60 protein-coding genes, 1 tRNA gene and 1 pseudogene (1 of these 62 only partly in view) are annotated in these 47,941 nt (G+C 62.7%); 52 read left to right on the top strand and 10 right to left on the bottom strand.

Annotated features, from left to right (window positions below; all coding sequences use genetic code 11):
- Together CN97_RS14865 and CN97_RS14860 are read right to left on the bottom strand one after the other, a co-directional pair.
- On the bottom strand, positions 1–273 hold a 273-nt coding region (locus tag CN97_RS14865), incomplete at its 3' end, for a hypothetical protein (RefSeq protein ID WP_035712941.1).
- A 110-nt stretch (positions 274–383) separates the two neighbouring features.
- Positions 384–740, bottom strand: coding sequence for a hypothetical protein (locus CN97_RS14860; protein WP_035712939.1), 357 nt, complete (start codon positions 738–740; stop codon positions 384–386).
- A 147-nt stretch (positions 741–887) separates the two neighbouring features.
- Here CN97_RS14860 and CN97_RS21335 point away from each other — a divergent pair, with 147 nt between their 5' ends.
- Entirely contained in the window at positions 888–1,019 is a 132-nt protein-coding gene (locus CN97_RS21335) for a hypothetical protein (protein WP_254915610.1), read from the top strand.
- The gene (locus tag CN97_RS14855; protein WP_035712938.1) at positions 1,016–1,255 is read left to right on the top strand and encodes a hypothetical protein; all 240 of its coding nucleotides are present in this window, start codon (positions 1,016–1,018) and stop codon (positions 1,253–1,255) included. The genes CN97_RS21335 and CN97_RS14855 overlap by 4 nt, the downstream gene beginning before the upstream one ends.
- A gap of 161 nt (positions 1,256–1,416) precedes the next feature.
- Here the strand turns inward: CN97_RS14855 and CN97_RS14850 are convergent, their stop codons facing one another.
- From CN97_RS14850 to CN97_RS19970, 5 genes are all read right to left on the bottom strand, one after another.
- Positions 1,417–1,734 (bottom strand): helix-turn-helix domain-containing protein, encoded by a 318-nt coding sequence (locus tag CN97_RS14850; RefSeq protein WP_035712936.1) that lies wholly within the window; start codon positions 1,732–1,734, stop codon positions 1,417–1,419.
- Entirely contained in the window at positions 1,735–2,130 is a 396-nt protein-coding gene (locus CN97_RS14845; protein ID WP_248700101.1) for a type II toxin-antitoxin system RelE/ParE family toxin, read from the bottom strand.
- 251 nt (positions 2,131–2,381) lie between these two features.
- Positions 2,382–2,561, bottom strand: a complete 180-nt coding sequence (locus CN97_RS14840; protein ID WP_035712934.1) for a hypothetical protein — start codon at positions 2,559–2,561, stop codon at positions 2,382–2,384.
- Positions 2,562–2,652: 91 nt separating this feature from the next.
- Positions 2,653–2,877, bottom strand: a complete 225-nt coding sequence (locus CN97_RS14835; protein WP_035712933.1) for a hypothetical protein — start codon at positions 2,875–2,877, stop codon at positions 2,653–2,655.
- A gap of 115 nt (positions 2,878–2,992) precedes the next feature.
- Positions 2,993–3,301, bottom strand: a complete 309-nt coding sequence (locus tag CN97_RS19970) for a helix-turn-helix domain-containing protein (RefSeq protein ID WP_051911281.1) — start codon at positions 3,299–3,301, stop codon at positions 2,993–2,995.
- Positions 3,302–3,375: 74 nt separating this feature from the next.
- On the opposite strand from CN97_RS19970, the gene CN97_RS14825 reads away from it, so the two are divergent.
- From CN97_RS14825 to CN97_RS14650, 37 genes are all read left to right on the top strand, one after another.
- Positions 3,376–3,612, top strand: coding sequence for a helix-turn-helix domain-containing protein (locus tag CN97_RS14825; RefSeq protein ID WP_035712931.1), 237 nt, complete (start codon positions 3,376–3,378; stop codon positions 3,610–3,612).
- 70 nt (positions 3,613–3,682) lie between these two features.
- The gene (locus tag CN97_RS14820; RefSeq protein WP_035712929.1) at positions 3,683–3,916 is read left to right on the top strand and encodes a hypothetical protein; all 234 of its coding nucleotides are present in this window, start codon (positions 3,683–3,685) and stop codon (positions 3,914–3,916) included.
- Positions 3,917–4,070: 154 nt separating this feature from the next.
- Positions 4,071–4,268: a winged helix-turn-helix domain-containing protein gene (locus CN97_RS14815; protein WP_035712928.1), complete on the top strand. Its 198-nt coding sequence runs from the start codon at positions 4,071–4,073 to the stop codon at positions 4,266–4,268.
- Between the two features lie 78 nt (positions 4,269–4,346).
- Positions 4,347–4,541, top strand: coding sequence for a hypothetical protein (locus CN97_RS14810; RefSeq protein WP_035712926.1), 195 nt, complete (start codon positions 4,347–4,349; stop codon positions 4,539–4,541).
- A complete protein-coding gene (locus CN97_RS14805; protein ID WP_051911280.1) occupies positions 4,541–4,894 on the top strand; it encodes a VRR-NUC domain-containing protein in 354 nt (117 codons plus the stop codon). Before CN97_RS14810 ends, CN97_RS14805 begins: the two co-directional genes overlap by 1 nt.
- Entirely contained in the window at positions 4,894–5,424 is a 531-nt protein-coding gene (locus CN97_RS19965) for a GIY-YIG nuclease family protein (protein WP_051911279.1), read from the top strand. Before CN97_RS14805 ends, CN97_RS19965 begins: the two co-directional genes overlap by 1 nt.
- Entirely contained in the window at positions 5,421–6,248 is an 828-nt protein-coding gene (locus CN97_RS20340; protein ID WP_084684188.1) for a YdaU family protein, read from the top strand. Before CN97_RS19965 ends, CN97_RS20340 begins: the two co-directional genes overlap by 4 nt.
- A complete protein-coding gene (locus tag CN97_RS14795) occupies positions 6,154–6,615 on the top strand; it encodes a hypothetical protein (RefSeq protein WP_035712925.1) in 462 nt (153 codons plus the stop codon). The genes CN97_RS20340 and CN97_RS14795 overlap by 95 nt, the downstream gene beginning before the upstream one ends.
- Position 6,616: 1 nt before the next feature.
- Positions 6,617–6,913: a hypothetical protein gene (locus CN97_RS14790; protein ID WP_035712924.1), complete on the top strand. Its 297-nt coding sequence runs from the start codon at positions 6,617–6,619 to the stop codon at positions 6,911–6,913.
- Entirely contained in the window at positions 6,910–8,460 is a 1,551-nt protein-coding gene (gene dcm, locus CN97_RS14785) for a DNA cytosine methyltransferase (protein ID WP_035712923.1), read from the top strand. Before CN97_RS14790 ends, dcm begins: the two co-directional genes overlap by 4 nt.
- Positions 8,457–8,753, top strand: a complete 297-nt coding sequence (locus CN97_RS14780; RefSeq protein ID WP_035712922.1) for a hypothetical protein — start codon at positions 8,457–8,459, stop codon at positions 8,751–8,753. Before dcm ends, CN97_RS14780 begins: the two co-directional genes overlap by 4 nt.
- Before the next feature lie 367 nt (positions 8,754–9,120).
- The gene (locus tag CN97_RS20740) at positions 9,121–9,279 is read left to right on the top strand and encodes a hypothetical protein (protein WP_156969590.1); all 159 of its coding nucleotides are present in this window, start codon (positions 9,121–9,123) and stop codon (positions 9,277–9,279) included.
- Positions 9,269–9,529 carry a hypothetical protein gene (locus CN97_RS14770; protein WP_035712918.1) on the top strand — a complete coding sequence of 87 codons (261 nt, stop codon included), beginning with the start codon at positions 9,269–9,271 and terminating at the stop codon, positions 9,527–9,529. Before CN97_RS20740 ends, CN97_RS14770 begins: the two co-directional genes overlap by 11 nt.
- Positions 9,526–10,212 carry a hypothetical protein gene (locus CN97_RS14765; RefSeq protein ID WP_035712917.1) on the top strand — a complete coding sequence of 229 codons (687 nt, stop codon included), beginning with the start codon at positions 9,526–9,528 and terminating at the stop codon, positions 10,210–10,212. Before CN97_RS14770 ends, CN97_RS14765 begins: the two co-directional genes overlap by 4 nt.
- A gap of 359 nt (positions 10,213–10,571) precedes the next feature.
- Positions 10,572–11,099, top strand: a complete 528-nt coding sequence (locus CN97_RS14760; protein WP_035712915.1) for a terminase small subunit — start codon at positions 10,572–10,574, stop codon at positions 11,097–11,099.
- Positions 11,083–12,384 carry a phage terminase large subunit gene (locus CN97_RS14755; RefSeq protein ID WP_035712914.1) on the top strand — a complete coding sequence of 434 codons (1,302 nt, stop codon included), beginning with the start codon at positions 11,083–11,085 and terminating at the stop codon, positions 12,382–12,384. The genes CN97_RS14760 and CN97_RS14755 overlap by 17 nt, the downstream gene beginning before the upstream one ends.
- Before the next feature lie 219 nt (positions 12,385–12,603).
- A complete protein-coding gene (locus CN97_RS14750; protein ID WP_035712913.1) occupies positions 12,604–13,953 on the top strand; it encodes an anti-CBASS protein Acb1 family protein in 1,350 nt (449 codons plus the stop codon).
- A complete protein-coding gene (locus CN97_RS14745; protein WP_035712911.1) occupies positions 13,950–15,086 on the top strand; it encodes a hypothetical protein in 1,137 nt (378 codons plus the stop codon). Before CN97_RS14750 ends, CN97_RS14745 begins: the two co-directional genes overlap by 4 nt.
- Positions 15,086–15,535, top strand: coding sequence for a hypothetical protein (locus tag CN97_RS14740; RefSeq protein WP_035712910.1), 450 nt, complete (start codon positions 15,086–15,088; stop codon positions 15,533–15,535). The genes CN97_RS14745 and CN97_RS14740 overlap by 1 nt, the downstream gene beginning before the upstream one ends.
- An 11-nt stretch (positions 15,536–15,546) precedes the next feature.
- Positions 15,547–16,611, top strand: a complete 1,065-nt coding sequence (locus CN97_RS14735) for a major capsid protein (RefSeq protein WP_035712909.1) — start codon at positions 15,547–15,549, stop codon at positions 16,609–16,611.
- 48 nt (positions 16,612–16,659) lie between these two features.
- Positions 16,660–16,848 carry a hypothetical protein gene (locus tag CN97_RS14730; protein WP_035712908.1) on the top strand — a complete coding sequence of 63 codons (189 nt, stop codon included), beginning with the start codon at positions 16,660–16,662 and terminating at the stop codon, positions 16,846–16,848.
- Complete coding sequence (locus CN97_RS14725; protein WP_035712907.1) at positions 16,848–17,339, top strand: DnaT-like ssDNA-binding protein; 492 nt, start codon at positions 16,848–16,850, stop codon at positions 17,337–17,339. The genes CN97_RS14730 and CN97_RS14725 overlap by 1 nt, the downstream gene beginning before the upstream one ends.
- Entirely contained in the window at positions 17,336–17,698 is a 363-nt protein-coding gene (locus CN97_RS14720) for a hypothetical protein (protein ID WP_035712906.1), read from the top strand. Before CN97_RS14725 ends, CN97_RS14720 begins: the two co-directional genes overlap by 4 nt.
- The gene (locus CN97_RS14715) at positions 17,698–18,741 is read left to right on the top strand and encodes a phage minor head protein (RefSeq protein ID WP_051911278.1); all 1,044 of its coding nucleotides are present in this window, start codon (positions 17,698–17,700) and stop codon (positions 18,739–18,741) included. Before CN97_RS14720 ends, CN97_RS14715 begins: the two co-directional genes overlap by 1 nt.
- Positions 18,741–19,154: a hypothetical protein gene (locus tag CN97_RS14710; protein ID WP_051911277.1), complete on the top strand. Its 414-nt coding sequence runs from the start codon at positions 18,741–18,743 to the stop codon at positions 19,152–19,154. Before CN97_RS14715 ends, CN97_RS14710 begins: the two co-directional genes overlap by 1 nt.
- Complete coding sequence (locus CN97_RS14705; RefSeq protein WP_035712904.1) at positions 19,154–19,567, top strand: phage tail terminator-like protein; 414 nt, start codon at positions 19,154–19,156, stop codon at positions 19,565–19,567. The genes CN97_RS14710 and CN97_RS14705 overlap by 1 nt, the downstream gene beginning before the upstream one ends.
- A 30-nt stretch (positions 19,568–19,597) precedes the next feature.
- On the top strand, positions 19,598–20,299 hold the full coding sequence (locus CN97_RS14700; RefSeq protein ID WP_035712903.1) for a hypothetical protein: 702 nt from the start codon (positions 19,598–19,600) through the stop codon (positions 20,297–20,299).
- A gap of 11 nt (positions 20,300–20,310) precedes the next feature.
- Positions 20,311–20,724 carry a hypothetical protein gene (locus tag CN97_RS14695; RefSeq protein ID WP_035712901.1) on the top strand — a complete coding sequence of 138 codons (414 nt, stop codon included), beginning with the start codon at positions 20,311–20,313 and terminating at the stop codon, positions 20,722–20,724.
- Between the two features lie 355 nt (positions 20,725–21,079).
- Positions 21,080–23,467 carry a tape measure protein gene (locus CN97_RS14690; protein ID WP_035712900.1) on the top strand — a complete coding sequence of 796 codons (2,388 nt, stop codon included), beginning with the start codon at positions 21,080–21,082 and terminating at the stop codon, positions 23,465–23,467.
- A gap of 125 nt (positions 23,468–23,592) precedes the next feature.
- A complete protein-coding gene (locus tag CN97_RS14685; protein WP_035712898.1) occupies positions 23,593–24,351 on the top strand; it encodes a hypothetical protein in 759 nt (252 codons plus the stop codon).
- A gap of 23 nt (positions 24,352–24,374) precedes the next feature.
- A complete protein-coding gene (locus CN97_RS14680) occupies positions 24,375–24,926 on the top strand; it encodes a hypothetical protein (protein WP_035712897.1) in 552 nt (183 codons plus the stop codon).
- A complete protein-coding gene (locus CN97_RS14675) occupies positions 24,911–25,318 on the top strand; it encodes a DUF6950 family protein (protein WP_140418243.1) in 408 nt (135 codons plus the stop codon). The genes CN97_RS14680 and CN97_RS14675 overlap by 16 nt, the downstream gene beginning before the upstream one ends.
- Positions 25,306–27,432, top strand: a complete 2,127-nt coding sequence (locus CN97_RS14670; protein WP_035712893.1) for a phage tail protein — start codon at positions 25,306–25,308, stop codon at positions 27,430–27,432. The genes CN97_RS14675 and CN97_RS14670 overlap by 13 nt, the downstream gene beginning before the upstream one ends.
- A gap of 10 nt (positions 27,433–27,442) precedes the next feature.
- Complete coding sequence (locus CN97_RS14665) at positions 27,443–29,668, top strand: hypothetical protein (RefSeq protein ID WP_088217553.1); 2,226 nt, start codon at positions 27,443–27,445, stop codon at positions 29,666–29,668.
- Positions 29,669–29,790: 122 nt separating this feature from the next.
- A complete protein-coding gene (locus CN97_RS14660) occupies positions 29,791–31,839 on the top strand; it encodes a hypothetical protein (protein ID WP_156969589.1) in 2,049 nt (682 codons plus the stop codon).
- Complete coding sequence (locus CN97_RS14655; protein ID WP_035712887.1) at positions 31,839–33,656, top strand: hypothetical protein; 1,818 nt, start codon at positions 31,839–31,841, stop codon at positions 33,654–33,656. Before CN97_RS14660 ends, CN97_RS14655 begins: the two co-directional genes overlap by 1 nt.
- A gap of 1 nt (position 33,657) precedes the next feature.
- Positions 33,658–35,370: a hypothetical protein gene (locus CN97_RS14650; RefSeq protein ID WP_035712885.1), complete on the top strand. Its 1,713-nt coding sequence runs from the start codon at positions 33,658–33,660 to the stop codon at positions 35,368–35,370.
- Here the strand turns inward: CN97_RS14650 and CN97_RS14645 are convergent.
- Positions 35,346–36,008 (bottom strand): VPLPA-CTERM sorting domain-containing protein, encoded by a 663-nt coding sequence (locus CN97_RS14645; RefSeq protein WP_035712884.1) that lies wholly within the window; start codon positions 36,006–36,008, stop codon positions 35,346–35,348. The genes CN97_RS14650 and CN97_RS14645 overlap by 25 nt on opposite strands.
- 104 nt (positions 36,009–36,112) lie before the next feature.
- Positions 36,113–36,388, bottom strand: a complete 276-nt coding sequence (locus tag CN97_RS14640) for an Arc family DNA-binding protein (RefSeq protein ID WP_035712882.1) — start codon at positions 36,386–36,388, stop codon at positions 36,113–36,115.
- 108 nt (positions 36,389–36,496) lie between these two features.
- On the opposite strand from CN97_RS14640, the gene CN97_RS20335 reads away from it, so the two are divergent.
- The 9 genes from CN97_RS20335 (at position 36,497) to ykgO (ending at position 40,214) form a co-directional block, all read left to right on the top strand.
- Complete coding sequence (locus CN97_RS20335; RefSeq protein ID WP_169743198.1) at positions 36,497–36,664, top strand: Arc family DNA-binding protein; 168 nt, start codon at positions 36,497–36,499, stop codon at positions 36,662–36,664.
- Between the two features lie 81 nt (positions 36,665–36,745).
- Complete coding sequence (locus tag CN97_RS14635; RefSeq protein WP_051911276.1) at positions 36,746–37,486, top strand: Rha family transcriptional regulator; 741 nt, start codon at positions 36,746–36,748, stop codon at positions 37,484–37,486.
- Positions 37,487–37,560: 74 nt separating this feature from the next.
- Positions 37,561–37,770: a hypothetical protein gene (locus CN97_RS14630; RefSeq protein WP_035712880.1), complete on the top strand. Its 210-nt coding sequence runs from the start codon at positions 37,561–37,563 to the stop codon at positions 37,768–37,770.
- Positions 37,767–38,168: a hypothetical protein gene (locus CN97_RS14625; protein ID WP_035712878.1), complete on the top strand. Its 402-nt coding sequence runs from the start codon at positions 37,767–37,769 to the stop codon at positions 38,166–38,168. Before CN97_RS14630 ends, CN97_RS14625 begins: the two co-directional genes overlap by 4 nt.
- A 145-nt stretch (positions 38,169–38,313) precedes the next feature.
- Complete coding sequence (locus CN97_RS19960; RefSeq protein WP_088217548.1) at positions 38,314–38,733, top strand: hypothetical protein; 420 nt, start codon at positions 38,314–38,316, stop codon at positions 38,731–38,733.
- Positions 38,734–38,742: 9 nt separating this feature from the next.
- The gene (locus CN97_RS14615) at positions 38,743–39,405 is read left to right on the top strand and encodes a lysozyme (protein WP_211253705.1); all 663 of its coding nucleotides are present in this window, start codon (positions 38,743–38,745) and stop codon (positions 39,403–39,405) included.
- 216 nt (positions 39,406–39,621) lie between these two features.
- Positions 39,622–39,855, top strand: coding sequence for a hypothetical protein (locus tag CN97_RS14610; RefSeq protein ID WP_211253704.1), 234 nt, complete (start codon positions 39,622–39,624; stop codon positions 39,853–39,855).
- Between the two features lie 96 nt (positions 39,856–39,951).
- A tRNA-OTHER gene (locus tag CN97_RS14605) sits at positions 39,952–40,023 on the top strand.
- A 65-nt stretch (positions 40,024–40,088) separates the two neighbouring features.
- Positions 40,089–40,214 (top strand): type B 50S ribosomal protein L36, encoded by a 126-nt coding sequence (ykgO, locus tag CN97_RS14600; protein ID WP_035712875.1) that lies wholly within the window; start codon positions 40,089–40,091, stop codon positions 40,212–40,214.
- A gap of 193 nt (positions 40,215–40,407) precedes the next feature.
- Here ykgO and CN97_RS14595 read toward each other — a convergent pair whose 3' ends face one another.
- Positions 40,408–42,147: a glucan ABC transporter ATP-binding protein/ permease gene (locus CN97_RS14595; RefSeq protein ID WP_035712874.1), complete on the bottom strand. Its 1,740-nt coding sequence runs from the start codon at positions 42,145–42,147 to the stop codon at positions 40,408–40,410.
- A gap of 156 nt (positions 42,148–42,303) precedes the next feature.
- On the opposite strand from CN97_RS14595, the gene guaB reads away from it, so the two are divergent.
- The 4 genes and pseudogenes from guaB to cysS all read left to right on the top strand — a co-directional run.
- Positions 42,304–43,752: an IMP dehydrogenase gene (gene guaB / locus CN97_RS14590; RefSeq protein WP_035712872.1), complete on the top strand. Its 1,449-nt coding sequence runs from the start codon at positions 42,304–42,306 to the stop codon at positions 43,750–43,752.
- A gap of 2 nt (positions 43,753–43,754) precedes the next feature.
- A pseudogene (locus CN97_RS14585) lies at positions 43,755–44,910 on the top strand (RsmB/NOP family class I SAM-dependent RNA methyltransferase).
- Between the two features lie 39 nt (positions 44,911–44,949).
- Positions 44,950–47,226, top strand: a complete 2,277-nt coding sequence (locus CN97_RS14580) for a hybrid sensor histidine kinase/response regulator (protein ID WP_248700100.1) — start codon at positions 44,950–44,952, stop codon at positions 47,224–47,226.
- A gap of 87 nt (positions 47,227–47,313) precedes the next feature.
- Positions 47,314–47,941, top strand: partial view of a cysteine--tRNA ligase gene (gene cysS, locus CN97_RS14575; RefSeq protein WP_035712870.1) — the start only. Its footprint extends 743 nt past the window's final position; 628 of the gene's 1,371 nt are visible here — the first part of the coding sequence; its start codon is at positions 47,314–47,316; its stop codon lies off the right edge, out of view.

The raw sequence follows: 47,941 nt of genomic DNA, 5'->3' as shown, positions 1-47,941 counted from the left end.
GAGCTGGTCCCTGAGCTGGACCCCGATCTGGCCCCCGAGCCCCTTCTTCGCGGCATTTCGCAAGATCGCCCTCGCCCAAAGGCATTGAGTCGGGTCTGCGAAAACAAAAACAGCGGGCTCTTTCAGGCCTCTCGATGCGTACAGACGAATGACCGCTGCGCGCATCTCATCATCGGTGACGACCGGAGATGCGAGCGCGATACTGCGGCATTCTTCGCGAAATCGCGGCAGGGCATCTTCCTGATCTTTGGTGAGCGAAGTGATCTTGCGCATTGGCGCGGCCCTCTGTGTTCTGGATAAAATCGGCGGGACCGGGTGTGGCCCCGCCTAGTTGTCCCGGAGCGTGCGCGGGAAGCGCGGGACAGTTGCTCCGGGCGTGGCAATCAGTCGTCCCAGCGGGACATGTCGGCGTAATTGTCGGTTGCGTCGCGCTCTGCAGCAGCCCAACCCTCATCGCTCCACCACGTCTCAGCTGCGGCAATGGCCCGGTCGTACGCCTCCTGGCCGAACACCGTGACGATCAGGTCAGGAGCGCCCTCGATGCCGTCGATCTCGCAGGACACCGGCCAGATTTCCCCGTCCACATCGCCGCCGAAATTGAGAAGCACGAAGTGTTCCGGGTCGGCCTCCACCTCGATGTCGAACTCGTATTCCGGCTGGCGCTTCCGGGCGAGGATGGCGGACATCACGTCGCTGGCATGCGCGGCGATCAGGGATAGCGGGTCGGGACGGGCGTTCATCTGCGTGTCTCCCTCATGTCGGCGGCTCTGCATCGTCGCGCCGGGTGATGAGGAAAAGTTCTCACATAGCGAACACTGCGTCAATGATAAAGTTCACACCATGCGAACTTTCTTGCCCCCACGCCGCGCCCGTGAGAGAATCACCCCATGATCAAGGTCAGAGACAGCGTTGAGATCGTGCAGGGGTTCGGGTGCCGCTACCGCGTGGTGCGCCGGACGTGGATGCTGTTCGGCCTCATCCCGGTAGCGTGGGAAACCAGGACGGAGAGGCGAGGATGAAGCTGGACCACCCGTGGCGCGACCACTACATGGAAGACGCGTTCCTTGGCTTTGTCAGCTATGCGAGCAAGGAGCTTGTCGCTGCGTTCGAGGCCGATGAAGGCCCCCTCATGCTTGGCTTAACCCCCATAGACGCAATGATCGACAAGGCAACCGGTCAGGACCAACGGGAAGCCCAGCGGTTCATGGACTGGTGCGTGAAGCAGTTCGGCACGCCTGAGCAAGTCTGCGCCTGACCTGTCGAGTCCTCAGCGCTGCGCTATCTGACCGGCATCCTGCCGTGCTGCGCAACCACTGGCAGGGGGAGGGCGCGGTACTCCCTTTCCGCGCCCTCCTTGTGAAAAAGCCCGCCGGTTAGGGCGGGCTATGTCGTTGTGAGGCGGATGTAAGCCTCTGGCTATGCTGCGTGGATCTTCTGCTTGGCAGCGGTTTCGCGCAGGATTTCACGAACTCGGTCGGGCGCTTGCTCGATTATGATCAGATACGCCCGCATGCCGTCCAGCGGCCTGTGACGCTTCTGCTCCCAATCCCGGATTTGGTGAATACTGAAGCCGAACTCTGTCGCGAAATCCTCCTGCGAGAGGTCAAGCGAAGTGCGGATTGCCTTCACGTCGACGTCCGCAGGGACGTAAAGGCTCGCCGGTTCGCTGCGGCCGGCAGCGATCTCATTCGCCTCACGAGCTGCACGAAGAAGCCTTTCCCCCACTTTAGTCATCTAACTCTCCATCCTCTTTAGTGCGCGTATTTTTTCTTGGTTATTAGCGCGATACGTCTCAGCCATCTTTGCCAGTTCAACTCTCAGGGCGTTCCTTTCAGCCTTTGACAAGTTGATCTTCACCGTCTTGTCGTAGACATCCAGAAGGAACACCGGCACGTCGTCAGCCGCGTAGTAGGTGATGACCCTAACACCGCCGCTTTTCCCTCGCCCTCTAAACGGGAACCGCAACTTGCGGGCACCTCCCGTTTCTTTAATCAGGTCGCCCGCTGTCGGGTTCGCCGACAAGTAAAGGGTGATCCTGCGCCTGTCTTCTTCGTCCAGGCCAACCTCTTTGGCCGCGTCCGCGAAGTTGTGCGTTTCGATAACGCAGTGCATCTGATGTTCGGTCATCATGCGTAAAACCCGTAGCACAAAAATCTCGAACTGTCCACTGCGAGTATGTAACTCCCGTAGTTAAAATTCGTTCCGATATGCGCACGCACTCACTCCGCCTTCCCCAAGCGCCGCAGCGATCTCGGCCAGCAGCCAAGACCCCATTCCCATTAGCTATTTCCCTGTCCTTAAAGACAGGCTCCACCACGCTCGCCCCGTGCCAACATGAGAACATAACGAGAACTGATTCGAGGGAGAGTGACGAGTGAGGCCTACAGAAACCGGACTAACAGGCCGACAACGCCAACAAGCGATGCGCATATCACGAAAAGGCCGGGATAGCCGGGCAGGCGCGAAATTTCGCCCTCCATCTTCGAGAGACGGTTCCCTAGCGCGTCGAGCTTGTCTTCGACACGCTCCATGCGCTTTTCGAGAGCCTGCACCCGATCCATGCCGTCACCTCCGTCTCCACCATATGGGGCGGGAGGGGCGGGGCGCAAAGAATTTGTCGGAGGGGCAGGAAAGAGGGGGCGGACATTGTCGTCAGTCATCGGCGTTCCCCGTGGCAAGGAGATGCGCATTGCGTTCGACTTCACGGAAGATGGCGTTCGCAGCGTCCCTGTCGCCCTTGATGGCCTTTGCGGCGGCGAACTGGAGCTTGAGCATGTCGGTATACATAAGGCTCATCCACTTCTTGGTCTGCGACAGCTCACCCCGCAGTCGAGCGGCCTCCTCCTCCAGGTCCGCAACCCGTTCTTCGAGTGTCAAGGCAAAGCCTCCGTTTCGTGGGGCAGTTCAAGGGGAGAGTGACGAGTGAGTGAAGGTGAGTTCCGGGAAGTACTTGAGAACCTGACCGTGGAGCAGAGGAGGGCCATCTTCCACCTCATCCGGTCTTGCCTAGAAGGCCAAGCGCGGCGCGCTCAATCGTCCGGCGGTCCTCCGGAGACAGGTCCTTCATGACAGCAAGGTGGGCGTCTAGCTCCGCGGCGTCTCGATCCTCTGGCGATCCGTCAAACAGGTCTGGCACATCGCAGTTGAACGCGCGCGCCAAGCGGAAGAGTAGCATGCCGCCGGGGGCCTTCTTCCCGTTCTCCAGCTCGCTGACGTAACCTTTGGTTATACCGACGAGATCGGCCAGGTACTGGCCGGTCCATCCCCGTTCTTTTCTAAGCTCTCGGATGCGCAACTTCATGTTCGCTTGATGCCATCTTCTTGGCGACTTGCCTAATCGCCTATTGCGAACTTTTGCTGGACAGGAGGTTCGCTATGTGCAAACTTAAGCGCATGCAAACCCTCTCCACATATCTCCGAGATCACGGAAAGACGCAGCGAGAGATCGCGCGCGCCGTTGGGGCGTCGCCGAGCTACATCAACGAGCTTTGCAAAGAGCTTAAGACGCCGAGCCTCAAGATGGCCTTTGCCATCGAGCGCGCCACAGACGGCGCTGTTCTCGCGGCCTCGTGGGCCAAACCCATGAAAGCAGAGGCGGCGAATGAATCCTGAACCGATCATTCGCCGTCCCCACTCGCACCGTTCTGGTCAACTCGCACTTGACCCTTATGGAGCCTCCCCCATGCAAAAGTCCCATCCAAAAGTTCTTAACCCTACCATCTTGCGCGCCTGCCTTGCGGACTATTGGGCGCGCTTTCTCCAGCAAAACTACGCTCGCCCCGAAGAGGTCTCGGTGGCCTTCGGTGTGACCTATCAAACCGCCTGCAACTGGTGGGAGGGTCTTCACAAGCCGCTCGGGGACAAGACCACTCTGGCGGGCAGGGCGTGGCTCGACTTCGTAGAAAGGCAGCCATGATCCACGTGCTCAGGCTATCACGGGCGGCAGTGACCGCATTGATCCTTATTTTCGCAGGCATAGCATTCATGCCCGCAGAGGCAGCTAACAAGCTGACCTCACTACAAAAGTTTTTAGGTAGAGAAATTGAGCGGCGTCGCTTGGAGGTATCGGAATGAAGCCCCCCCGCGACTGGTATGACCATGAGATACTGACCGCCCTGCAATTCCGGGACGAGGGATATTCCCTCGGGGCCATCGCCCGCGCCATGGGGAAATCCAAGGGAGCGGTGCAGGGCAAGCTCCGCCGGCTGGACCGCGATTATGCCGCGTCGGAGGCAGGGTTGACGCTTGTTCATCCGCTGCTGGGGTGAGCCATGCCTGTGCTGTCTGCTCCTCGATACCTGCGCCGTTTGGCTTCCGACTTCCGGGGCCTCGCAATGCGCTCCCTGATGGGAGACGCGGATACCTGTGGGTCTGCCGAGACCACCGCGCCGTTGCCGAACAGCGCATGGCGGCAGCAACTGGTGTCGGAGCGCGAGAGCCTGATCGAAGCCCGCGCGAAAGCCGTCCGCCAGCACAAGCGGGTCGGGGCGATTGACGCCCGCCTGCGGGAAGTCACCAACGAACTGCTGAGGGGCAAGTGATGCCAGGTTGGACAGATCGCGAAGGGCCGATTCACAGGGACGTGCTGCGCGTGCTGCGCGACCGCGTGCCTGACGCAATCGTCCACCACAGCCCGAACGAGTTCGGCATGTCCGGCGCGGCAATCGCCCGCCAGATCGCCAAGCACAAGAATATGGGCATGGTCCCCGGCTTCCCCGATCTCGTCGTCTTCGCACCGGAAGATGTGATGTTCTTCGAGGTCAAAGCCGAAGGCGGCACGCTCACCGGTCACCAGAAGACCTTCCGCGATCACGCGGAGGGCATGGGCTACCGCTTTGCCGTCGTGCGCTCTGCCGACGATGCAAAGGCGGCTCTCAGCGAGTGGGGTTACTGATGAACAAAGGTTACGTCTACATCCTCAGCAACCCGTCGATGCCCGGTCTCGTGAAGATCGGGAAGACCACGCGAACGGTCGAGGGCAGGGCGCAGGAGCTCTACCAGACGGGCGTTCCGACGCCATTCGTGGTGGAGCACTATCAGTTCACGCCGGATTGTTCTGAGCTTGAGCGAACGATGCACTCCGCGCTCTCGGATAGACGGGTGGGCCTCGGCAGGGAATTCTTCGCTGCCGATGTGTCGTTCGTCCGCGACATGCTGGATTCCATCCATGACGAACTCGTGCGGGAATGGCTGGATGAGTTCAAGCCGGGATGTGTCCCGGTCATTGAGCCGCTAGTGCTCGGAGAAGACACGGTTGTCATACTGTCGGACGAGCTTGACGCTCATCCGTATGAGATTTCGGCGGCTTTTGGAGAGCTGAACGCTGCGGAACTGAGCCCGGCGCTTGAACGCTGGAAAGAGAAAGTTCTGCGCCGCCGGTTGGATCGTGACGCACGCATTGCCGCCCAAAAGGTGATGCAATGAGCGCCACGCCGTTTCTCCAGCTATACGTTGGCGACTATCTGGCCGACACGCTTGACCTGACGACCGAGCAGCATGGGGCGTATCTCCTGCTGCTGCTGACGATGTGGAGGCACGACGCGCGCCTACCGAACGACCCTGCAAAGCTGGCGCGCATTGCCAGAGTATCGCCACGCCGCTGGCACCTGATCTGGGGTGCAATAGGCCATTTTTTCTTCGTTGACGGCGACAAGATCGGCAACAAGAGGCTGGATCGGGAGCACCAAAAAGCAGTTTCGATATCCGAGAAACGGAGCGTATCTGGCGAGAAGGGTGGACGCGCCAAGGCATTGAAAACAAGCAATACACCAGTAGCAAACGCCACTGATTTGCCAGAGCATAGTCAGAAGTCAGAACCAGATATTAAGAAAGAGGAACCTAAAGGTTCCCGGTCATCGGGCGAAACAGGGCTTCTGCCGCTACCGATTGACGACTTGGCGGCGTGCTTCTCGGCCTACAACGCGGCAGCTTCTCGGTCTGGCTGGCCGATAGCCAAAGAGTTTACCTCAGAGCGCCGTAAGGCCCTTCAAGCCAGAATGCGATCCGTCGGTGGGGTTGAGGGTTGGCTCGTCGCCATGAAGCGCGCCGAGGACAGCGATTTCCTCTGCGGTCGCACAGACAAGCCGTTCAACGGCTTCTGCTTCGACTGGATCACCAAGAAATCAAATTTCACCAAGCTCATGGAGGGCAACTATGACAACCGGCACCCGGCTGGCCGTCCTTCCCGCCAATCTCCCGCCGACGATCCGTCTCTACGCGCAATCTCTCTCGCCGTCGGATTGCGATAAGCACCGCGCTTGGATTGCGATCCGCGTCGAGGCGCTGCTGGACGGATACTGGCAGAACCGCCCGTCCGATCTGGTCAAGGCCGAAATCCTCGCCGACTGGATGGACGCGCTCCAGAACTTCGCCCCGGACGAAATCCGCCGCGCATGCCGTGATTATCTGGCTGGTCCGGATTGCGCGAGGAAGCCGAAGCCGGGCGATATCCGTGACGTGATCCTGTCGCACCGCGCCGACGAGATCGCGCGATTCCGGGCGTCTCAGCCGTCGGAGCCGGAGGCCGCGCCGCTGTCTGAGGACGATCTTGCCGAGAAGCGCCGCCGCGCTGACGAGATCATGGCCAGCTTCACCGCTGCCCGGAGGGTGGAATGACATGACCATCCACAGCGGAGAGCGCGCCATGTGGGCCGCAGTACTAATCCAGGCTCTCAGGGATATCGCTGGCACCAGCGGCGACTCGGAGTATCACAAATCCCCGGCGCTGCATCGCGACAGAGCGCTTCTCTGGTCTCTGACCCCGGATTTCACGGAGACATGCCATTGCGCGGGCGTAGAGCCATCACGCGTTAAGGCGGCCATAGCACGGCTCAGCGCAAAAGACATCCGCGCCTCCTACGTCACCCAGATCGAGGGAGAGAGCAACGGCGCTATCGGGAGCTATGGCGAATGAGGTATCTCAGCGTCTGCTCCGGCATCGAGGCCGCAACGCAAGCGTGGCATCCGCTCCGATGGCAGCCCGTTGCGTTCAGCGAAATCGAGCCGTTCCCGTCCGCCGTGCTCGCTCACCACTACCCAACCGTGCCGAACTACGGCGACATGACCCGTTTCGAGGAATGGCCAGATGAACCAATTGACCTTCTTTGCGGAGGAACCCCCTGCCAATCGTTCTCCGTTGCTGGACTGCGCAAGGGACTGGCTGACCCTCGCGGGAACCTCATGCTCACCTTTGGTGCCATTGCAGGCCGGTATCGGCCCCGCTGGCTGGTTTGGGAGAACGTCCCCGGCGTCCTGTCAAGCAACGGAGGACGGGACTTTGGAGCCTTCCTCGGGATGCTGGGCGAGCTCGGGTATGGGTTCGCCTACCGGGTTCTGGACGCTCAGCACGTCAGAACACACCGCTTCCCGTTCGCTGTCCCGCAACGCAGACGTCGTGTGTGGCTTGTCGGATATCTTGGAGACTGGCGACGTGCCGCATTGGTACTTTTTGACCGCGAAAGCCTGTCAGGGCATCCTGCGCCGCGCAGAGAAGCGGGGAAAGCGGCTCCCACCATCCCTGCGCGCAGCCTTGGAGGCGGCGGCCTCGGAACGGATTTCGACTGCGACGGAGGGCTGATCGCCGCCAATTCCGGCAGCGTTGGATACTGCTTGACGGCCAGCGCTCAGAACAGCCTGGACGCGGAAACGGAAACGCTGATCGCTGTAGCCCATGCCCTGCGCGGCGAAGGCTTCGACGCCAGTGAGGACGGGACAGGGCGAGGAACGCCGATAATCCCGGTCGAACAGCCATTCGTTTTGATGGAGCGCGGCCGGGCTGATGGATCGAACCTCGAATTTCGGCAAGACGGTTCGGCGAATGCCATTCTGACGCCGAATGGCGGTCGGGGCGGGTTTGGTGTCGGTGCTGTGGCTTTCGCGATCCAAGAACGGGCTGTCAGCGAGAACCCCGACGCGGGACCGGATGGCGCGGGGTTCCGCCAAGACGGCGCAAGCTACACCCTCGAGGCCCGCACCGTGCCGCAGGCGGTGGCCTTCGACGCCAGTGAGGACGGCACTGGGAGAGGGACGCCGCTAGTCCCGGTTGCTTTTGGTGCGCAGAACAGCGCCACGCAGGGCGACGGAGTTTCGTTCGGCTATTCTCCAACGCTGGACAAGAGCAAGACACCAGCGGTGGCGTTCGATCTCAACCAGATCACCAGCAAGACCAATCGCTCCATCCCTAACCCGTGGGTCCACCACACGCTTCCAGCCTCGACATTCCCGCCGCATCTGGCAATGCCATGGGCCGTCCGCCGCCTGACCCCCCGCGAGTGCGAGCGACTGCAAGGCTTCCCCGATGACTTCACAGCCATACCGTGGCGCGGAAAGCCAGCGTCCCAATGCCCTGATGGCCCGCGATACAAGGCCCTCGGCAATTCGTGGGCGGTGAACTGCGCGGAATGGATTGGCGAGAGGATCGCCGCTGTCGATGCAATCCCACACCTGGAGGCCGCAGAATGACCGACATCATCGAGATCAGCAACGCCATGCTTGAGCGCCGCATCGCGCAGGCCCGGCAGGAGGGGATGCCGAAGTGGCAGCCCATCGCGACAGCGCCGAGGGACGGGACATGGGTCGTCGTGTGGTTTGGCTTCAGCACAGATGACGCCAGGCCGATTGTGGTGCGGTGGAGCCCCGGACGATGCGATTTGTACCCATGGCTTGGCGATGACGGCAGATACGCCCATCGGTGCACCATGGCGTGGATGCCTATCCCCGCTCCCCCCTCTCAGGACAGCAAGGAGGGCGCGTGATGGACTCCAGAGCGATCCTGCGCATCCAGGACAGGACAGGCCGTGGACCGTGGAGGCCGGGCTGCGCCTCTAAATGGGTGGATGCGTGGCGAACATCGCAGCTCCCACCCATTTACGATGATGTGCATGACTTCCGAAAAATCGTCTCTGGGGCACACGGAGCTGGCCTTCACATCGGTTGTGCCGTCCGTGGAATGGATGGACTGGGCAAGTGGTTCAGCCCGATGGAGCTATCGAGGCTGATAACTCAAGGGTTTGGTGTCGTGGATGCCAGCGGTTGCGATGTTCTGGCGGAAACAGAGCATCAATTGCTGATTGCGTCCAAGTGGCCCCTCAGCCGCCTTCCTATGGCGCAGGTAGCTATAGCATGACCCACCACACCCCCGACAAGCAGCAGCGCGAACGCGACCGCAAGGCGAGGCGCATCGATCGGCAGAAGCGTAACCAGCCGCCGCGCCGCGCCGAAACCCAGCGCCTCAACTACACCGTGAACCACCCCGAGCAGGAGACCGACGATGACGAGTGACAAGGCCATCAGCTTCTGGACCGGCCTTTGGCTGGTTGTGGCGTGGGGAATGATCGTCGCGGGAATATGGATTGAGAGCGGAGCACCTCAAGCGCTTGTCGCGGGAGGCGTATCTCTGATTGCGTGGCGTTGCCCCGGCGATGAGTGGCGGCCGTCTGAGCGCGTGGACATGGAATTGCCAGATCAGCCCGCCCGAGCATGGCTGCTGGCCATCCTCCGCGCATACCAAGCACAGGAGGCCAGCCAATGAGCAAGACGGATCGCGCAGCCGCCCGCCGGCGAGCCAAGGAACGCCGCATCAAGCTGGCCGCTGCTGCACAAGCCGCGGGCATCCCTGCAATCGCGCCAACGCCGAAACGAGAGAGGGACGGACACATGCACCGCACGACGGCGGAACGAGACCCGGCCCGCAATGCCCTCATGGTTCGCTGCGGCCAGATGGGGGCCAAGCCGACCGCAGAGGCCATCCGCGATGCCCGGTCCCCTTGGTGGGGCTGTGAGGCAGGGAAGGTCATGGCGGCCGCCACCAGAGGGCATCGGGCGCGATCCACGCTTTGGGATGCGATCCAGCACATGCGCCGGGTGCAGGCCGCCTATGACAGGGCCTGTGGTGCGCCAAACCGCCACGCGCAGTCCTTGCGGCTGCTCCTGCCTATCGAGGCAATGGAGGCGGATGCAGATACTCCGCCGCCCGATGATAGGACGGACGAGGACAAGAGCCGGGATGCCGTGACAGCATGGATGCAGTTGCAGGGGTGGCTCGGCTGGACGGATGGGGCCTCAGCATCCATCGCCCTCCGGTGTGTGATTGACGACATGCCCACGACCGATGGGTCAGGGCTTGTATCGGCACTGCGCTGCGTGGCAGATGGTATGTCAGGCAACAGTATGGTGTATCGCGGCAGGGACAAGCAGCTAGTGCTTGACAAGTAAGGCGATATATCCCACTCTCGTATCATCGCGCGGGGTTGTGCCTAGAGGCCAGCCCCGTTTGCATTTCCCGTTGCTCCCGGTTGTCCTTTCCCGGTGAGCCTTGTCCCCGCCACCAAGGGGGAACGAACGCCGCTGATCGGTTATGAGGTTTCGCTGCCCGGACGGAACGGAAGCTGCGGCATCCGGGCACAATTTCACGCTCCGGCCTCCTTTCTCGGCCATCCCCCGTCAGCCGCAAGAGCCCATCCTGCCCTCAAGGGTCAACACGTAGCCGGAGCCGGTCAACATGGGGTGGCAGACCCTGACCGTTGTAGAGCGTGAAGGTGGGACGACGGGGGACAGAACCATGGAGATCGCATATGGCTGACCCGGATAAGGGGCCGGGCAAGCTGACGCCCAAGCAGGCGTTGTTCGTCGCGGAGTACCTGAAAGACCTGAATGCCACGCAGGCGGCCATAAGAGCAGGCTACGCACACCCAACAACGCAAGGCCCACGCCTGTTGGAAAATGTTGGAGTGATGTTGGCAATCGAGGCCGCTCAGGCGGAAAGGGTCAAGCGAGTGCAGGTCGACGCCGATTGGGTGTTGTCGCGGCTGTCTGACGAGGCCACTGCGGACCTTGCCGACATTCTCGACGAAGCCGGGGCGATCAAGCCGGTGAAGGATTGGCCGCTGATCTGGAGGCAGGGTCTGGTTGCCGGCGTCGATGTCCACGAGGAGATCGTGGAGGGCGTGAAGGTGGGGCAGACGGTAAAGGTCAAGCTGTCAGACCGGATCAAGCGGATCGAGTTGATCGGGAAGCATGTGAGCGTCGGGGCCTTCAAGGATCAGGTTGAGCATTCCGGCGGCGTGACGGTCAACATCAGCGGAAATGACGCAGACCTTTAGGCTCACCGACAAGCAGGGTGAGCTACGGAACGCGGCGGCATCGGCGGCACGGCACATCCTGGCCTATGGTGGATCGCGCAGCGGAAAGACGTTCGGCTTCTGCTACTGCATCGCGATTCGTGCTCTATCGGCCCCGGACAGTCGGCACCTGATCGCCCGACTGCACAACATCGACGTGCGGCAGGCGGTCATGATGGACACGTGGCCGTCGGTGATGCGCATGGCATTCCCCGGCGTGCCGTACACCGTGAACCGGCAGGATCAGTTCGTCAGGTTCGACAACGGGGCGGAAGTCTGGTTCGGTGGGCTGGACGACAAGGAGCGGGTCGAGAAAATCCTCGGCAAGGAATATGCGACCGTCTACGTCAACGAGGCGTCGCAGGTCGCATATGAGACGGTGCTGACTCTGCGCACCCGGCTGGCGCAGAACGTCCAGAAGGTGAACGGCAGGCCTCTGGCGCTCAAGGCCTACTACGACCTAAACCCAACGGGCAGGAGCCATTGGACATACCGCGAGTTCGTGGAGGGCGTGAGGCCGGATAACCGGATGCCGTTCCCGCCCGGATCGCGGACGTGGGTGCAACTGAACCCTACGTCGAACCCGCATCTGCCGGATGCCTACCTTGAGGAACTGGCTCAGATGCCAGAGCGGCATCGGCAGCGGTTCCTTGAGGGGAAATACCTGTCGGAGGTTCCGGGCACGCTCTGGCCCGTGGATCGCATCGACGCTTGTCGGGTGGACGCAGCGCCGCAACTGACGCGGATAGTCGTCGCGATCGACCCGAGCGGATCGGACGGAGCAGGCGGAGACAGTCAAGGCATCGTCGTCGTGGGTAAAGGCATCGACGGACATGCCTACCTCATCGAGGACGCCACGTGTCGCCTCTCACCCGCTGGGTGGGGGGCAAGGGCCGTGGAGATGTATCACAAGCACGGCGCCGACCTGATCATCGCGGAGGGCAACTACGGCGGGGCAATGGTGGAGAGCACCATCCGCACCGCTGATCCGCGCGCCAAGGTGAAGTTGGTCAACGCTTCTCGCGGTAAGCACGTCAGGGCTGAGCCTGTGGCGGCGCTCTACGAGGCGCGGGAAAACAAGCCGGCTGTCGCGCATCATGTCGGGGCGTTCCCGGAACTGGAAGACCAGATGGCAGCGTTCACCACGTCTGGCTGGCAGGGGTCAGGCTCGCCTGACCGGGCGGACGCCCTCGTCTGGGCGCTGACCGAACTGATGCTGGCAGACCAAGGGGAGGCTGCTGTCCTCCTGAGGAAAAGGCACCGCTGATGACCGCTCGTCCGCTCATCTCCGTGACTCAAGAATGCGAGTGCGGTGACATCATGTATTGGGAGCGCCACGGAGTATTCAGCCCGCGCTGGCGTCTCGAATGCGTTTGCGGCCGATGCGGGCCGTGGCGACGCTCCCCCGAGCGCAGGCCCGCAAACTACACGCCGGCAACGGTTCGCACGGCGGTCATGCCAACTGCGCCCCGCGAGGACTGAACACATGTCCATCATGCAGAGGATCGTCGCCAACTCGGTTGGCCGGCTCGCGGCGCTATTCCCAATGCTGGCGCAAGGGACGAAGCACAATTTCTACGCCGACTTCGGCTATCCTGAAACGCTGACCTTCGCGCACTACCACACGATCTACAGCCGCAACGGCATCGCTCGGGCCGGTGTGGCGAAGACCGTTTCTCGGGTTTGGCAGTCCAACCCGTTCCTGTTGGAGGCGCAGCCGGAGGACAGTCACGAAGAAACGGCCATCGAGGAGCAAATCCGCCGCCATTTCGATGCGATCCGCGCGTGGCAGATGATGGCCGAGGTGGAGCGCCGGGCGCTTGTGGGAGGGTTTGCAGGGCTGATCCTCCGCATTGCAGATGGTCGGTCGTTCGATCAGCCGGTTCAGCGCGTCGGGTCAATCGAGAGCCTTGTGGAGGTTATCCCTGCGTGGAGCGGGCAACTCACCGTCGCGGCGTGGAACGAAGACCCGATGAGCCCGGACTACGGCAAGCCGCTGTCCTACCAATTCAACGAGTCGGCCATCTCGAACAACGCAAAGCCGCGGTCTGTCACGATTCACCCTGACCGGATCATCGTGTGGTCGGACGACGCAACGATGTTCTGCGATTCCATGCTCCAGGCGGGATACAACGACCTGCTCACGCTGGAGAAGGTCTCCGGGGCAGGGGGCGAGGGTTTCTGGAAGAACGCCAAGAACGCCCCGATCATCACCATCGAGCCGGAGGCCGACCTTCGCAGCATCGCCACCGGCCTCGGAGTGAATGGTCCGGAGGAAGTCGCCGACAAGCTCAACGACGTGGTGGAAGACTTCAATCGCGGCTTCGACAGCACATTCGTGGTCAAGGGCATGTCGGTCGACACGCTCCCTGTCACGCTGCCGGACCCGGGCCCATTCTACAACGTCGCCCTCCAGAGCTTCGCGGCGTCCATCAACATTCCGCTGAAAATCCTCGTCGGGAACCAGACTGGCGAGCGGGCATCGACGGAAGATTCCGCGGAATGGGATGAGACCTGCATGTCCCGCAGGGCCAACGTCACGGTCCCGAACATCATGGCCATTGTGCGGCGGCTCGTGCAGTTCGGCGCGCTGCCGGAGCGCGACTGGTTCGTTGATTGGACGCCGCTCACGGAAAGCAGCCCATCCGAGAAGCTGGAGAATGCAACGAAGATGGCGGCGATCAATTCGCAGGCCTACGCCGCAGGTGAGCTTGTGTTCGAAGTCGACGAAATCCGCGCCGCCGCTGGGTACGAAGCTCTCGCAGCTCCCATCGAAACAGAAACGGACGAGGAGGCCGACGCGGCTTCCGGTCTTCAGGATGAGGAAGTCGAATGAAGACGGTTCGCGTCAACATCAAGGCCACGGCCAACACGTCGGCCATTCGTCGCGAGAAGCGCGGCGGGCGTGACAAGATCATCGTCCCGTCCGCGACGCTTCCCGACGGCGCGGTCATGAACGGGATCATGTATCCGGCAGAGGAGATCGAAAAGGGCTATGCGACGCTCGACCAAACCCCCGCTCCCCTTGGCCATCCCACGCTCGACGGGCAGTTCGTCTCCGCCTCCCACACCGAAGCCGTCATCCGGAACGGAATAGGGGCCTACAATGAAAACGTGCGCCGGGCCAATGGCCGGGTGTTCCTCGACAAGGTGATCGACGTCGAGTTTGCGGGCCGCACGGAGCCAGGGAAGGCCTTGCTGAAGGCCATCGAGAACGGCGAGGCGATCCACACGTCCACCGGGCTCTTGCTGGAACTGGAGAACGCACCGACAGGCGCGGGTTACAAGTACATTGCCCGGAACATGTTCTTCGACCACGACGCAATCCTGCTCGACGAGGCGGGTGCCGCCACCCCTGAGCAGGGTGTGGGCATGATGGTCAACAAGGCCGCCGACAAGGACGGCAACGAAATTGAGGTCGTGAACTCGGCGCTGGATGAAGCCGAACGCGAACTCGACTGGGCCGCGGAATACGCCGCCCGGGCCGTCGATAAGCTGGAGCGTGCTCCCCTCATCGAACGGATCAAGGCCGCAATCCTCGAAGCGGTCGGGGTGAAACCTGAAAAGACCGGGGAATCCGCAACCAATCAGGAGATGGACATGACTGTCTCGAAAGAACAGTTCGACGAGCTTTCGGGGGAGGTGAAGTCCCTCTCGAAAGCCCTTTCCGACCAGCAGGCCATGCTTGGGACGACCATCGGCGAAGCCGTGGCCAATGCCATGAAGCCTCTGATCGACGCGCAGGCCGCTGCGACCAACGCGCAGAACGCCAAGGATGACGAGGAAAAGGCCGCGCTGGTCGAAGCCGTCGTCAACGCTGGCGTGATGGACAAGGAGGCGGCGGAAGAACTGTCGCTCGACGCGCTCCGTCGCCAGAAGACCCGCACCGGCAATGCCGCGGGCATGTTCGCCGGTAACTTCAAACCGAACGCGGCCGGTGCCGGGTTCAAGGCACCGGAGGGCGACTGATGCCGCGCTATGGGAAAATCTACGCAGGTCCGGTGACGGAGACCCTGCCGCAAGTCCGTGAGCTTCCGGCCGCCGCCGCGATCCTCCCGGGCTGCATCGTCGTCGCCTCGACCGGCACCTTCGCGCTCGCGACCGCCGCGACCGCTGGCAAGGTCTACATCGCGCAGGACAATTACCTAGCGATGCAGGGCGTCGATACCGCTTACGCCGCTGGTGACACTTGCATCGGACTGGAGATGCTAGACGAGCAGTTCTTCAATGCCCGCGTGGCGACCGGCGTCAACGTGACGCTGGACATGCCGCTCGCGCCGGGCGCGTCGGGCTTCCTCGTGGCGGCCACCGCCGCTGATCGGGTCGTGGCCTTCGCGGACGAGGCCTACAACAACACCTCCGGGTCGTCGCAGCTGGTTCGGGTCCGCCCGGCCAACGGCTACGTCACCGCAGCCTAAGGAGAGCGACGATGCGCTATTTCTCCTCGAACCTCGTCGCCAACTCCCGCGTCCATGCGGCATGGTGGCAGGAAGTCGGGATCGAGCGGGAGTTCTTCCACCACGTGGAAAACAACCTCGCTCAGTTCTCCGGCAATGCCGCGGCGATCCTCCCGCGCGATGCGTGGATGGACTTCGACAACATCACCCGCCGAGTCATGCGTGACGACGAGGGACAGGCCTACATGGCCGACCTGCTCCCGCTCGCGAAGCCCGTCCATATCGGCAAGCTGGTCCACCTGACCCGCAAGTCGTCCGATGCCGGCACGGTGGTTCGGTCCATGTCCGGTCAGGTGCCTGTCCCGATGGACAAGGTGACCTACGACTATGAGGGCAACCCGGTCCCGATCTTCTCGTCGGCCTTTGGTCGCGAATGGCGGGAATGGAACACCCTCCAGTCGGAGAACTTCGACGCTCTGGCCGATGACCAGGAGGCCCACACCGCCAAGGTCCGCGAGGACATGGCCGACTATGCGCTGAATGGCGATGCCGACATTTCCGTGCAGGGCTACAAGGCCTATGGCATCAAGAACCACCCCAACACCAAGCTGATCAACCTCGGCACGGCGGCGGGCGGCGCCAACATAGACCTGACCACGGCGGATGGCGAGGCGGTCGACGCCTTCATCACCGGGGCCTTCGGCAAGGCGCTGGATGACAACCTGGTGCTGGCTCCGGTCAACCTCTACGTCTCCCCGGAGATCGGCCGGAACTTCGACAAGGCCGACACGGGCATCTGGCTGTCGGCTGGCGGTTCCTACGGCCCTGGCAAGATCGGCCAGCGCGTGACCGGCAACCGCCGCATCGCGAAGGTGGAAGTGACCTACAAGCTGACCGGGAACGAGTTCTTCGCGTTCGTGCCGAATGCGCAGTACATCCGCCCGCTGGTCGGCATGGCCGTCAACACGACCGCCATGACGCGCCTTCGCCCGACGGACAACTACCAGTTCCTCGTGATGGGCGCGATGGGCATGGATATCCGCTCCGACTGGAACGGCAAGTCAGGGGTCTTCGCCTCGACCGTGGTCAACGCCTGACAATCGGAGGGGGCTTCACGGCCCCCTCTGCCACTTGGGGAGAGCAAAATGGCCGTTCGGATCAGGATTACCAAACCCGGCATCTTCTCTGCCGTGGGGGAGGTCGCCGTAGGCGCGGAGATCGACATGTCGGAGGAGCCGAAGGCATGGGCGGGCCGGTATGAGGTCGTCGCCGCTGCTGAGGGCGAGGTCAAGGTTGCCACCCCTCCCAAGCGCACCCGGAAGGCGAAGCAGTGATGGCCGCCTACGGGACCGATGAAGGCTTTTCCGAGTGGCTGGTGGCCTACGGATACACGCTGCCAGTCGGCGCCGACGAGGCGGTTCTGCGGCAGCGCGGCACGGCCTATATCGACGCAGTGTACGGCCCCCGGTTCGTCGGTCAGCCTGCGTCATGGGACCAGGAACTCGCATGGCCTCGCGTGGGCGCCGTGACGATCTATGGGCAGGCCATCCCCTCTGACGTAATCCCTCAGTCGGTCATCAACGCCTCCTATCGTGCGGCTGTTGCTGAGGCGCTGGAACCCGGATCGCTGTCTTATGCCACGTCCGCCAAAGGCCGCCGCAAGCGCGAGAAGGTCGAAGGCGCGGTTGAGGTCGAGTATTTCGAGAACACCTCTGAAACGGTCGCAGGGCAAGGCCCGCTGTTCCTCGATATCGAGGGGCTGCTGGCGCCATTCCTGAACCCCGCAGACATGGGCTCCGGCCCGTTCATAATGGCTGTCGGATGAGCTTCTACGATGAGATGAAGGGGGTGGCCGATGGCCTCCTCGCGGAATTCGCCCAAGGGACTGTGACGGCTTACATCGTCACGCCGGGCGCTCCTGATCCAGCGCAGCCGTGGGTGGCTGTTCCTCCCTCGGAAACCTCGGCTGCGCTGGATGCCGTTGTCCGCGGCGTCCCGGAGGCTCTGGTCGACGGGACGAATATCTTGGTCGGCGACCTTCTGGTGATTTTCGCTGTGCCGGATGTGACGGTGAGCGTCGGGGACAGGATTGTAATCGACGGCAAAAGTCTTGGCGTGGTGCAGGTTTCTCCGATCCCTCCGTCCGGGACGACGGTTGCGATGCAGGCAGTGGTCAGAACCTGATGGCAACGCGCGAGAAGTTCATCCGCAGCATGAAGAAGCTGATGGATGACGGGGATCTGCGGATCGAGGCAGCTTTCCTCGCCTCCATCCAGGGCATGGTCGACGAGATCGTTCTGGCGCAGGTCATCGCGGCGCTGGACAGGGGAGATATCGAGGCCGCGGTGAATGCCGTTGATGTTGACCGGGCGGCATTCGCGGCGTTCGAGGAAGCAATCCGGGGAAACTATTCGGCAGTCGGGACCGAAACCATGAAGCTCATGGGCAAGGTGCGCGATATGGATGGCTCGGCAATCGTAGTCCGGTTCGATGTCCGTAACGAGCGGGCGGAAGACTGGCTCAACACCAAGTCGTCGGAACTGATCACGGGCAACCTCGTGCCAGAGCAGCGCCAGACCATCCGCGACGTTCTGACCTCCGGCATGGAGCGGGGCGACAACCCGCGCACGACCGCACTGGACATGGCGGGGCGTGTCGTCGGCGGCAAGCGGCAGGGCGGGGTGATCGGCCTCACAGGTCCGCAGGCCCGCACGGTGAACTGGGTCCGTGACGCGCTGTCCAGCGGGGATGAGGAGGCTCTGCGGCGGTATCTCACCCTGAAGCGGCGCGACAAGCGGCTCGACCGGCAGGTGATGAAACTCATTCAGTCCGGGAAACCCGCAAATCAGGAACTGCGCGACAAGGTGACGGGACGGCTGTCCGACAGCTACCTGAAGCTTCGGGCCGACGTCATCGCTCGCACCGAAAGCATGGCGTCTCTCAATGCCGCGCAGGAGGAAGCCTTCGCGCAGGCATTGGAGAAGTCAGGGAACAGCCCGCAGTTCGTTACCCGTGAATGGTCGGCGGCACGGGACAAGCGGACCCGCGACACGCATGGCGCAATGCACGGACAGAAGGTGCAGGGGATGACGACGCCGTTCACGACTCCGACCGGATACCAGTTGATGCGCCCCGGAGACAGCAGCCTTGGCGCTCCGGCCAGTGAAATCGCGAACTGCCGCTGCATCCAGTATATCGAATACGATTATTTCGAGGGCCGCGGCTGATGGGCATCGAGGACGACATCAATCGGCGCATCGCGGTCTACGAAAAGCGGCTTGAAGCGGTGCTGAAATCCTCTGTGCAGGACGTGTTCCGGGAGATGACCACGCCGGTTTCGAACGGCGGCCGGCTCCCGGTCGACACGGGCTTTCTCCGGGCGTCGGCGCAGGCCTCGCTTGAGGACTTCCCGAGTGCAGACAAGGCCAACCCCGACAAGAGCAAACGCTATGCCTTCAGCATGGGATCGGTGAGCGCGGTCATCATGGGGGCAAACCTGAGGGACGAGATATTCCTCGGGTTCACCGCCAACTATGCCGCCTACAAGGAGGCCAAGCACGGCTTCGTCGAAAGCGCGGTGCTGCAATTCCCGGCCTTCGTGAACAAGAACGCAGCCAAGGCGATGAAGGCTTTCCCCTGATGCCTACCGTCCCGGTCTGTATCTACATGGCGCTCAAGGCGCAGCTTCAGTCTGTGCCGGGCCTGCCGGCGCTGGCCCTACCGGGTAAGGTGGTCGAGCCTGTCGCTGGAACGTCATGGGTGGAGGTGATGAACATCACCCCGGAGCCAGAGCGGATCATGATTTCGCCCAACCGCAAGCATAACCGCCTCGGGACGTTTCAGGCGCTGATCTACACGCCGCTTGAGGACATGGCCTACGAGGCCTCGCAGGAACTTGGCGGACAGGTAGCGAATGCCTTCCCCGTCGACTTCAGGATGCAGTTTCAAGGCGTCTCCGTCCGCGTGGTGCAGGAGCCTGCCGTGGGTGACGGCTTCCGGGACCGTTCGTGGTGGGTAACCCCCGTCCGTATCCGCTGGCAGTCCCTCTCATAACCCGGCCAATGGCCAATCAAGGAGCAAGAAATGGGTGAATTATTTCCCGTGGCCGGTTGTCGGCTCTACATCGGCGGTCAGATCACGGTCCCCATCCGCCCGATGATCGTGTCGGACTTTGGCACGCAGGTCTGGACGGAAATCGACGGCTGGTCGACGATGGGCGCTTTCGGGGACTCCGCGCAGGAGATCACCACGTCGCTCATCAACCGCGACCGCGACATCAAGCAGAAGGGCACCAAGAACGCCGGCTCGATGGAGAACACGTTCGCGGTCATGGCCGATGATCCGGGCCAGCAGGCGCTGCTCCTCGCTGTGGAGAGCAAGCGCAACTACGCCTTCCGCATCCTCCTCAACGACCGGCAGCAGGCCGCAGCGACCATTTCCGTGGCTGCACCGGGCGTTGTGACGCTCACCGACCACGGCATGATCGTGGGTCAGCCGGTGCGGCTGTTCTCGACCGGCACCCTTCCTGCCCCGCTTCAGAACGAAGTCGAGTATTTCGTCCACACCGTTCTGAGCGACGACACCTTCTCCCTGACCACCACCCCGGGGGGCACCGCCATCGAGACTACGGAGGTCGGCACCGGCACTATCACCGCGGAATACGGCGGGTCGTGGCGCTACTTCGCCGCCCTCGTCATGGGTGCGCAGGAGCAGGGCGGGGAGGCCAACACCATCCGCAACCAGTCGACCACTCTGAGTATCAACAGCAATATCGTTCGAGCATAAGGGGCTAGACTATGGACTTGAGGGGGATCAAACGGGACACCTCCATTGCCCAAGAGGGGCAATGGGTGAAGGCCGTTCCGAACTTCGAAGATGCCGAATTCCTCGTGCGGGGTTGGGCGTCTCCGAAGGTTCTGGCCTATCGCTCGCGGCTTGAGCGTCTGGCTCCACGGAAGGACCGCAACGCGGACGGCTCCATCAAGGAAGCTGCGCGGATGCGGATCGTGGCGGAGGTGTTGGCCGGCGTGGTGCTGCTCGACTGGCGCAACATCGGAGATGGCGGGGAGCCTCTGGAATACTCGCAGGAACTGGCTGCGAAAATCTTCGCAGACCCTGATTTCGTGATGTTCACCGACGCCGTGCTGTGGGCCTCCAATCAAGTCGACGCGCAGTCCTTCATGTCGGAGCAGGACGAGGGAAACTCCTAAGCGCCCTCGAATGGGCGCTCATCTGGGGCGACAAGGCCGAAGATCAGCGGCTGGAATACGAAAAGATCGGCCGGCCAATCCCGAACCACCTTTGGCCGGTCGAGCCTCCCCAAGGATATGAGCAATGGTTCGAGATTTTCTTCGAGGTCTCGAACGACAGGCAGTTGGGGCATGGCTCTGTCGGGCCAATCCCGGCTTCATCTCTCGCCCGGTATGACTTCGGCCCCGATCAGCGGGCCTTTGTCCGGGCGATCCGCGCAATGGACCAGTTGTTTATGCGGCACGTGAAGTCGGCAAAAACAGGCTCCATCCAGAAGGAGCCGATGACCAAAGACCGTTTCGACAGGATGTTCTGATGTTCGATCTCGCGCGCCTCGGTATTTCCGTGAAGCTCCTCTTTGCCAAAGAGGCCAAGGATGGCCTGCGTGACGTTGCGCGCGAGGCCGGGCTTGCCGAACGGCAGACCAAGAAGATGGAGCAGTCCACCAAAACCCTTGACGGGGTGATGCGTGGTGCTGCGAAGGCTGGGGCGATCCTCGGGGCGGCGCTCGGTACGGCCTTCTCGGCCGGCACGCTGGTTTCGGCTATCGACAAGTACACTGAGATGTCGAACCTGCTGAAGGTCGTGGCGGACGATCAGTCGGGCGTGAATGACCAGCTCGACCGTCTGGCCGAGATCGCCAACAGCACCCGGACCCCGCTTGAGAGCGTCGTGACGCTGTTTCAGCGGGTCTCGACGACGGCCAACGAACTTGGCGTGTCTGGGGAACAGGTCGAGAAGTTCGTGACGAACATCTCCACGGCGCTCGCGCTTCAGGGCGGCAGCGCGGAGCAGGCATCCGGGGCGCTGCTCCAGCTTTCGCAGGCTCTGGCCGGTGGTGTGGTCCGGGCAGAAGAGTTCAACTCCATCATTGAGGGGGCCTTCCCGATCATGCAGGCCGCGGCGCGCGGGATCGACGGTGTTGACGGCTCCATCGGCAAGCTGCGGCAGATGATGCTGGACGGGAAGCTGTCCGCGAAGGTGTTCTTCGACGCGATCCTTTCGCAGTCCGACGAACTGGCGGCCAGCTTCGGCAAGACGCAGGCGACCGTCGGGCAGGCGCTCCAGGTGCTTCAGGATCGGTTCACCATGTTCGCAGGTGAATTCGACCGGATGACCGGGCTTTCGGGGATGCTGTCCGACGGCATCCTGTCGCTCTCGCAGAACATTGAGGGTGCTGTGGTTTGGGCCGGATCGTTCGCCACGGCGCTTGGCATTGCAGGCACAGCCATGTGGGGCTTGAATGGCGGGGCAATAGCGTTCCTCGCCACCATGATCTCCCTGCGGGCCGTGCTCATCACGCTCGGCGTCGGGGTTCTCACGCTCGCCATCGGAACATTGGTCAACTACCTGCTCGACGCCACCCGCGAGACTGGCAGCTTCTCCGCCGCCCTTGAGAAGTTGGTCGGCATCGCCAATGAGGTCGCGCAACGGGTGGGGCAGGGCTTCAGCCTGATGGGCGAGATGATCATGGGCGTCGGCATGGGGATTTCTGCTGCCTTTGCCACCGTATGGGCCGATATCCTCGCCGGGCTCGACAGCATGCTGAACGGCGCAGCGGCGCGTATCAACACGTTCCTCCAGTCCACGGGCCAATTCTTCAGCGCCATGACGGGAGGCGCGATTGAAGGCAACTGGGGCACGCTGGAAACGAACCGGACAGGCGGGGTTGAGGCACAGAACGCCGCGGCGGATCAGGCGGCTTTGGCGCGCGAATACATGGACAGCATCAACGCCAGCTTCAAGGACTTGTTCACCAAGCCCCTGAGCGGTGGGATGACAGGCTCTCGCCTCGGAGCCCCATTTGATTCGCTTAGCGGCGTTCCTGCGGATCTAGTTAGGGACACCCCGGCCAAGACTCTTGACGATAAGCCGCCAGGCAAGCCCAAGGGCGGTTCCTCTACCTCGTCCTATAAAAAAGAGGTTCAGCGGATCAAGGACGAGACTGCGGCCCTAGCATCGGAGTTGAAGGTTTACGAGGGCTTCTCCGGCTCAGTCCGGGACTACGAGATCGCGCTGTCCTCCGCAAAGAAGGAGGCCGATCTTCTCGCTGCTGCGCAGGAATCCGGCTTGAAGATAACCCCCCGACTCAAGGAAGAGGTCCACGGCTTGGCTCAGAACTACGCCGAAGCGGCTCAGAACGTGAAAGAAGCAGCGGATGCCCAACAGGAGATGATCAATCAGGCTGGGCGTATCGAGGATGCCTTTGGGGGGATGTTCTCCAGCCTGGTTACTGGGGCCTCCTCTTTCAAGGACGCCCTTGGGCAGGTTCTTTCCCAACTGGCTGAAATGGCGGCTGACAGCGCCTTCCAGAATTTCTGGGGAATGGCGACGGGCGAGAAGACTGGTTCTGGCTTCATTGGTGCAGCGGGGTCCATTCTCAGCTCCATGTTCGGCGGGTTTCGGGCGAATGGCGGTCCTGTCGACGCTGGCAAGGCCTATGTCGTGGGCGAAAAGCGGCCGGAGATGTTCATCCCCGAGACGTCCGGCACGATCCTTCCCTTTGTCCCGCGCGCTCAACAATCCTCTGGTGGGGTGGTGGAAGTTCGCACCTACCTCGACCCGCAGACCGGGGCACTGGATCAGAAGATCGAGCGTATCTCCGGTCAGAGTGTCCGCGCGGCGGCCCCAGAGATCGTCGGCCAGTCAGTCTCCGCCGTGGGCGCGCAGAACCGCAGAACGCGGCGCTACCTTGGCAAGTGAGCGATCAGTGAGGGTTCGCGTGGGGCCGAAGGTAACGGTGAAGGCGGAAGCTCCCGCGCCTCCTGAAGCCTCCGCGCTGCGAGTAGCATCGGAAAAAGTGACCGTCCGAGTGGAAGATAGGCACGATGGTTAACGTCTATGCTTGGCCTCCGGTCGGGTTCCGCAGCTTCGAGTGGTCGGTGGATCAGCCCGTCGCGAAATCCCGGTCGCTGTGGTCGAACCGTCGCTACATCTCCACGACGCAGCGCCGTCGCCGCGTGGCGACCATCAGCGTATCGGCAGGGACCACTATGGGCGCGGGCTACATGGAGGCCCTGAAGCGGCTTCTGGAAGGTGGGACACACCTCGTCAGGCTGGACAGCTTCCCGCTCAACCCGGATGAGCCCGAGTTTCCGGACGGAGTGCTTAACAGTGAACCATTCGAGTGGCTTCAGGGATCAGGCCCCGACCCACTGGGTTGGCAAGCTCTTGGCGGGGAGCTTCGCTGGTTCAACGGACCGCCAGTCTCCGCTGTTAGTGTCTCGCCCTCAGGAGCAATCCCCGCTTGGGTCGAGGTGAGCGGCCTACCGCCCAGCCAGATCATAGCCATGCCGGGCCAGTTCGTAACCATCTATTATGGAGACCCAGAGCTCTCCGTTACTCGGATGATAATGGCCCCGGTGATCTCGGATGCCTCAGGAGTGGCCATAGTCAAGATCGAGGGAGAGAGACCCGCCAACATCCGACGGGTTCACATTGGCACCCAAGAGAGCTCGGCCTTCGAGGCACTATCCATCCCTAGAGCCCCCCGTGTGGTCAACTCTGATTGGTTCTATGACTGGTCTTTTCTCGAGGTGTTTGAGGATGAGACGGCCGGTTTCGTGGAGGTTGATCCGTGGAGCTAAGCCGGCAAGTCGATGAAGCCCTCATGTCGGCCATCGAGGGGGAGACGTTCCACCCCGTGATGCTGCTGTGGCTCGACTGGCCGTCGGGGGAGGTCCGGATGCATTCGGGCAAAGGCACAATCGTCTGGCATGGCGAGGAATGGCTTGGCGTGGGGGATGCGTCCTCTGTCGTGTCAGGCGAGGAGGGGCTCGGCATGGCGGCCTCTACGGCCACGTTGCGCCTTGCCTCGTCGTCGGATGAGATCATGGCCCGGATCAGCGACCCGATCCGCAACCGGGAAGGCAAGCTCTACTGGGGAGCAGTCACGCAGCCGCAGGGAAACGTTCTCGTCGGCGAGCCGATCAACTTCCACGAGGGCTACATGGACTCGTCTGCCGTCCCGATAGAGGCGGACGATACCGGGATCACCCATTACATCGAAATCACCCTTGCCTCCGGGCCAGGCGCTCGCTCGGTGTCGTCGATCTACCACACCGCCGAAGACCAGAGCCGGAAGTACCCCGGAGACACCGCGGGAAGGCACGTCATCAATGCTCTCGCACGGACGGAAACGCAGCGTTGGCCGGAAAACTGACACCTGAGGCAGTGATGCGGATCGTGATGGAGGTCATGGGCCGCAAGTGGGAATGGGGTGTGTCGGACTGCACCGCTTCAGCCTGTGACGTGTTCCTCCGTCTCCACGGCATCGACCTGATGGGTCGGTATCGTGGGGCGTACAGCACGGCCCGGCAGGCGCTGCGCATCCAAGGTCCAGACTATGCCGCGTTCTGCCACGCGCAGGCGGTCAAGCACGGCCTCGCTGCCAAGGATGAGGCGGAGCCTGGGGATATCGGACTCGTCGAGGGGCGTTACGGGCTCTCTCTGGCGATAGCTGTCTCTCCGCAGGTGTGGACTGGAAAGACCGAAGGCGGGTTCGCGACCGCCAATGCCGCCGTGATGACCTGGGGTGTCCCATGCCGCAACTAGCCGTCGCCGCCATCGCGGCAGCGGGCTCCTACGCCACATGGGGTACCGCGTTCGGGACCGCGCTCGCGAACCTCTCGGCCTCGCTGCTGCTGTCCACGGCATCGCAAGCGTTGCTCGGGAAGTCGGCACGCTCATCTGACATCCAGCGCGAATTGGCCCGCCCGACGACGACGCCGCAATATCGGGCCGTCTACGGCACCTACCGCGTTCCCGGCACGCCAGCGCCGTGGCTGGTCAAAGGAAACTTCCTCTACGGCTGCCTGATCCTCAATAGCCGTCCGAGCGCAGGCCCGTTCAAGGTGTTCGTCGACAAGCGGGAGCAGACGCTGACCGGCAACCTCTACAACTTCGGCGCCGGAGGCGGGGCCCGCCCGACGACTGCTCCGCTCTACGACAGGGAGGAAGGGTCGCCTGGTCCTGTAGAGTTCGTCCGGTTCTGGATTGGTCGCGGGGATCAGACGCAGCCGCCGCAGCAGATACTGGATGAGGTGCCGGAGCTTTTCCAAGCAACGGATGCATGGCGCGGAATGACGGTGATCTGGATCAGGGCGAACGCTGGCCGGAGCAGGGGGCTTACCACCCGTTGGCCAGCATCGCCGCCAAATATCGAGGTGGAGGGCAACTGGACGCCGGTATGGGATCCACGCACCAACACGACGGGATGGAGCGACAACCACGCGCTTTGCATTCTGGACGCCCTGATGAACAACCCGGTTCGGAAGTTCCACCAGCGCGACCTGATCATGGATCACTTCATAGCCGCGGCGAACATCGCGGATGAAGACGTTCCTCTTTCTGGCGGCGGATATGAGGCCCGTTACAGCGTCGGCGGCATCCTCGTGTGGACCGATGCGGAGATTGAGGACCAGCTTGCCCCAATGGCTGCGGCTGGCGCGGCACGGTTTATTCGGGCGGGCGGAAAGCTTGGCATTGCGCCCGGAGCGTGGGTCGATCCACTCCCGGAGGTGACAGACATTCTCGCGGAGGACGGGCTCGACTTCCAGCGTTGGGCCGCAGGGAACGATCTGCCCACGTCCATCTCGGCATCCTATACCTCGGCAGAGAGAGGTTATGAGGACGCCGACCTCGGGCAATGGCCGATTCCCGGTGCGATGGAGGCAGATGGCGGGGTCGATAAGCCCGTGTCGTTGGACCTGACGTGGATCACATCCCCGACGCAGGCAATGCGGGTGCAGAGGATCGAGGGGCTTCGCGCGCGGATGCAGCGCCAGATACGCTGTACGCTCCCGCCATCCGCAATCCGGGCAATCGCGGGGTCTGTGCTGCCGCTGACGGCTCCGGCTCCCTACGCCGCGATGAGCGGCACCTACGAGGTGCAGAGCATCAACCTCGCGCTCGACCCGATGGGGGATGACGGAGTGGCGATGCGGTGCCCTGTCGTTCTGAAGGAGACGGCGGCATCGATCTACTACTGGGAGCCGGGATATGAATACGAGATCGGGACGGGGTCAGGTTACAACCCGCAGCCGTCGGATGTGAGCGCCCCAACAGCCATGGCGGCAACGTCACTAACCATCAACGGGGCTCCGGTTATCCGCTTTTCGTTCGATCCTGTCGAGAGCGCTCTTGCCGCCCGCTACGAGTGGGAATGGACGTCGACGGACCAGACGGCGTGGCGCTCCGGGGGCAGCATCGCCTTCGACTTGGAGGATATCTTCGACCGCGCTTACGGCATCCTGACAGAGCCAGACCTTGGCGCCAGCCACTCGGTCCGGGTTCGCACGGTCAACCTCGCGGGGCAGGTCTCAATGTGGGCCACTATCACTGGCATCGTCGCAGACCCACCTGCAACTGACGTTCCCGCGCCGACGCCGGTTTTAGCGACCGGAGGGGCGGGACAAATTTCGGTCGAGTTCACCGCGCCGAACCATCCCGACTTCCGGGCCATCGAGGTCTACGGCTCATCCATCAACGATCCGGGCGCCTCCACGCTTGTGGACGGCCCTCGCTACGTCTCCCCGAATGCCGTGGTCGAAACCATCGTGAGCGGTCTTGGCTCTGGCGAAACGCTCTACTTCTGGGCGCGCTCCATCGACCTCTACGGGGCTGCGTCCAGCCTCTCGACGCCCTCGATCAGCGCCACCACCTCCTGAGGATCAATTCATGCCGGCACCCATCTACAGCCTCCCAGTTGTGGGAGTTCCTCCGAATGCTTACACGACGCAGGCGATGCACGAGGCCGCGATCAATGCTGTCTTACAGCAGATGTTCACGGACTACGTGGCGCGAGATCAAATCCTTCAGACGCATATCGACTCGCTATCCAGCGGGGTTCTGGTCGTCGGAGAGTGGGACGCCTCATCGGGAGCCTTCCCCACGACACGCCCCGACAGCTCTCCAATCCGGCCGGGAGACGCGTGGATCGTGACCGGGGCCGGGGGTGTGGATGGCGAGAATTTCGCCGTCGCGGATCGACTGGTCGCACTCACGGATGGTGGCGGGGTGACATATGCCGGTCACTGGCTCCGCTCCCCGCATGCCGACGATCAGCGGTATGATTTTTCCAGCAAGGCTGCCCTTATGGCAGCGGCCATCCCGGCGGAGGTGCTCGTCGCCCGCGTCGTGCTCGGCGGAATGATCCTGACCTATGCCCGCGATTCCGGGGGCGCTACCGAGCTGACAGACGGATCGCGCTGGCGACTAGTGAGCGGTGCGCATTACGCCTCGGTGCTTGCGGCCCTGTCTGACAGCTATCCCTATGATCCCGGCGACGTAGTGACTGCGGGGCTGACGGTCGCGGCGATAGTCGGCTACCTGGTGGTGAGCAGCGACCCGGACGTCAGCACGGCCGGAGGCGTGATGTTGCGCGTCCAGCCGGATCAGCAGGGCTGGTATCACCTCGATGCGTTCGGTGCGGCAGGCGATGGATCGACGGACGACAGCGCGCGGCTGACCAAGGCGATCAGTCGGGGAAAAGTCCAGCTGGGCGCGCGGATGTACGCCGTCGCCGGCATCCAGCCGGTATCAAACATGCACATCCGGGGCCGCGCGCGGAACACCACGTGGCGGACGAGCGGGCTGGTCTGCACGGTCGCAGGGGGCGCGATCTTTTCCGACCCCACGTCCGCCCCGATATACTCCGTGACGCTGGAGGATTTCCATGCCGACTGCACCGCGACCGGTTGCCGGTTTTACGACAGTGCGAGCCAGGTCAAATACTCGGGCGGATTCCGGTTCGTTAATCTGGTCGCGAGCTGCAATTTCCTGCTGCTGTTCCGGTTCTGCCCGATCTATCTGCTGATCGACGACTGCCTGTTCGGCCAGACCGGCAACCGGCTCGGCGGCAGCCAGGAGTTCCGGGTCATGGAGGCATGGTCCAATTCCAACGCGAGCCTCGTCAATCACAATCAGGTCCGCAACACGCGGCACTACAACGTGCATGGCGCGACCACGGCTGTTGCTGCCTACACGCTGCGGCACGGGGCTAAGTGGAGATTCGAGAATTGCTCCATGGAGCAGTTTACGAATGGCTATGTCGCTGACGCGGCTGCATTTATGGCGCTGAATTGGGAGGGCGGCTGGATCGAGGCGATCAATGCGCCTCAGGTATTCCGGACCCGGATCGACGCGGCGGCGCCCAGCAATATCGCCGGAGGACCGATCCGGATCGCCGGATCGCAGATCGATATCCTGAATAGCACCTGCGAATATCTGATCGTCAACGGCAATGGCACGGTTGATGTGCATGACATCAATATCCGGGGCAATGGGCCGGGGTTCCGGCTCGCCTCACAGCCGAGCCAGATTGCGTTTGCGCGCAATATCTATGCTCCGGCAGCGCCGCTGTTGCAGCAATACATACAGGAGCGCGGCGCGATCTATCAGGGTCGCCTGACGCCGTGGCGCAACGGTATTGTACCGGCCAGTCTCTCCGTCTCGTCAACTGGCGTGGCTCCCACAATGAGCGGGGCCAACTCTGCTTATACCGGGGAGGCGTCGGCGCGGATCGCGGCGGGAGACGGGGCGCAGGTCATCTATCGTCAGGTGCCGACGGAGATTTTGCAGTCCATCAATGACGGACGGGCCGTCGTCGCGCTTGTCGGGCGGTGGGAGGCGGCGGCGGCGTTTTATGCGCGGGCTTGCTACTGGGTCAATGTGACTCCGACCCATGCCAATATCACGGCCTCCGCCGCTGATGCGGATGCTATCGGGGCGTCCTACGGCACGACCGTCGGTGTCAGCTCATGCCCGGTGTTCATCCCGGCAACGCTCACGTCTTTCCACGTCGGGTTCCTTCTGAACGGCGGTGATGTCGGCAAATTTTTCGCCCTCGAAGGGCTGCACCTGCTCGCCAGCGATCAGAAACCGACGCTGCCCTTTTTCGTCTAGCACCCCCGGAAATGTGGCTGGGCAATCAGCTAATCGACATCAACAGCTACGAATAAGGAGAGCCAAGAATGGCACGTTTTCTTCCATTCCTAGTGGGCGGCAAAAAGACTAAAGTGGTTCCGGTGGTGGCCCCCGAGCTGATCGTCGGCAATATCGTGCTCGTCGGCTCGTCTATCGAGCACGTGCCCGGCGAATGGGAGCCTGGCGTTGATGTCGAGGGCGAATATGTCCGTCGCGCGAATGGTACTGGCCCATGGCTGGCGACCGGGATCACGTCCGGTCCTTATATCGCGCAGACGGTGGCTGATGTTGTGACCTGGCGCGAGATCGGCACGGATGCCAATGGAGGCCGCACCACGGTATACGCTCAGCCATTTGCGACGGTCTACGCCGAGCCTGTCGTGGCTACACCCGCGACGCTGACCGGCGCGTTGCTGCCGGGAGAGCCGTATACCTCCACCGCAGCTACGTTTACCGGCTTCCCGGAGCCGGAGGTCAGCCATGGCGTGCAACGACAGCTTGGCACCACTGGGGCTATAGAAACGCTCCCGGCGAATGGTGTGTTTGCTGTTGGGTATCGCTATCGGCCCGCTACGAGGGGATACAGCCTCGCCGGCGAGGTCTGGTCTTACGGCGACGGCTGGTCGGCTGTCATCGCTCCCCCGGCGGTCGCCCCGACAGTCAGTCTCGCGCGTACGCCAGCCGGGGCGGTCACGCAGGGCGACAGCGTCACGATTACCGCGACTCGTACCGGCACTCCCGATCCGACGCCGGTGTGGACGATCACCCGCAATGGAGCCCCGTTCACATCACCCGCAGGGGCGTGGAATCGGGTCATAGACGACATCGAGGACGGCGATTACGTCGTGTCGGTCACCGTCACGAATAGCGCAGGATCGGCGACGGATACGATGAGCTTTACCGTCGCGGCAGCAAGCACGGATGTCGCGCCCTATGTCATCACCAACCCTGCGATGCCCGCGCTGACAGCGGGTGTGCCTGTCACCGTACCGGCGGCGACCTTCGGAGGCAATCCTAACCCTACCTCCACGCATAAAATCCAGCGGCGTCTGCCCCCGTCAGGGACGCCAGAGGATGTGGTAACCGGCCTCACGTTCACGCCTGCCGCGAATTACCAGTATTCCCGCGCATCTACAGCGACTAATGGCGTCGGTTCCCCTGCCGTTGCTAATAGCGCATGGTCGGACACGGTGCCCCAAGTCGATTGGGCGTTTTCTGAGGCAGATGGTGTCCTGACCATCCCGATCATGCCGGGCCAGCCCAATACCCCGTCTGTCACGAACATCACGCCGAACAGCGCCCGAATCGTACCGGGCACGTCGCCGACGCCAGCTGTGACACAGATTCTGATGATCCCGGAAGGCGATTTCAACGAGACGCAGCCCGAGCTTACGACGTTCGGGAACTCTGTGTCGTTCCAAGGGAACTCAACGTCAGGCTACCTGCCGAGCACAGCTTATCGAATCTGGCGAGAGAGCGCTACTGCCGAATTCGACACGCCAGCGGCGGTAGAATTCGTGGACACGTTCTCGACAAATCTCGGGGCCAATCTCGCAGGGCATGTCTCGGAAAGCTCGCATGTGTGGTCTGCGCCATTGACGACGACTGGCATGTGGATCACCCCGGGGGGCAGAGTACGCGGGCTCTCAAACAACTCCGCCAGAAACATGCAGCTGAACAACTACGAACTCCCCGCTCAAGGCGGGTATATCGAGGCCAGCGCTTATGCGATGGGGGCAAACCAGCCCGGACAGGCGGCAGAGAGGAGAGCAGGAACGCTCGGGTTCCTCGCATTTGGGATCGACGTAGATAACTACCTCCAGCTGGCATTCTTCGTACCCAGCGCCGGGGGGGCAAGCGATGCAATACGGGTGCATGAGCGGATCGGCGGAAACATTTCTACGCTGATAACCTATTCCGTCCCGGGCATGGGCGACGTCATGGCGGAGCACACAGCGCGCCTCTCAATCAACCGCTCGACGAAAGCCATAAGCCTGCTGGTTGGGGGCGTGGAGGTCGGAACGGGGACATACACCGGCACCTACCCGGTGGGGACGAAAACCGGCGTGCGATGGGAATCGTATACCTCTCAGGCGCCCTCTGACCGAAGCGCGATGCAATTCAACGAGCTGTCTGCGGGGGGTCTGTGATGCCTCTCTACCGCTATTGGCCCCGGGCCGCAGGACTCGCGGGCAGCAAACTGACGACATCGACAGCCCTGGCGGCTCTCGTGGCTAGAACCGGTTACGCCGTGCGCACTCTCAGCATTTCGGCGGGCCAGCATACGACGGCGGCGGGGTCCACAGAGCAGCCGTTCACGGCAGTCAGCTCGTCGGGCGATGTCACGATCTCTGGCATAATGCCGCCCGGCGCGCAGCTCATCTACACCGATGATCCGCAGCGGCAGGCGATTATCTACCTCCCCTCCGGTGGGTCTGTGACGGTTTCCAGCCGCACTCCGGCTACCACTGCGGACGAGTATGGGCGGATCATTCACGGGGCGACACTCAACCCGACACCAATGCAATCGGCCCTAACAACCCCGCTTCACGGCTACGACCAGCGGGCGCTAACAAAAGACACGCAGGTCAACGTCACGTTCTCCGAAAGCCGACTGGTGACGTATCCCCTGAGCATGGCGGCGGGGGATACGCTCAATGCCGCCAAGTCTCTGCTGCCGATAGTCACTGCTCAAAATTCGGGCATGGTGGAGGAATATTTCTCCCTCACCGTGCTGAATGGTGCTGCGCCAGCAGGTGAGCTGTTCGCGCCCCCGGTGGCCCGCAACACCACCCCAGCGCTTATCGGCGTTGATATCGACGCGATCCACGACTCGCTGCCGAATTATGCCTCAGCAGGAACCTCGCCGCCCGCTGATCTTGATCAATATCTCGCGCGGATCGAAAAATTCCAAGGCTCCCTGCGTGGTAACTACAAGGCGGCTGATGGCGGAACTGGCGGCGGCTATGCCGACATGATGCCCTTCGGCTCCGGCATCCTGAACAAAAACTATGGGCGGCAAATGGCTGGCGTGCAGGCCGCGATCCTGCCCCTCCTCTGGACCGATGCTGGAACCGAGGCACAGAAGAAGGCGGCCATACGCGCCATCATCTCATTCGGTCGGCAGGTTGACGGGTCGGTCACGGGGCCGAACGGCGGCATCTGGACCTTCCAGTTCCCCATGATCTATCTCTACCGCCATTTCACTGGCGGCGACCTGACTCCTTTTGTGATGGGCGCAAAGGGCGTAGCTCCGCTGATGGGCGGAAACATTCTCGGGCAATTCTTCACCGAGACGCCTGCGAATCTCGCGCGCTACCGGACTCCGCACAACACCAGCGGCATGCCACACAGCAGCGCCATCCGCACCGTCACGGCGGTCAGTGGTCTGAATGTGACCGTCAACAACGTGTCTCCCAACACCACCAATAAATATGCCTTTAGGGGCCTGATCCTGCGGAACACTGCCGGAACGAAATCTGCCACCATCATCGCTCCGGGAGGAACCAACACCCTCAACCAGCCGATGACTCTAACGCTGAAGAACGCCAACCCATTCGTGGTTGGAGATCAGGTCTGGATGGATGATCCTCGCGACGTAGTGGCGGGCGATCCCAACTGGTCGGTTCGGTGGAGGGAAACATCTGCTACCTACACCGCGCAGGACACGCTTAGCATGGACAGCGGAGGCGGTTATCGCAACCTTGCGACCGGCTCAGATTTCCTTCTTTGCACCCAAGCGCTCGGCATTACTAACCCGACTTGGGCACCTCTCGTCAACTACACGATCAAAACTCTGCCCGCAGTTGGACAGCAGTTTGGCACGTGGCCTAGCGCTGAATTCCCATGGTCGCACCCATTCCGGTCCGAAGTTCACGACGCTAACGACCCGTCAGACACGTGGGGCCTCCGCCTGTTCCGTGCGCATTGGCCCGCACTCTCCAAAGTCCCCCAGATCGGAGCCTGACATGCCCCTCTATCGTTATTGGCCCAGGACCGCAGGTCTCGCGGGCAGCAAGCTCACGACATCAACGGCGCTTGCCGCCCTCATGGCAAAAACGGGATACGCAACGCGCGCGCTGCACGAGCAGTCCGGGACGTATACCACGCAGGATCGGATTGCGCCCGGCATATTGGACCATGACCCATACCCTTCGACCCGGGACGGCGCGCCCAATCTGTCTATGGACGGCTGGGTCTACGGCCTACGTGGGGACGAGATCGAGGCGCTGGAACGCGCCGTGACCTTCTCTGGTCCGGCTCACGCCACCTTGGAGGGGATGGCGGTCGAGTTCCGCCTTGTCGGTACGGGAGGCGAGGCGGTCACCGGCTGGGTAAGCGCAGGCACGATCACTGGTGGCGCATGGAGCGTGACGCGCACTATCCCTGCCACGGAGCATTGGTGCTGGCGGGAGGTCCGGTTGACGGCCAACCCGGAGATCGTGGCGCGGAGCGTCGGGCGCTGCGCTGTCGGGTTTAAATACATGGCACTCGGGCCGTCGAGCCTTTCGATATCTGTGGACCTGTGGCCCAATCAGAAGGGCAACATTTACAATCCGGGCTGGCCGCTGACTGCCCCTGACGACCAGATGGTTGTCTGCATCAACAATATCCTGAACGGCAACGGCGGCGCTGGCGTCGGTCCACTCCGCTATGGTTTTGTGAGGGCCAGCGATAATAGCAGAACACCCACAGATGCCGCGCAAAACCGCGCGGTATCCGGCGCTAGCGCGCGAGCTGCCATCAACCAGCTCGCCCGGTTCGGAGGATACAGGTGGTGCTACATCTCCGTCGCAAAATCTGGGCGACCAGCTAGCGAAATTTTCAGAGTGCAGGCGGAGTGGGACGATATTTGCACTAAAGTGGACCTTGCTGGCGGCGACGTGTCCATTTGCCTGTTCAACGAGATGGACGACACGCAAAGCTATCTCAAAGTCACCAGCGCAGGAGGGCTTCCCGGTCAGCTTGGAAAACTGGATGACATTCTGAATCCGGGATATCGTCTGGCAACGCAGAACTATGTGCGCTCGCAATTCGGCGTTCCGCAGTGCACGAGGCAGGCGCAGGCGATGTACGATCTGGGCGGCACCATGACGCCGCCACTGGTGGGGCTTACCACCCAGAACGGGCGCGGTTCCGTTCATCCTCGCCATATCTACACTGGTGCCGCTTACAGCACGCAAACCGGTATAGATAAGGGGGCGTTGCAGCAAGCGTCGGTGATGGCGTTAGGCATTGCGAAGGCCGCAGGCCTATCCGATTTCGAGCACCCCTACTGGTCCAATCTGAGTATTAGCAGTGACCGAATGACCATTACGATCACTGCTAATCCAGCCAACGGAGGCGCGATTTACAGTCCTGCCCCGACAGCCCTGTGCTGCTTCCGCATCTCAAACGGGGGTGCACAAATCCCCTATACAGCAACACTGTCCGGACAGACTGTTACCATTGTCAAGCGGGACGGCGCCGCGTGGCCGTCGCCCCTGACGTTCACGAGTCAGGCCCGCTCAGGTACCGCTGGTACCACTGAGCAGGAGGCATTTGACGAGGACGAGGCTATTGCTGATGGCGTCGTGAAGGAGGCATATCCGCTGGAAAATTTCTCGGGCGGGATACAGGTCTCAGGGTATCGTGATGGGTCTGGTCGGTGGTGGCCTCACCTATCGACGACCACCCTCTGACGGCGGCGGAGAGCGATGAGGGCTGCTGTCCCGGCCAAAAGGAGCGGGGCGGCAGCGGGCAGGGGAACAGGGGCGGGGGACGTTACTTCCCAAACCTTACCGGCTGCCTCTAGGTATTCGAATTCATAGCTGACAATCTCGCCATACTTGGCAAGCGGGTATAGATCAGAGAAATAACCAAACCCGTTAAAGGTATCCGAAAAAGTAAGACGATCCATAAACGAGTAAACTTGTCGATAACCGATAATATTGTTCGGGTACCTCAAGTCTAAATAGTTAATATCCCAGAAGCTTAAGTTTAGGTTTTCTTCGAAAATCACGGTGCCGCCTAGAACATTGCCAAATGCACTGGCGCGCATGCCGTTTAGTTCGACAAGGATACCGTCATATGTTGCTGATATCAGATCATAGGGTTGCCCCGGCTCCAGCCGTTCGGAGGTGAATGCTAGGGATATGTCCATATCCGCGACTGTTGGAGAATCGCCCGTCCTACTGCCGAGATAATTACCAAGATCGTCGTAGAAATAACGCAGGTAGGTTGCTGAGACATTCGTCGCCACAGCCGTGTACGTCACAATCGCCGCATCAGCCTGCCCCACCGTCAGGCACGCCGCAGCCGCCAGCGCAAACGCTCTCATCCCAAATCCCCCGATTAACCAACGTCGTCACGGTGCCGTGATGCCGGCGATTCTGGCAAGGGCAAAGATTAAGAAGTTAGGATGTGTCAGGCGGCGGCAAAGCGTCACTTCTCGTCCTTCATGGCCTTGTTCGCCTGTTCCACGGCCTTTGACACGACTTCCATGAACTCATCGTACGATGGGAACCTGTAGGTGGTCTCGCCCGCCTCAACTGTGACCCTGTCGGGAGGAGGGATGAATGACGCATCCAGCCGTGCGACGATCTCAGCGTTCATGGAGCGGCTGTTGGCCTCAGCGGCGGCCTTGATCCGGTCCCGCATCCCGTCGGGGAGGCGGAGCATGAAGCGGTCACTTTCGCGGTTTGTGGGTATCGTAGACATCTGCCGATTCTCATTTTCTGCCACCGTGGCATACAATTTTTGTTGCGACCATGCTTCCACCGTGGCATACATGTCTTGTGCCACGGTGGCATATACGGAATGGAGAACATGACCACCAGAGAAAGCGACAAGTTCATGATGCGCCTCCCGGATGGATGGCGTGACGCGATCAAGGCTGAGGCGAAGAAACACCACCGCACGATGAACGCGGAAATCATCGCAGCCATTGAAGTCGCCATGCGGATCAAGGGGGTGCAGCTTGAGAGCGCATCGTGAAACGAAAGCGGCCGGGCAGCGCGCCAACGCTATCCCGGCCTGTAAGTCCCAACCCATCAAGAAAGGACTGTTCCGGTGAACATGGAGCAAAACACGCCGAAAGGCAACTTCCCCGTCGCGGGGCTGGCGGCAGGCCAGCAGATCGCCATGTCGTCCCGCGAGATCGCGGAGCTTTGCGAGAAGCGGCACGACCATATTTTGCGTGACATCGAGAAGATGCTTCGAGATATCGGCGCCCCCAAATTTGGGGCGGCTGATTTTGAGGCCGAATACCTCGATGGCCAAGGGAAGCCGCGCAAGGAATACCGACTGCCGAAAGACCTGACGGTCACCCTGATCACCGGCTACCGCGCCGATCTGCGCTACAAGGTGGTGAAGCGGCTGGAGGAGTTGGAAGGCGTTCGCAGCGCTCGCCCGATGCTCGACTTCTCTGACCCGGCGGTGATGCTCGGGGTGTTCCAGCATCTGCAAGGCCAAGTCGCCGAGAAGGAGGCGATCATCGAGGAACAGGGTGGTCGGCTGAAGAAGCTCGACCGGCTGGAGGGCGCGAAGGGGTCGATGTGCATCAGCGATGCCGCGAAGACCTTGGGTGTCGGGCGCGACTACCTGTTCAAGTTCATGTCGGCCCGTCGCTGGATCTTCAAACGCTCGGGCGGCAAGACGTGGCTCGCCTACGACGACAAACGGAAGTCCGGCTATCTGGAGCATGACGACTTCATGAAGATCAACGATGTCGGCGAGGAACGCGTCTACACCCGCGTCTTGGTGACGGCAAAGGGGCTGGTGAAGCTCGCCGAGTTGCTGGAGCAGCCCATCAACTGATCGTCGCGGCCCCCGGAAGCGCTGGCACGCGACCGGAGGCCTGAACCATCACCTGATCAACGGAGGATCAGATCATGGCCTTGGCCAAATCTACTCGCACACCTGCCGGAATGGTAGACATCGAAGAGATGACGCGCACCATCCACAGCTTCGGGCCAGCGTCTCTGGCTGAGATGATCGCCCGCCTTGAGGCTGAACCCTCGTTTCACAGCGAAGGCGCGATGCTCTTCCTCGATCATCTTCGCCGCCGCTGCAACCGGATGGTTTCGGAGGGCATCGCATGACCGCCGTAACGATGGAAGAACCGACCCGCCGCGCACTTCTGAACATGGCAATCGCTGCTCCGGTGGCTGGCGCGATCTGGAAGGGTGTGTTTGCCCCGGAGCCCGGGGAGGCAGCCCCGTCCATGATGGGGCAGGACGACACGCCGGTGATGCAGTGGTTCCGCCGCTGGCAGGAGGCAACCACCGCGCTCAGCACGCGGGACATGACGGACGAGGAATTCCAGATGGCGAACGAGGACCGGATCGCCATTGAAGACAGCCTGATGGCCATCCCGGCGGAGAATGCCCGCGACTTTGTGGCAAAGGTCTACGCCTACACCAATCGCGGCGAAGTCGGGTTGCCGAACCACAATGAAGCCCGGGAACTTTGGGCCGAAGCCCGCGCGATCATCGGCTGACCACCACGACAATCAGGCCTGACAGACCGCTCCTTCGGGGGCGGTTTTTCCGTTTCCCGCCGCGAGCGGGCAAAGGGTCAGCCCTGCATGGGCGGCCGATAAAACCCCCGGAGTGAGTATGGACGATCCAACGCAGGGAGGGCTCATGCCAAATCGCCCGACATTCGAGAACAAGACCAACTGGAACACGTGGATTTCTCTGGCTGGACTGGTCGTTACCCTCACGCTTGGGGCGGTCGGATACGGCGCTTTCACCCAGAGCGTCAGTGATCTGGATCGCCGGTTCAATGCGTGGACAGAGGACCACGAAGAACTTCACGCCAGTCGTCAGGTCGAGACGACGGCAGAACGCGCCCGTCTGGACGAGCGGATCAAGAGCATAGAGGCAGAAGCCCGGAGCCTTGAGAACATCCGCTATCGCCTTGCGGTGCAGGAGCAGGGCGCGGCCAGCCTGACCAAAGCCGTGGACGAGTTGCGCCAAGCGCTCGCCGCGCAGTCCAGCGACATTCGCCTGATCCGCGAGATCGTGACCCGGCTGGATCCGGGTCCGCAACGCAAACCGTAAGAGGTCATCATGGAAATTACGGAAGAAACGCTCCACCACCTGAAACGGTGGGAGGGTTTGAAACTGACTGCCTATCCGGACCCCGGATCCAAGGACGGCCAGCCATGGACTATCGGTTACGGCCATACCTCGGATGCGTTCTTGAGGGTCTATAAGGGGCAGACAATCACGGAGGCCCAGGCAGATGCCGCGCTCCGTCATGATGCGCAGGAAGCGCTGGACGCCATTGCTCGTCACGTGACGGTGCCGCTCACCGATAATCAGGCCGGTGCGCTGGTAAGCTTCGTGTTCAATGTTGGCGAGGGAAATTTCGCGAAGTCCACATTGCTCAAGAAGCTGAACAAGGGTGACTATGAGGCGGTTCCGGGCGAGCTGGCCAAATGGGTCTACAACGACGGCAAGCGCATGGAGGGGCTGGCAAACCGGCGTGCCGCTGAAGCAGGCCTGTGGGCACGCGGGGGTTTCGTGGCATCTCGTGGAGTCGCTGCTGCCAAGCCTCCGCTCAGCGTATCCCTCACGAAGCCGGAGACACTTGCCGCTGGCGGAGGTATGCTCACGGGCCTCGCCGGTTTGGCTGCTGGTGAGGGGCCAGTGCAGTATGCCCTCGCCGCTGTGATGGTGCTGGCAGCCCTAACCGGGGTCTACCTGCTGATCCGCAAGGCTCGTTCGTGAGCCGCTTGTACGCCGCTGCTGCTATCGCTGTGCTGTCCTTCAGCGCCGGAGCAGGCTCCGCGTGGTGGGTCCGTGGTAGCCTGATCGCTCGCGAGGCCGCAGCCGCCGCCCAAGCCGCTCAGGAAGCCCGCGCGAGGGCCGATGCGGCTGAGGCCAGCCGTCTGCGTGCAGAAGCCGCCCTGACCGCACTGCAACGCGAATTGGAGGATGCCGCCAATGCGGAACCTGTTACTGCTCCTGCCGCTCTCCCTGCTGGCAGGGTGCGCCGTCTCAACGCCATCCGCTGACGCCCCGCCCTCGCTGCTGGTGCCGTGCGACAGGCCGGTGATCCTGCCGGATCGGGCGCTCTCAGATCGTGAGGTCGAGGTGCTCTGGGGCAGGGACCGGGCCGCGCTGGTGACCTGCCGGTCGCGGCATGAGGGGTTGGCTGCGACCTTCTCGCAATTTTGACGTAGTGCTCACAGGTTCACTGAACCAATTTCGGGTTCAGAACGTAGGATAAACACAGAACACCCCCCTTTACATTGGCGAGAATCCCTTGTTAAAGGGCCGCGTTGGCGGGGGCTACCTACGTTGACATCGTAGTGGTCACAGGTTCGATCCCTGTCGCGCCCACCATTTTCACCGCCCATATGGGCAATCTGTTTCAAGGCGCACGCCGCGCCGCGAATGGGAGACGACCGATGAAGGTCCGCAACTCGCTCCGCTCGCTCAAGCAGCGTCACCGCGATTGCCAGATCGTGCGCCGTAAAGGCCGCGTCTACGTGATCAACAAGACGCAGCGCCGCTACAAGGCCCGTCAGGGCTGAGGCGGGAGCCACAGGAAGATCATGAACGACCGCCGGGAAACCGGCGGTCGTTCGCTTTTGGAAGGCCGGAAATGCTCTGCCCTGGGCACGGGCGGGAAGCCTGGGAAGGCGACAGATCGCCACCCCGCCTCGGCTACCATTGCGCGGACCCGGGAGGGACGTTGCGGCGTCCGGGCCTGACCGTGGCAGAGCGCTAATCTTCCTTCGGCTCGACAATCTCGCCTTCTTCCACCAGATGCTGGAACAGGCCGCCGGCATGGGCGAGGTCATGGAACTTGCCGTCCTCCACGATCCGGCCCTGATCGAGCACAAGTATCCGGTCTGCATTCGCGACGGTGGAGAGCCGGTGCGCGATGACGAGCGTAGTGCGGTTCGCGCGCAACTTGTCGATCGCCCGCTTGATCTTGGCCTCCGTTGCGGGATCGAGCGCGGATGTCGCCTCATCGAGAATGAGAATCGGTGCGTTCTTCAGTACCGCCCGGGCGATGGCGATGCGCTGGCGCTCGCCGCCGGAGAGGGCATTCCCGCGCTCGCCGATCACGAAGCCATAGCCGCCGGGCTTGCGTATGATGAACTCATGCGCCTCGGCAAGTTCCGCCGCCTGCTGCACCTCCGCATCCGTGGCGCCGGGTCGTCCGATGCGGATGTTCTCGGCGATGGAGCGGTTGAACAGGCCGGCCTCCTGAAACACCACCGCCACATTGTCCCGCAGGGAGGACAGGGTGATGTCGGCGATATCCCGGCCATCGACGGTGATCGTGCCGGAATCGGGCTGACGCAGCCTTTGCAGCAGGGCGAGCGTCGTCGTCTTGCCGGAACCGGTCGGGCCGACCAGGGCCACCGTCTGTCCCGGCAGCGCCTCGAAGGTCAGGTCGAAAACGCCCTGATCGCTGTCGGGAAAACGGTAGGTGACATGGTGATAGGCCACATGGCCAAGCACCAGCCCCACGAGTGGTGTTGCGTTGGGCGGATCAATCACATCGGCGCGGGCGTCCAGAAGTTCGAAGTAGCTGCGGATCACCGGCGTTTGCCGGACCACGCTTGAGACGAAGCTGGAGAGCCTATCCAGCTGTCCGACCAGCAACCCCGCGAAGGCCGCGAAGGAGACGATCTGCCCCACCGTGATCTCTCCCCGCTGCGCGAGCACCGCGCCAACGCCGAAGATCACCACCATGGTGATCGTCGCCGCCGCGCGTGTCAGCACGGTCATCAGCCCCCACCACGTGAGCACGGGATACTGGGCGGAGAGCAGCGTATCGATCAGCCCGCGCATGGCCTGCATCTCGGAGGCGAAGCGGCTGTAACTCTGGACCACGGTCACATTGCCGAGCACATCGCCCACCCTGCCGAACAGGCTGCCTGAATTCTTCTCCACCTCCGCCTGGCCAATGCGCGTCTTGCGGATGACGAGCACGTTCAGCACCAGATAGACGATCCCGAGCAGCGCCAGCACCCCTGCCATGGTGGCGTTCAGCCGGATTGCAGTGGGGATCATCAGCAGAATACCCGCCAGCGCCGTCAACTGCTCCCGGAGCACACCGAGCCAGACGACGAAGAGCGCATCCGTCCCCGCGAGAATGGAGCGCACCACCGCGCCGCTGCCCTTGCGCGCATGATAGCTGATGGGCAATGTCATGGCTGTGGAGAACGCATCCCCCAGCGCCGCCATGCGACGGCGATGCGCGAGCCGGTCAGACGCGATGGCAACGACCGCACCAGCCACGATCCCGAACAGCCCGAAGGCCGCCCAGATGCCGATCAGCTGAAAGGCATTGGAGCCTTCCGCCAGCCTGTCCACCATCCGTCCGAACAGGATCGGCTCGGCAAGCTGCACCACGGCGAGGATCACCCCTGAAAGCGCCAGCGCAAGGGCGAGCCAGCGCTCCGGCAACAGGAGCGCTATGGTCCTGCGGTAGATTTCCTGCGGCGTCATCTTGTCCCATCCTCATGCGTCGCGACGTCTTCTCGGAATGCCTTGCGGATCCTGCGCCCGGCGACCATCTGCGTTTTATCCTTTTCTTCTCCCGTGCGGCGTGAAATAGGGAAGCGCCAAACGATCACTCCCCCCTGCCGCCCTAAGGAGGTCTCCATGGAGATTCGTGAGGCTCTCACCTTTGATGACGTATTGCTGGTTCCCGCCGCGTCCAGCGTGCTGCCCTCCGATGCTGATACATCCACTTTCGTCACCCGCAGTGTCCGGCTGAACATCCCGCTGCTTTCCTCTGCGATGGATACCGTGACGGAGGCCCGCATGGCCATCGCCATGGCACAGGCGGGCGGCATCGGCGTGATCCACCGCAATCTCGGCATCGATGAGCAGGCCGATCAGGTCCGCCGGGTGAAGCGCTTCGAATCGGGCGTGGTCTACAAGCCGATCACGCTCACCCCGGATCAGACGCTGGCCGATGCGAAAGCGTTGCAGGAGCAGTACAACGTCACCGGGTTCCCGGTGGTGGACGGTGACGGGCGCGTCGTTGGCATCGTGACCAACCGCGACATGCGCTTCGCCTCCGATGACCGCACCCCGGTGCGTGCGATGATGACGGCGGACAACCTCGCCGTGCTGCAGGAGCCGGCCGACCTTGAACTCGCCAAGAGCGTGATGAAGGCGCGGCGGATCGAGAAGCTGCTGGTGACCGATGGTCAGGGGAAGCTCACCGGCCTGCTCACGCTGAAGGACACCGAAAAGGCCGTCCTGAACCCGAACGCGACCAAGGATTCGCTGGGCCGGTTGCGCGTGGCGGCGGCGAGCACCGTGGGGGACGCGGGCTTCGAGCGCTCCGCCGCACTCATTGACGCAGGATGTGACCTGATCGTCATCGATACCGCGCACGGGCATTCCATCTCCGTCGCGCAGGCAGTGGAGCGGGTCAAGAAACTCTCGAACGAGGTACAGGTCGTTGCGGGCAATGTCGCTACGGCGGAAGCCACGCGCGCGCTGATCGGTGCCGGCGCTGATGCGGTGAAGGTGGGCATCGGGCCCGGTTCCATCTGCACCACGCGGATCGTGGCCGGTGTCGGCGTTCCGCAGCTTACCGCGATCATGGATGCGGCGGGAGCCGCCGGTGACGTGCCGGTCATCGCGGACGGCGGCATCAAGTTCTCCGGCGACTTCGCCAAGGCGATCGCGGCGGGGGCATCCTGCGCCATGGTGGGTTCGGCCATCGCCGGGACGGATGAAAGCCCCGGAGAAACGATCCTTTACCAAGGGCGCTCCTACAAATCCTATCGCGGAATGGGGTCGCTCGGGGCGATGGCGCGCGGGTCGGCCGACCGCTACTTCCAGAAGGACGCCGCCTCCGACAAGCTGGTGCCCGAAGGGATCGAGGGGCAGGTGCCCTACAAGGGCACGGCGGCCGCGGTGATCCATCAACTCGTTGGTGGTCTGCGCGCGGCGATGGGCTATACCGGCAACCGCACGGTGGAGGAGATGCGGACCAACTGCCGCTTCGTCCGCATCACCGGAGCCGGGCTGAAGGAAAGCCACGTGCACGATGTGCAGATCACCCGCGAAAGCCCGAACTACCGGATCGGCTGATCGTGACGCCCGCCGCCCGAATTGCCGCCGCCATCGCGGTACTGGATGAGATCCGCGCAGGCGACGCGGCAGAGCGCGCGCTTACCAACTGGGCACGCCGCAGCCGCTATGCCGGTTCGGGAGATCGGGCGGCGGTCCGGGATTATGTGTTCGATGCCCTCCGCTGCCGGCGATCCTTCGGTTGGCTGGGCGGCGGCGAGGACGGGCGCGCGCTCATGCTGGGGGCCCTTCGTGCCGGGGAGTTCGACCCTTCGACGGTGTTCACGGGCGAGGGCCACGCGCCCGCTCCGGTGACCGCGGATGACGAAGGGCAGCCTCTGGATATCGCGCCGGAGGCCGTTCGGCTGGACACACCCGACTGGCTGGTTCCCGATCTGAAGGCCAGCCTCGGCGACGATTTCGCCCCCCGTGATGGCGACGCTGCGTCATCGGGCGCCGGTGTTCCTGCGCGCCAACCTTGCCCGTACGACACGGGATGAGGCCGCGCGCACGCTGGCGGAGGAGGGGATAGAGACACGACCCTCGCCGCTGGCCGCAACCGCGCTCGAAGTCACGGCGCGTGCCCGTGCCGTATCTGGTTCCGCCGCCTATCGTGACGGTCTGGTCGAGTTGCAGGATGCGGCATCTCAGGCCGTGGTGGAGGCGCTGCCGCAGGGTGGCCGTGTCCTCGACTACTGCGCCGGTGGCGGTGGCAAGTCGCTGGCGCTCGCGGCGCGCGGGGCTGAGGTCTTCGCCCATGATGCGAACCCCGGGCGGATGCGAGACCTCCCCGCACGGGCGGAGCGGGCGGGCGTCCGCATCGCCCAGTTGCAGGCGGTCGAACGCGCCGCTCCCTTTGACCTTGTCCTGACCGATGTTCCCTGCTCCGGTTCGGGAAGCTGGCGACGCGCGCCGGAGGGGAAATGGCGGCTGACGGCAGACATGCTGGAGCGGCTGGAGCAGACACAGGCCGCCATCCTGCGCCGCGCCGCACCGCTCGTCGCTCCGGGAGGCGCGCTGGCCTATGCGACCTGCTCCCTGCTCGGGCAGGAGAATGCTGGCCAGATCAGGCGGTTCATGGCCGAGAATTCTGGCTGGCATCTGGCGGAGGAGCATCGCTTCACTCCGCTGGACGGAGGCGATGGATTCTACCTCGCCGTGCTGCGACACAAGCTATAGTTGAACAATCCGCGATTAACCGGATCTTAACCCTCGTCGGTGTCCAAAGACATGTGGCGGCAGGGGGTGACGGTGTCGGGGCAACGTATCGGGATCATGGAGCGGACGGGGTTCTGGCAGACAGGTCTGCTGGCAATCTTCGGATTGCTGGCCTGGGCAGCGGGTGAGGTGGTCCACACAAGGCCCGGCATTCTTCATGCGGTGGGTTGCGCCCTTGGCCTTGTGGCATTGATATTTGCCGCGGCGACCGGGGTTCGGCTGCTTCAGAAAAACCAGCGGCGCCGGCTGCTCGCGCGACTCCCGGAGATGGAAGCCGGGCCAGCTGCGATCGCCGACGACAGAGGCCGGATTCTCGCACGGAACACCGCAGCCGGCCCAGGCGACACGCTCGCGGAGTTGCTCCATTCGCTGCTGCTTGAGCCGGGGAAGGCTTGGGCACGGCTTGCCGCTGGGGGGCACGCGGATTACCCGACCGCGCGCGGGACGCTCCGCCTTACGGCGCTTCCTCTGGACGCCGGACTGACGTTGTGGCGCTGGACTGACGGGCTTGCCGATGCCCTGCCGCTCCCCGCCTGTACTCTGGCATCCGACGGTCGCGTGCTGCATGTCAGTCCGACCCTTCGGGATCTTCTGGGGCTGCGTCCATCGCGGATCACCGACATGTTCGCCACACCGCCCCGCAATGGAGAGGAAGCGCGGCTCATCACGACGCGGGGGCCGCTTGCCGTTCTGGTCCATGATCTGCCCACCGCGGGGGATCGCCGGATGGTGCTGCTCCCCATGGAGGAGCCTGCCTGCACGGCCAATGGCTCCGCGGAGGATCTGCCGGTCGCGTTGCTGGAACTCGCGCCCGACGGAAGGGTGGTCTCCGCCAACCGCGCCGCTCGGGAGATACTGTGCCCTCCAGACGGGGAGACGCGGCTCCACGATCTGGTGGAAGGGCTGGGTCGCCCGGTGAGTGACTGGATCGCCGATGCCATGGCGGGGCGGACGCTCAACAAGCCCGAGATCCTGCGTGCCTCCCGCGCCAGTCGCGAGTTTTATGTGCAGATCGTGCTGCGCCGTGTACGGAACGGCGGCCGCATGCGGCTGATCGCGGTGCTGAACGATGCAACCGAGCATCAGAACCTCCAGTCCCAGTTCATCCAGAGCCAGAAGATGCAGGCGATCGGTCAACTTGCCGGTGGGGTGGCGCATGATTTCAACAACCTGCTGACTGCGATTTCCGGGCATTGCGATCTCCTCCTTCTGCGACACCGGCCCGGTGATCCGGAGTTCGCCGATCTCGAGCAGATAAGGCAGAACTCTGATCGTGCGGCGGGGCTCGTGCGACAGTTGCTCGCCTATTCGCGCAAGCAGACTCTTCAGGCCGAGGTGCTGGACCTGCGCGCCGTGCTCGCCGACGCCATGCATCTGCTGAACCGTCTGGTGGGGGAGCGGGTGCGCGTGATCTTCCGCAATGACGATGCGCTCCGCCTTGTACGGGCTGACAGGCGACAGCTTGAGCAGGTGATGATGAACCTCGTCGTCAATGCCCGCGACGCGATCGGCGGATCCGGCAATATCTGGGTGGAAACGGAAGCCCTCCGGCTGAACGCCCCCCTGTCACGAGACCGCGCGAGCGTCCCGGCGGGCGATTACTCCGTGATCCGGGTGCGCGATGAAGGAAGCGGTATCCCGCCCGAAATTCTGTCGAAGATTTTCGAGCCATTCTTCACCACGAAGCGGCCGGGGGAGGGGACGGGTCTTGGTCTTTCCACCGTTTACGGCATCGTGAAACAGTCAGGCGCTTTCATCTTCGTGGACTCGGTCGTGGGTGAAGGGACGACGTTCACCCTTTATTTCCCCGTTCACATTGCCGCCCTGCGCGTGGAGCCCAAGCCGGAGCCTTCCAAGTCTCCGGCGGCCCAGGTCGGGGGGGTCGTGCTGCTGGTGGAGGATGAGGCACCCGTCCGCGCCTTTGCCGCCCGTGCCCTCCGGCTGAAGGGTTTTACCGTGCTGGAAGCGGACAGCGGAGACGCAGCACTGGCCCTGACGTCGGAGCCGGATTTGCGCATCGACGTGATCGTGAGCGATGTCATCATGCCGGGCATCGACGGGCCTACATGGGTCGCCCGGGCCATGCAGCAGCGACCTGACATGCGGGTGATCTTCGTCTCCGGTTACGCCGAAGAGTCGTTCGGCGAAATCCGTGCCCGAATGCCGAACTCCACCTTCCTGCCGAAGCCCTTCTCCCTTGCCCAGCTGACCGAAGCGGTGAGCGCGGAGGTCGGCCGCCAGCCCGTCAAGGAGCCAGACCTGGAGCCCGTGGCCTGAGAGCATCCAGGCATTGCGGGCATGGCAGGCGGCCGGTTTGCATCGTCAACGAAATCCGGCTAACTGCGCGCGACGCTGGAGGATGTGATGGTCGAGATTTCGCTGCATAACACCCTGACCCGGCGGCGCGAGGTTTTTGCGCCGCTCGATCCCGAAGATGTGCGGATGTATGTCTGCGGACCGACCGTCTATGACCGCGCCCATCTGGGCAATGGACGGCCGGTCGTGGTGTTCGACACGCTTTTCCGGCTGCTGCGGCATGTCTATGGCCTGGACCACGTCACCTATGTCCGCAACTTCACCGACGTGGACGACAAGATCAATGCACGCGCCCAGGCGGAAGGCGTCCCGATCGGGCGCATCACCGAAGAGACGATCGCCTGGTATCACGCGGACATGGACGCCCTTGGCGCGCTCCGCCCGACGGCGGAGCCGCGTGCGACGGAGCATATCGGTTCCATGATCGCCATGATCGGCTCGCTCATTGCACGTGGACACGCCTACGAGGCGGAAGGCCATGTGTTGTTCGATGTGCGAAGCTTTGCGGAATATGGGCGCCTCTCGGGCCGGTCTGTGGATGACATGATCGCCGGTGCGCGTGTGGAAGTGGCGCCCTATAAACGCGATCCGATGGATTTCGTGCTCTGGAAGCCCTCGACGTCGGATCTGCCCGGCTGGGACAGCCCCTGGGGTCGCGGGCGTCCCGGCTGGCATA

Source organism: Haematobacter massiliensis (assembly GCF_000740795.1).
Classification (GTDB): Bacteria; Pseudomonadota; Alphaproteobacteria; order Rhodobacterales; family Rhodobacteraceae; genus Haematobacter; species Haematobacter massiliensis.
This window is presented reverse-complemented; position numbering and strand designations above follow the sequence as displayed.

Coding starts and splice junctions, on each gene's coding strand:
- CN97_RS14860 (WP_035712939.1), bottom strand. CDS start 740: ATGAACGCCCGTCCCGACCCGCTATCCCTGATCGCCGCGCATGCCAGC.
- CN97_RS21335 (WP_254915610.1), top strand. CDS start 888: ATGATCAAGGTCAGAGACAGCGTTGAGATCGTGCAGGGGTTCGGGTGC.
- CN97_RS14855 (WP_035712938.1), top strand. CDS start 1,016: ATGAAGCTGGACCACCCGTGGCGCGACCACTACATGGAAGACGCGTTC.
- CN97_RS14850 (WP_035712936.1), bottom strand. CDS start 1,734: ATGACTAAAGTGGGGGAAAGGCTTCTTCGTGCAGCTCGTGAGGCGAAT.
- CN97_RS14845 (WP_248700101.1), bottom strand. CDS start 2,130: ATGATGACCGAACATCAGATGCACTGCGTTATCGAAACGCACAACTTC.
- CN97_RS14840 (WP_035712934.1), bottom strand. CDS start 2,561: ATGGATCGGGTGCAGGCTCTCGAAAAGCGCATGGAGCGTGTCGAAGAC.
- CN97_RS19970 (WP_051911281.1), bottom strand. CDS start 3,301: ATGAAGTTGCGCATCCGAGAGCTTAGAAAAGAACGGGGATGGACCGGC.
- CN97_RS14825 (WP_035712931.1), top strand. CDS start 3,376: ATGTGCAAACTTAAGCGCATGCAAACCCTCTCCACATATCTCCGAGAT.
- CN97_RS14820 (WP_035712929.1), top strand. CDS start 3,683: ATGCAAAAGTCCCATCCAAAAGTTCTTAACCCTACCATCTTGCGCGCC.
- CN97_RS14815 (WP_035712928.1), top strand. CDS start 4,071: ATGAAGCCCCCCCGCGACTGGTATGACCATGAGATACTGACCGCCCTG.
- CN97_RS14810 (WP_035712926.1), top strand. CDS start 4,347: ATGGGAGACGCGGATACCTGTGGGTCTGCCGAGACCACCGCGCCGTTG.
- CN97_RS14805 (WP_051911280.1), top strand. CDS start 4,541: ATGCCAGGTTGGACAGATCGCGAAGGGCCGATTCACAGGGACGTGCTG.
- CN97_RS19965 (WP_051911279.1), top strand. CDS start 4,894: ATGAACAAAGGTTACGTCTACATCCTCAGCAACCCGTCGATGCCCGGT.
- CN97_RS20340 (WP_084684188.1), top strand. CDS start 5,421: ATGAGCGCCACGCCGTTTCTCCAGCTATACGTTGGCGACTATCTGGCC.
- CN97_RS14795 (WP_035712925.1), top strand. CDS start 6,154: ATGACAACCGGCACCCGGCTGGCCGTCCTTCCCGCCAATCTCCCGCCG.
- CN97_RS14790 (WP_035712924.1), top strand. CDS start 6,617: ATGACCATCCACAGCGGAGAGCGCGCCATGTGGGCCGCAGTACTAATC.
- dcm (WP_035712923.1), top strand. CDS start 6,910: ATGAGGTATCTCAGCGTCTGCTCCGGCATCGAGGCCGCAACGCAAGCG.
- CN97_RS14780 (WP_035712922.1), top strand. CDS start 8,457: ATGACCGACATCATCGAGATCAGCAACGCCATGCTTGAGCGCCGCATC.
- CN97_RS20740 (WP_156969590.1), top strand. CDS start 9,121: ATGACCCACCACACCCCCGACAAGCAGCAGCGCGAACGCGACCGCAAG.
- CN97_RS14770 (WP_035712918.1), top strand. CDS start 9,269: ATGACGAGTGACAAGGCCATCAGCTTCTGGACCGGCCTTTGGCTGGTT.
- CN97_RS14765 (WP_035712917.1), top strand. CDS start 9,526: ATGAGCAAGACGGATCGCGCAGCCGCCCGCCGGCGAGCCAAGGAACGC.
- CN97_RS14760 (WP_035712915.1), top strand. CDS start 10,572: ATGGCTGACCCGGATAAGGGGCCGGGCAAGCTGACGCCCAAGCAGGCG.
- CN97_RS14755 (WP_035712914.1), top strand. CDS start 11,083: ATGACGCAGACCTTTAGGCTCACCGACAAGCAGGGTGAGCTACGGAAC.
- CN97_RS14750 (WP_035712913.1), top strand. CDS start 12,604: ATGTCCATCATGCAGAGGATCGTCGCCAACTCGGTTGGCCGGCTCGCG.
- CN97_RS14745 (WP_035712911.1), top strand. CDS start 13,950: ATGAAGACGGTTCGCGTCAACATCAAGGCCACGGCCAACACGTCGGCC.
- CN97_RS14740 (WP_035712910.1), top strand. CDS start 15,086: ATGCCGCGCTATGGGAAAATCTACGCAGGTCCGGTGACGGAGACCCTG.
- CN97_RS14735 (WP_035712909.1), top strand. CDS start 15,547: ATGCGCTATTTCTCCTCGAACCTCGTCGCCAACTCCCGCGTCCATGCG.
- CN97_RS14730 (WP_035712908.1), top strand. CDS start 16,660: ATGGCCGTTCGGATCAGGATTACCAAACCCGGCATCTTCTCTGCCGTG.
- CN97_RS14725 (WP_035712907.1), top strand. CDS start 16,848: ATGGCCGCCTACGGGACCGATGAAGGCTTTTCCGAGTGGCTGGTGGCC.
- CN97_RS14720 (WP_035712906.1), top strand. CDS start 17,336: ATGAGCTTCTACGATGAGATGAAGGGGGTGGCCGATGGCCTCCTCGCG.
- CN97_RS14715 (WP_051911278.1), top strand. CDS start 17,698: ATGGCAACGCGCGAGAAGTTCATCCGCAGCATGAAGAAGCTGATGGAT.
- CN97_RS14710 (WP_051911277.1), top strand. CDS start 18,741: ATGGGCATCGAGGACGACATCAATCGGCGCATCGCGGTCTACGAAAAG.
- CN97_RS14705 (WP_035712904.1), top strand. CDS start 19,154: ATGCCTACCGTCCCGGTCTGTATCTACATGGCGCTCAAGGCGCAGCTT.
- CN97_RS14700 (WP_035712903.1), top strand. CDS start 19,598: ATGGGTGAATTATTTCCCGTGGCCGGTTGTCGGCTCTACATCGGCGGT.
- CN97_RS14695 (WP_035712901.1), top strand. CDS start 20,311: ATGGACTTGAGGGGGATCAAACGGGACACCTCCATTGCCCAAGAGGGG.
- CN97_RS14690 (WP_035712900.1), top strand. CDS start 21,080: ATGTTCGATCTCGCGCGCCTCGGTATTTCCGTGAAGCTCCTCTTTGCC.
- CN97_RS14685 (WP_035712898.1), top strand. CDS start 23,593: ATGGTTAACGTCTATGCTTGGCCTCCGGTCGGGTTCCGCAGCTTCGAG.
- CN97_RS14680 (WP_035712897.1), top strand. CDS start 24,375: ATGTCGGCCATCGAGGGGGAGACGTTCCACCCCGTGATGCTGCTGTGG.
- CN97_RS14670 (WP_035712893.1), top strand. CDS start 25,306: ATGCCGCAACTAGCCGTCGCCGCCATCGCGGCAGCGGGCTCCTACGCC.
- CN97_RS14665 (WP_088217553.1), top strand. CDS start 27,443: ATGCCGGCACCCATCTACAGCCTCCCAGTTGTGGGAGTTCCTCCGAAT.
- CN97_RS14655 (WP_035712887.1), top strand. CDS start 31,839: ATGCCTCTCTACCGCTATTGGCCCCGGGCCGCAGGACTCGCGGGCAGC.
- CN97_RS14650 (WP_035712885.1), top strand. CDS start 33,658: ATGCCCCTCTATCGTTATTGGCCCAGGACCGCAGGTCTCGCGGGCAGC.
- CN97_RS14645 (WP_035712884.1), bottom strand. CDS start 36,008: ATGAGAGCGTTTGCGCTGGCGGCTGCGGCGTGCCTGACGGTGGGGCAG.
- CN97_RS14640 (WP_035712882.1), bottom strand. CDS start 36,388: ATGTCTACGATACCCACAAACCGCGAAAGTGACCGCTTCATGCTCCGC.
- CN97_RS20335 (WP_169743198.1), top strand. CDS start 36,497: ATGACCACCAGAGAAAGCGACAAGTTCATGATGCGCCTCCCGGATGGA.
- CN97_RS14635 (WP_051911276.1), top strand. CDS start 36,746: ATGGAGCAAAACACGCCGAAAGGCAACTTCCCCGTCGCGGGGCTGGCG.
- CN97_RS14630 (WP_035712880.1), top strand. CDS start 37,561: ATGGCCTTGGCCAAATCTACTCGCACACCTGCCGGAATGGTAGACATC.
- CN97_RS14625 (WP_035712878.1), top strand. CDS start 37,767: ATGACCGCCGTAACGATGGAAGAACCGACCCGCCGCGCACTTCTGAAC.
- CN97_RS19960 (WP_088217548.1), top strand. CDS start 38,314: ATGCCAAATCGCCCGACATTCGAGAACAAGACCAACTGGAACACGTGG.
- CN97_RS14615 (WP_211253705.1), top strand. CDS start 38,743: ATGGAAATTACGGAAGAAACGCTCCACCACCTGAAACGGTGGGAGGGT.
- CN97_RS14610 (WP_211253704.1), top strand. CDS start 39,622: ATGCGGAACCTGTTACTGCTCCTGCCGCTCTCCCTGCTGGCAGGGTGC.
- ykgO (WP_035712875.1), top strand. CDS start 40,089: ATGAAGGTCCGCAACTCGCTCCGCTCGCTCAAGCAGCGTCACCGCGAT.
- CN97_RS14595 (WP_035712874.1), bottom strand. CDS start 42,147: ATGACGCCGCAGGAAATCTACCGCAGGACCATAGCGCTCCTGTTGCCG.
- guaB (WP_035712872.1), top strand. CDS start 42,304: ATGGAGATTCGTGAGGCTCTCACCTTTGATGACGTATTGCTGGTTCCC.